At 69.4% G+C, this 41826-nt stretch carries 37 protein-coding genes and 1 other RNA gene; 26 read left to right on the top strand and 12 right to left on the bottom strand.

The features are described from left to right. Positions 1–279: 279 nt before the first annotated feature. From ACTHK2_RS05735 to ACTHK2_RS05710, 6 genes are read left to right on the top strand one after another with little or no spacing between them, the layout of a single operon-like run. The gene (locus ACTHK2_RS05735) at positions 280–1290 is read left to right on the top strand and encodes a peptidylprolyl isomerase (protein ID WP_440244737.1); all 1011 of its coding nucleotides are present in this window, start codon (positions 280–282) and stop codon (positions 1288–1290) included. A gap of 57 nt (positions 1291–1347) precedes the next feature. Continuing rightward, on the top strand, positions 1348–2124 hold the full coding sequence (locus ACTHK2_RS05730) for an ABC transporter permease (RefSeq protein ID WP_440244736.1): 777 nt from the start codon (positions 1348–1350) through the stop codon (positions 2122–2124). Continuing rightward, positions 2121–3329: an ABC transporter ATP-binding protein gene (locus ACTHK2_RS05725; protein WP_440244735.1), complete on the top strand. Its 1209-nt coding sequence runs from the start codon at positions 2121–2123 to the stop codon at positions 3327–3329. Before ACTHK2_RS05730 ends, ACTHK2_RS05725 begins: the two co-directional genes overlap by 4 nt. Next, positions 3322–4218 carry a class I SAM-dependent methyltransferase gene (locus tag ACTHK2_RS05720; RefSeq protein WP_440244734.1) on the top strand — a complete coding sequence of 299 codons (897 nt, stop codon included), beginning with the start codon at positions 3322–3324 and terminating at the stop codon, positions 4216–4218. Before ACTHK2_RS05725 ends, ACTHK2_RS05720 begins: the two co-directional genes overlap by 8 nt. Further along, on the top strand, positions 4215–6080 hold the full coding sequence (locus ACTHK2_RS05715) for a hypothetical protein (protein ID WP_440244733.1): 1866 nt from the start codon (positions 4215–4217) through the stop codon (positions 6078–6080). The genes ACTHK2_RS05720 and ACTHK2_RS05715 overlap by 4 nt, the downstream gene beginning before the upstream one ends. A gap of 7 nt (positions 6081–6087) precedes the next feature. Next, positions 6088–6987 carry a glycosyltransferase family 2 protein gene (locus tag ACTHK2_RS05710; protein ID WP_440244732.1) on the top strand — a complete coding sequence of 300 codons (900 nt, stop codon included), beginning with the start codon at positions 6088–6090 and terminating at the stop codon, positions 6985–6987. A gap of 4 nt (positions 6988–6991) precedes the next feature. Here ACTHK2_RS05710 and ACTHK2_RS05705 read toward each other — a convergent pair whose 3' ends face one another. Then, positions 6992–8938, bottom strand: a complete 1947-nt coding sequence (locus ACTHK2_RS05705) for an OPT family oligopeptide transporter (RefSeq protein WP_440244731.1) — start codon at positions 8936–8938, stop codon at positions 6992–6994. A gap of 329 nt (positions 8939–9267) precedes the next feature. On the opposite strand from ACTHK2_RS05705, the gene def reads away from it, so the two are divergent. Further along, complete coding sequence (gene def / locus ACTHK2_RS05700; protein ID WP_440244730.1) at positions 9268–9804, top strand: peptide deformylase; 537 nt, start codon at positions 9268–9270, stop codon at positions 9802–9804. A gap of 144 nt (positions 9805–9948) precedes the next feature. Here the strand turns inward: def and pyrF are convergent, their stop codons facing one another. Together pyrF and ettA are read right to left on the bottom strand one after the other, a co-directional pair. Further along, a complete protein-coding gene (gene pyrF, locus ACTHK2_RS05695; RefSeq protein WP_440244729.1) occupies positions 9949–10767 on the bottom strand; it encodes an orotidine-5'-phosphate decarboxylase in 819 nt (272 codons plus the stop codon). A 141-nt stretch (positions 10768–10908) separates the two neighbouring features. Beyond that, positions 10909–12570: an energy-dependent translational throttle protein EttA gene (gene ettA / locus ACTHK2_RS05690; protein ID WP_440244728.1), complete on the bottom strand. Its 1662-nt coding sequence runs from the start codon at positions 12568–12570 to the stop codon at positions 10909–10911. Between the two features lie 206 nt (positions 12571–12776). Here ettA and glyA point away from each other — a divergent pair, with 206 nt between their 5' ends. The 10 genes from glyA to ACTHK2_RS05640 all read left to right on the top strand — a co-directional run bounded on the left by glyA (position 12777) and on the right by ACTHK2_RS05640 (position 21041). Next, positions 12777–14033, top strand: a complete 1257-nt coding sequence (gene glyA, locus ACTHK2_RS05685; RefSeq protein ID WP_440244727.1) for a serine hydroxymethyltransferase — start codon at positions 12777–12779, stop codon at positions 14031–14033. A gap of 8 nt (positions 14034–14041) precedes the next feature. Then, a complete protein-coding gene (locus tag ACTHK2_RS05680; RefSeq protein WP_440244726.1) occupies positions 14042–14761 on the top strand; it encodes a CTP synthase C-terminal region-related (seleno)protein in 720 nt (239 codons plus the stop codon). Continuing rightward, the gene (gene nrdR, locus ACTHK2_RS05675) at positions 14761–15279 is read left to right on the top strand and encodes a transcriptional regulator NrdR (protein WP_131991855.1); all 519 of its coding nucleotides are present in this window, start codon (positions 14761–14763) and stop codon (positions 15277–15279) included. Before ACTHK2_RS05680 ends, nrdR begins: the two co-directional genes overlap by 1 nt. Positions 15280–15307: 28 nt before the next feature. Next, the gene (gene ribD, locus ACTHK2_RS05670) at positions 15308–16375 is read left to right on the top strand and encodes a bifunctional diaminohydroxyphosphoribosylaminopyrimidine deaminase/5-amino-6-(5-phosphoribosylamino)uracil reductase RibD (protein ID WP_440244740.1); all 1068 of its coding nucleotides are present in this window, start codon (positions 15308–15310) and stop codon (positions 16373–16375) included. 52 nt (positions 16376–16427) lie between these two features. After that, positions 16428–17027, top strand: a complete 600-nt coding sequence (locus ACTHK2_RS05665) for a riboflavin synthase (protein WP_440244725.1) — start codon at positions 16428–16430, stop codon at positions 17025–17027. Positions 17028–17087: 60 nt separating this feature from the next. Then, positions 17088–18185 carry a 3,4-dihydroxy-2-butanone-4-phosphate synthase gene (ribB, locus tag ACTHK2_RS05660; RefSeq protein ID WP_440244724.1) on the top strand — a complete coding sequence of 366 codons (1098 nt, stop codon included), beginning with the start codon at positions 17088–17090 and terminating at the stop codon, positions 18183–18185. A 449-nt stretch (positions 18186–18634) separates the two neighbouring features. After that, complete coding sequence (gene ribH / locus ACTHK2_RS05655) at positions 18635–19099, top strand: 6,7-dimethyl-8-ribityllumazine synthase (protein WP_440244723.1); 465 nt, start codon at positions 18635–18637, stop codon at positions 19097–19099. After that, complete coding sequence (gene nusB, locus ACTHK2_RS05650; RefSeq protein ID WP_440244722.1) at positions 19096–19554, top strand: transcription antitermination factor NusB; 459 nt, start codon at positions 19096–19098, stop codon at positions 19552–19554. The genes ribH and nusB overlap by 4 nt, the downstream gene beginning before the upstream one ends. A 15-nt stretch (positions 19555–19569) precedes the next feature. Beyond that, positions 19570–20550 (top strand): thiamine-phosphate kinase, encoded by a 981-nt coding sequence (thiL, locus tag ACTHK2_RS05645; protein ID WP_440244721.1) that lies wholly within the window; start codon positions 19570–19572, stop codon positions 20548–20550. Beyond that, the gene (locus ACTHK2_RS05640; protein ID WP_440244720.1) at positions 20547–21041 is read left to right on the top strand and encodes a phosphatidylglycerophosphatase A family protein; all 495 of its coding nucleotides are present in this window, start codon (positions 20547–20549) and stop codon (positions 21039–21041) included. Before thiL ends, ACTHK2_RS05640 begins: the two co-directional genes overlap by 4 nt. A gap of 63 nt (positions 21042–21104) precedes the next feature. Here the strand turns inward: ACTHK2_RS05640 and ACTHK2_RS05635 are convergent, their stop codons facing one another. From ACTHK2_RS05635 to ACTHK2_RS05605, 7 genes are all read right to left on the bottom strand, one after another. Further along, positions 21105–22586, bottom strand: a complete 1482-nt coding sequence (locus ACTHK2_RS05635; protein ID WP_440244719.1) for a hypothetical protein — start codon at positions 22584–22586, stop codon at positions 21105–21107. Between the two features lie 25 nt (positions 22587–22611). Next, entirely contained in the window at positions 22612–24006 is a 1395-nt protein-coding gene (locus ACTHK2_RS05630; protein ID WP_440244718.1) for a hypothetical protein, read from the bottom strand. Positions 24007–24032: 26 nt separating this feature from the next. Continuing rightward, a complete protein-coding gene (locus ACTHK2_RS05625) occupies positions 24033–25430 on the bottom strand; it encodes a hypothetical protein (RefSeq protein ID WP_440244717.1) in 1398 nt (465 codons plus the stop codon). Positions 25431–25493: 63 nt separating this feature from the next. Then, positions 25494–26861, bottom strand: coding sequence for an FAD-binding oxidoreductase (locus ACTHK2_RS05620; protein ID WP_440244716.1), 1368 nt, complete (start codon positions 26859–26861; stop codon positions 25494–25496). Between the two features lie 4 nt (positions 26862–26865). After that, positions 26866–27456, bottom strand: coding sequence for a BON domain-containing protein (locus ACTHK2_RS05615; protein WP_440244715.1), 591 nt, complete (start codon positions 27454–27456; stop codon positions 26866–26868). Between the two features lie 12 nt (positions 27457–27468). Beyond that, entirely contained in the window at positions 27469–27855 is a 387-nt protein-coding gene (locus tag ACTHK2_RS05610) for a YraN family protein (protein WP_440244714.1), read from the bottom strand. Next, positions 27852–29675 (bottom strand): penicillin-binding protein activator, encoded by a 1824-nt coding sequence (locus ACTHK2_RS05605; RefSeq protein ID WP_440244713.1) that lies wholly within the window; start codon positions 29673–29675, stop codon positions 27852–27854. The genes ACTHK2_RS05610 and ACTHK2_RS05605 overlap by 4 nt, the downstream gene beginning before the upstream one ends. Before the next feature lie 92 nt (positions 29676–29767). On the opposite strand from ACTHK2_RS05605, the gene rsmI reads away from it, so the two are divergent. Both rsmI and rnpB read left to right on the top strand, forming a co-directional pair. Beyond that, on the top strand, positions 29768–30604 hold the full coding sequence (gene rsmI, locus ACTHK2_RS05600) for a 16S rRNA (cytidine(1402)-2'-O)-methyltransferase (RefSeq protein ID WP_440244712.1): 837 nt from the start codon (positions 29768–29770) through the stop codon (positions 30602–30604). Positions 30605–30658: 54 nt separating this feature from the next. After that, positions 30659–31008, top strand: an RNA gene (gene rnpB, locus ACTHK2_RS05595) — RNase P RNA component class A. Positions 31009–31070: 62 nt separating this feature from the next. Here the strand turns inward: rnpB and ACTHK2_RS05590 are convergent. Both ACTHK2_RS05590 and galE read right to left on the bottom strand, forming a co-directional pair. Further along, entirely contained in the window at positions 31071–32792 is a 1722-nt protein-coding gene (locus ACTHK2_RS05590) for a class I SAM-dependent methyltransferase (protein ID WP_440244711.1), read from the bottom strand. A 34-nt stretch (positions 32793–32826) separates the two neighbouring features. Then, positions 32827–33801, bottom strand: coding sequence for a UDP-glucose 4-epimerase GalE (gene galE, locus ACTHK2_RS05585; protein WP_440244710.1), 975 nt, complete (start codon positions 33799–33801; stop codon positions 32827–32829). Between the two features lie 472 nt (positions 33802–34273). Here galE and mraZ point away from each other — a divergent pair, with 472 nt between their 5' ends. From mraZ to mraY, 7 genes are read left to right on the top strand one after another with little or no spacing between them, the layout of a single operon-like run. Further along, a complete protein-coding gene (gene mraZ, locus ACTHK2_RS05580; RefSeq protein ID WP_182517209.1) occupies positions 34274–34717 on the top strand; it encodes a division/cell wall cluster transcriptional repressor MraZ in 444 nt (147 codons plus the stop codon). Between the two features lie 13 nt (positions 34718–34730). Continuing rightward, on the top strand, positions 34731–35672 hold the full coding sequence (gene rsmH, locus ACTHK2_RS05575; RefSeq protein WP_440244709.1) for a 16S rRNA (cytosine(1402)-N(4))-methyltransferase RsmH: 942 nt from the start codon (positions 34731–34733) through the stop codon (positions 35670–35672). 2 nt (positions 35673–35674) lie between these two features. Then, positions 35675–35938 (top strand): cell division protein FtsL, encoded by a 264-nt coding sequence (gene ftsL, locus ACTHK2_RS05570; protein WP_440244738.1) that lies wholly within the window; start codon positions 35675–35677, stop codon positions 35936–35938. Beyond that, the gene (locus ACTHK2_RS05565) at positions 35935–37704 is read left to right on the top strand and encodes a peptidoglycan D,D-transpeptidase FtsI family protein (protein WP_440244708.1); all 1770 of its coding nucleotides are present in this window, start codon (positions 35935–35937) and stop codon (positions 37702–37704) included. Before ftsL ends, ACTHK2_RS05565 begins: the two co-directional genes overlap by 4 nt. Continuing rightward, on the top strand, positions 37701–39206 hold the full coding sequence (locus ACTHK2_RS05560; RefSeq protein WP_440244707.1) for a UDP-N-acetylmuramoyl-L-alanyl-D-glutamate--2,6-diaminopimelate ligase: 1506 nt from the start codon (positions 37701–37703) through the stop codon (positions 39204–39206). The genes ACTHK2_RS05565 and ACTHK2_RS05560 overlap by 4 nt, the downstream gene beginning before the upstream one ends. Beyond that, positions 39200–40576 carry a UDP-N-acetylmuramoyl-tripeptide--D-alanyl-D-alanine ligase gene (locus ACTHK2_RS05555; RefSeq protein ID WP_440244706.1) on the top strand — a complete coding sequence of 459 codons (1377 nt, stop codon included), beginning with the start codon at positions 39200–39202 and terminating at the stop codon, positions 40574–40576. The genes ACTHK2_RS05560 and ACTHK2_RS05555 overlap by 7 nt, the downstream gene beginning before the upstream one ends. Continuing rightward, positions 40566–41699: a phospho-N-acetylmuramoyl-pentapeptide-transferase gene (gene mraY, locus ACTHK2_RS05550; RefSeq protein WP_440244705.1), complete on the top strand. Its 1134-nt coding sequence runs from the start codon at positions 40566–40568 to the stop codon at positions 41697–41699. Before ACTHK2_RS05555 ends, mraY begins: the two co-directional genes overlap by 11 nt. Positions 41700–41826 lie beyond the last annotated feature (127 nt).

Genomic DNA, 41826 nt, shown 5'->3' with positions numbered 1-41826 from the left:
CCGGGCCCAGACCAGCCGCGACTGCAGCGGAAAATCCTCCAAAGACCCCGTGCTGAGAAACCACCCCCCCTGACGCACGTCGCCGGGGGGGGCGCTGGAGCGCACCCCCGCGGCTCGAATCGGTAAGGCAACGGAAGCGTCGATCGCTTCCGTTGTCGTGTCCGGCCCTCGGAACGACGTGAACCCTGTGGGCGATCAGTGGTCCGAGGGGATCGCGGCGCGGGCGGCGACCCTGTGGCCCGGATACCTACCGTTTCCGATCAATTCTCTGGAGTTTCGATGAGCAATTTCGTGCGATTCGCGGTGGCCGTGGCCTTCCAGGCAGGCGCGCTGCTGTTCGTGCCGGCTTCGGCTCGCGCCGATTCCGCACGGGCCGATGCCAATGAAGTGATCGCGAGCCAGGGCGGCGCCAAGGTCACGTTCGGCGACATCGACGCATTCGCCGAGCCGATGCCTGCGCTCGACCGATCGCATTTCTTCGACAGCCCGCAGCGCATCCAGTCGCTGATCACGAACATGCTGCTCCAGCGCCAGCTCGCGGCGGACGCCCGCAAGCGCGGGCTGGACAAGGACCCGGACGTGCTCGCGTCGAAAGCCGGCGTCACCGACGCGGTGCTCGCCGCGGCCGAGGTCCGCCGTTTCCGCGACGAACTGGTCATCCCCGATTTCAGCGAACTCGCGCACGAGCGATACATCGCGTATCCGGAAAAGTACGCTGTCGGCGGCGTCTTCGACGTCAAGCAGATCCTCGTCTCCACCGGCATACGCAGCGACGACGACGCCAAGGCTCTCGCCGAGAAGGCGGCCGCCGAAGCGCATGCCGACCCGGCGCAGTTCGACGCACTGGTCGAAAAGTACTCCGACGACCCGGGCAAGTCGCGCGACCACGGCCTCGTGAAGCACGCGGACAGCATGGCTTACGACGAAACATTCCGCGCCGCCGCACGCGCGCTGCAGACGCCGGGCGCGGTGTCGCCGCTGGTCAAGACGGAATTCGGCTACCACGTCCTGCAGTTGGTCCAGCGCGAGCAGGCGCAGCGGCAGCCGTTCGAAAGCGTGCGCGAAGACGTGATCGCGGCGCTCAAGAGCGAGTACATCGAGAAGACCGTGCGCAACCATCTGGACACGCTGCGCAACAACCCGCTCGATGCGAACCCCGCTTACGTGGCCGCGCTGCGCACGCGCTACAAGATGGATGCGCCACCGGAAAGCCCTGCTCCTGCGGCGGCGACGAACGACAAGGCGAAGGCTGCCAAGACGAAGGGCGCCGCGCCGGCATCCAAGCCGTGAGCGCGCGCCCTTGGCCGGCGCGCACGTGCGACAACGCTGCGTGGGCGTGACCTGCGCTTGTCCGCGCTCCCGCTCCCGCTGATCCTGCGCTTCGCACGGCGCGAACTGGCCAACCGCTTCGCCGGAAGCCTGTCGGGCGCGCTGTGGACCCTGTTCCAGCCGCTACTGCAGCTCGCGGTGTACGCGTTCGTGTTCGTGCATGTGTTCAAGGCGCGCATCCCCGGCGCCGACGCGCCCGGCTACGTCCCGTTCCTCGTCACTGCGCTGTGGCCGTGGACCGCGTTTTCGGAAGCGATCCTGCGTTCGACCACGGCAATCCAGGACAATGCCGCGCTGATCGGCAAGGTCGCGCTGCCGCGCGAAGTCCTCGTCGTCGCGGTCGCCGGCACGAGTTTCGTCGTGCACGCGATGGGCTTCTGCGCGATCCTGCTCGTGATGCGCCTCGCCGGACAGCCGGTGAACCTGTGGCTGCTCGCGCCGGCGCTTGCGCTGTACCTGCCGCTGTTCGCGCTCGCGCTGGGCATCGCCTTCGCGTGCGCCGCCATCCAGGTCTTCGTGCGCGACCTCGTGCAACTGCTCGGCCAGATCCTTCCGCTGCTCATGTTCGGCGCACCGATCTTCTACGATCGCGCTTCGCTGCCGGCGGGCGTGCAGGGCCTGCTCGATCTCAATCCCTTCACGTACTACGCCGATGCGTTCCGCGCATTGCTGCTCGGCCACGGCTCGCTCGACTGGGCGCACCTCGGGATCATGCTCGTGGTCGCCGTGGCGGCGCTGGCGTTCGGACGCTGGCTGTTCCACCGCCTCGATCCGCACTTCGAGGACTTCCTGTGAGCGACCTGCTCGTCGAAGCGCGCGGTCTCGGCAAGGCCTATCCGAAGGTGCATCGCAGCGGCGACCGGCTGCGCGCCCTCAGCCGTTTGCTCTTCACCGGCTCCGACGCCGACCGCATCAGCGTGCTGCGCGACGTCGACCTCGAGGTGCGGCGCGGCGAATCGCTCGGCCTGATCGGCGCCAACGGGGCCGGCAAGTCGACCCTGCTCAAGCTCATCACGGGCGTGCTGACGCCGAGCACGGGAACGGTGCGCGTGCGCGGACAGGTCGGCGCGCTGCTCGAACTCGGCGCCGGCTTCCATCCCGAGTACAGCGGGCGCGACAACATCGTGATGGCCGCTGCGCTGCATGGCCTCGACGGCGCCGAGCTGCGTCGCCGCTTGCCGGAGATCATCGCCTTCGCCGACATCGGCGACTACATCGACGAACCGGTCAAGCACTACTCGTCGGGCATGGTCGTGCGCCTCGGTTTCGCGGTAATTGCCTCGCTCAAGCCCGACCTGCTCGTGACGGATGAAGTGCTCGCGGTCGGCGACGAGTCGTTCCAGAAGAAGTGCGTGCGTTGGATGCAGGATTACCTCGAGGGCGGCGGCACGCTGATCCTCGTGTCGCACAGCATGTACCACGTGCAGAAGCTGTGCCGGCATGCCTGCTGGCTGCGCGGCGGCGAAGTCGCCATGGCGGGCGACGTCTTCGACGTGACGCAGGCCTACCTCGCCTGGCACGAGCGCAAATCGGCACCACAGGCGGCGCCTTCGGCGAGCGACCGGCTCAATATCGAATTCAGCGTGCTCGGCATGAGCCTCAACGGCGAGGAGGGCGAGCAGCCGCTGCTGCAGGACGGCGGGGCCGCGCTCGAGGTCCGTTGCCGCATCCGCTCGCGCGAAGGCCGCGTTCCGTGCGTCGCCATAGGTGTCGCGCGCGCGGACGGCACGCCAGTCTACGGCGTCAGCACCGACATGGACGGCCTCGCGCCGCATCGCACCGGCCTGGACGAATATGCCTGCGTCCTGCGCTTCGACGCATTGCCCCTGCTGCCGGGCAGCTATACCGTACGCGTCCATCCGCTGGACCCCGAAGGTGTACGCGTGTTCGACACGATGGAACGCTCGTTGACGATCCGCGGCGCGACGCGCGAATTCGGCCTGGTGCGCCTCGCGCATCGCTGGATCGATCCGGGCCACGAGGGTTCGCCGCGTGAGTGACGATTCCGCGCTGCCGTTCACCGGAGAGCGATTCACGCCCGAGTGCGTGCGCGAGATCTGGTACGAGCACTGGCACCGTTATGCATTCGCGCGCCGATTCGCCGCTGGCCGGCGCGTGCTCGACGCCGCCTGCGGCGAGGGCTACGGATCGGCGCTGCTCGCCTCGACGGCGGCCGAGGTCGTGGGGGTGGACATCGACGCGGCGTCCGTCGCCCATGCGCGCGCCCGCTACGGCGATCGGCCCCGCCTGCGTTACGAGCAGGGCGACGCCACCGCGCTGCCATTCGCCGACGCTTCGTTCGACCTCGTCGTCTCCTTCGAGACGCTCGAGCATCTCGCCGCCCAGGAAGCGCTGCTCGAAGGCTTCGCGCGCGTCCTCGCCGAAGACGGCCTGCTGCTCATTTCCTCGCCGGACAAGCGCACCTACAGCGAGCAGGCGGGCTTCCGCAACGAATTCCACGTACGGGAACTGTATCGCGAGGAATTGATCGCATTGCTGCGACCGCATTTCCCGCATGTGCGCCTGTACGGCCAGAAACTGCTGTTCCAGTCCGCGCTGTGGTCGCTCGACGGCGCGCCGACGGCCAACTGCGAGACGCTGACGGCCGACGGGCGCGCGGAACAGGTCGAGAGCGGCCTTGCCTATGCGCCGCTCTATTTCGTCGCGTTGTGCAGCCGGAGGGCGCTGCCGGCCGATGCCCCCGCACTGTCGCTGTTCGGCGACGGCGGCGAGTCCGTCTACGCGCACTACAATCACGAAATCCGCAAGAACATCAGCGCCGGCGGGCGCATCGCCGAACTCGAAGCCGAGCTCGAGCGACTGCGCGCGCAGGCTCGGCCTGCACCGAGAAACAGCTGGCGCTGGTGGCGACGAAACGACGAATCATGAGCAGCCATTTCAACTACCAGATCAACTATGGCGCGGCGACCACCGCGGCTCCCGCGCCGGCGCGTGTCGACCCGGCAGCGCCGCTGTACGCGTCCGAGGACGGCGTCGTCGCCTCGCTGTCCAACAACGAATGCATCTTCCAGGTCAAGCGCAGCGGCGAAACGCACGTGATGACCTTCCAGGTACTGCAGGCGCTCGACCAGGTGCGCGAGTTCCGCTCGCTCGACGAGCACGTCTCGCGCATCCTCGCGACCGTTCCCGGCCTCAACGTGCAGCGCGACGACGTTGCCCGCGTGCTGGACAGCCTGATCAAGCGCCGCCTGCTCGTGTCGGACCGCAGCTTCCTCGAACGCGCGGGCGCCGCCGTGGATCGGGAGCCGGCGCCGCTGCGCGCGGTGTTCATCCGCGCATGCGATCGCCCGGACCAGGCGGCCCACCTGCTCGCGTCCCTGGCCGACAACGAGCGCCGACACCGCGCGAACCGCCACTACGTGCTGATCGACGATTCCACCTCGCGCGACGCGGCGAATCGTCATCGCGATCTGCTGCGTGAATTCGCGCGCGCGACCGGCTGCAAGCTCACTTACATCGGGTCGGCCGAACGCGAGCGCCTGATCGAGAAGCTCGCACGCGCCGTGCCCCAGGCGGCAGCGCACCTGCCGGCGCTGGTCGGCGCCGGCGAGCGTGGCCGCTTCGGAGGCGGCCGCGGCTGGAATCTCGCATTGCTGCTGTCGGCCGGCGCACGCGCCGTGCTGCTCGACGACGACCATCGCCTGCCGCTGCGCCGGCTCGAGGATGCACGCGACGGGCTCGATCCGAATCCCGCCGGTACGGCCACGACGCGCTTCTATCGCAACATCGAGAACGCACTCGGCGCGGGCGAGGAAGTCGACGAAGACCCGTTCGAACTGCATCTCGCGGTGGCGGGCCATCCGCTCGGCGCCGCGGTCGGGCGCCAGCGCTACGCGATCGACCCGCAGGCGTTGCGTGGGCTCACCCTGAGCCGCCTCGATCACCTGCACGGTGATGCGCCCGTGCTCGCGACCCATCACGGCGCATACGGCAGTTCGCGATCGGAGTCGGGCCAATGGCTCTATCACCTTTCGGCGGAAGACCGCGCCGAGTTCACGCGTGACCGCGACAGCTACCTGCGCAACGTCGAGGTCGGCAGCATCTGGTACGGCTACCGGCAGGCGCGCGCGACCGGCGTGGCGACGTTCACGCCGTTCGCGCTCGACAACAGCGTGATGCTTCCGTGCACGAACCCGCTCGGTCGCGGCGAGGACGCGCTGTTCTCACGCGTGACCGAGCTGTGCCACACGGGCGCTTTGATGTTCGAGCTGCCGGTCGCGGTCGGCCACGTGCAGGAAACCCAGCGCCGCCGCTCGTCCGTCACCCTCGCGGCGCACACGCCGCGCTTCAACTATTTCGTCGCGGATTTCATCCGCACGCGCCTGCCCGAGTTCAGCGCCGACGACCCGGCACAGCGCCTCGGCCTGCTCGCCGCCCACCTGCGCGACGTCGCCGGCGCGAGCGAGCAGGGACGTGTGCGCCAGCTGCAGGAATACCTCGCCTATGCGCGCGCCGACCTCATCGAGCGTTTGCAGGGGCAGTACGACAACGCGCCGGATGCGCCGATCTACTGGCAGGCCGACGTGCGCTCGATCATCGAGGCGAACGGCCGCAGCCTGATCACGCCCGGCGTACCGCGCCTCGCCGACTGGCCCGAGAACATCGACGGCGCCGGCTGCGCGGAGCGCCTGCGTGCCGAAACCAGCGAGCTCGCCGGCTTCTTCGAGGCATGGCCAGCGCTGTGGAACTACGCGCGCGAACAGGGCGAGCGTCTGCTCGGCGCGGTCTGATTGCGTCGTGACCGCGACCGGCAGCGACCTCACGAGCATCGTCGTCGTCGCCGCCGACAGCGGCCCGCTGCTCGGCGATTGCATCGAGTCGGTGCTCGCCGCCCGGGATGCCCTCGAGCTCGTGCTCGTCGACAATGCCTCCGGTGACGGCAGCGTCGAGCGCGTGCTCGCCGTGCACGCGCACGATCCCAGGCTGCGCGTGCTGCGCAATCAGTCCAATCTCGGCTTCGGCCCCGCATGCAACCGCGGCGCGGCCGTCGCACGCGGCGACGTGTTCGTGTTCCTCAACCCCGACTGCATCGTGCGGCGCGATCTCTGCGCGGCGTTGCGCGCGACGCTCGCGTCGGATCCGGAGATCGGCCTGCTCGGTGTCCAGGTCACCGATCCGGACGGTGCGCCGGCGCGCGGGAATCGCCGCCGCGAACCGACCTTGCGCCGGGCGCTGTGCTCGCTCGCCGGCCTCGCGCGCCTCGAATCGCGCTGGCCCGCGCTGCAGGGCGTGGAAATGCCACCGGCCGCAGGCGAAGGGATGGAAACGGTCGAAGCCGTGTCCGGCGCCTGCCTGGTGCTGCCGCGCGCCGCGTTCGAGCGCATCGGCGGTTTCGACGAAGGCTATTTCCTGCACGCTGAAGACCTCGACCTGTGCCGGCGCGTACGCGACGGGGGGTGGCGCGTCGCGATCGATCCGCGCATCCGCGTCGCGCATGCGCAGGGCGCATCGAGCCGCTCACGCCCGTTGTTCGTTGCGCGACACAAGCACCGCAGCCTGTGGCGCTACTTCACGAAGTTCGACCCGGCCGCCCGGAATCCGCTGCTGCGCGCGGTCGTCTTCGCGGGCATTTGGGCGCATTTCGCGCTGCAGGCGCCGCTGCTCGCGCTGCGCGGCCGGCGCCGCGCAGCACGATGAGCGATCAGGCGGACTTCTTCGCCGCGCTGCGGTAGAGCAGCCAGCCGACGAACGCGAGCACGACGAGGCCGACGTACTTGTTGAAGTGCAGGGCCTCGGGCGCGGCGAGCACGTCCGCACGGCTCGACACGACGATCGGGATCGCGATGAGGATGCCCATGAGCGCCTCGCCGGTGATGAGACCGGCCGAGAACAGGGTGCCCGGGCGATGCACGCGATCGCGCTCGGCTTCGTCGTGCGGGTGCACGCCATGCGCACGTTCGACGAACCACGAGATCAGGCCGCCGAGGAAGATCGGCACCATGAGTTCGATCGGCAGGTAGATGCCGATCGCGGCGCCGAGCACGGGCACGCGGAAATGCGAGCCGCGACGCTTGAGCCACTCGTCGAGCGCGATGATCGCCGCGCCGATGAGCGCGCCGATGCCGATCATGTCCCACGGCAGGTGGCCGCCGAACAGCCCCTCGGCGACCGACTTCATGAGCATCGCCTGCGGCGCTTCGAGCGAGTTCGGATGATCGGGCGTCTTCGGGCCGATGCCGTACGCGGCCGACAGCAGGTTGAGCACCGGTGCCATCACGAGCGCGCAGGAGAACGCGCCGATCATCAGCATGAGCTGCTGCTTCCATGGCGTCGCGCCGACGAGGTAGCCGGCCTTGAGGTCCTGCAGGTTGTCGCCGCCGACCGCGGCCGCGCAGCACACCACCGCGCCGATCATGATCGCGGCGACCGGGCCGATCTTCGATTCGTGGCCGAGCAGCAGCATGAGCACGACCGAGGCGAACAGGATCGTCGCGATCGTGATGCCCGAAACCGGATTGTTCGACGAACCGACGAGTCCGGCGAGGTAGCCCGACACCGACACGAACAGGAACCCGGCGACGATCATGATGATCGTCATCGGCACGCTCACCGTCCACATGCCGACGATCGCCTGGTACAGCGCGAGCAGCGGCAGGGTGAACGCGACGAGGGCGATCAGCATCCACTTCATCGGCAGGTCGCGTTCGGTTTCGGCGACCACGACCGCGCCGCCGCTCTTGCGTGCCGCGGCGATGCCGCTCCGGATGCCGGAGACGAGCGATTTGCGCAGCGAGAACAGCGTCCAGACGCCGCCGATGAGCATCGCGCCGACGCCGAGGTAGCGCACCTGCGCCGAGCGGATCAGGGCGGCTGCGTCGGCGGCGCTCGCGCCCGCGAGCTGCGCGGCGAGCGCGGGATCGTGGTTCATGAAAAACGCGTGGTAGAGAGGGATCGCTATGTTGTAGGACAGGATGCTGCCCGACACGACGACGATGCTGACGTTGAGGCCGATGATGTAACCGACGCCGAGCAACGCAGGCGACAGGTTCGTGCCCATGTAGCCGAGGAACTTGCCGAAGAATCCGGACCAGGTCGCGTTGTCGGGGATGAGGCGCATGCCGCTTTCGGCCGCAAGCTTGACCACGGCACCGATCGCGCCCGCGACGGCGAGGATCTTCACGCCGGGACCCGGGTTCTCGCCCGCGCGCAGCACTTCGGCGGCCGCCTTGCCTTCGGGGAACGCGAGCGGCTCCTCGATGATCATCGAACGGCGCAGCGGGACCGAGAACAGCACGCCGAGAAGGCCGCCGAGGCCGGCGATCGCGAGCACCCAGGAATACTTGAAGTCCTGCCAGGCGCCGAGCATGACCAAGGCGGGGATCGTGAAGATCACGCCCGCCGCGATCGACGAGCCGGCCGAGGCGCCGGTCTGCACGATGTTGTTCTCGAGGATCGTGCCGCCGCCGAGCAGGCGCAGCACCGCCATCGACACGACCGCGGCCGGGATCGCGGTCGCGATGGTCAGGCCGGCGAACAGGCCGAGGTAGGCGTTCGCCGCGGCGAGGATCACCGCGAGGATGACGGATAGGATCACCGCACGGACGGTGAGCTGCGCGACGGGCTGGGCCGCGGCGGGTTGGGAACTCATTCGATACCCCTTCAAATCGGCGACGGCCAGCGGTCGCGACCCGTAATCAAAGCACACCGCGCGGCGGCCGTCACGCCGCGGGCGGGGTGGCGCGGGGGGCGACGCCCGGCCAGCAGCGGAGCAAAGCCTGAAACAGGAAGGACACGAAGGCCACGAAGGAAAAGCCTTGTAAAGATTGAAACACGGAGCACACGGAGCACCGGAGGAACAGGGGGAGTGCGCATTGGCGTTCTCCTATGCCCCGCGCTTCAAGCCCGTTTTCCGTTCGCTTCGTGTCCTTCGTGTTTCAATCCCGGGCTCTGGCTCCCGCTGATGGATGGAGGTGGCAGGTGATTCGGGAAATCCTCAGGATGGGCGATCCGCGCCTGTTGCGCGTGGCCCCGCCGGTGCCGCCGGAGATGGTCGGCGCTGCCGAACTCGAAGCGCTGATCGCGGACATGTTCGACACGATGCGCGCGGCCGGCGGCGTGGGTCTCGCCGCGCCGCAGATCGGCGTCGACCTCCAGCTCGTGATCTTCGGCTTCGAGCGCAGCGAGCGCTATCCGGACGCGCCCGCGGTACCCCGCACGATCCTGCTCAATCCGACGATTACACCCTTGTCGGACGAGCAGGAAGAGGGCTGGGAAGGGTGCCTTTCGGTCCCGGGCCTGCGCGGCGCCGTGCCGCGCTGGAAACGCATCCGCTACACCGGCATCGACGCCGCCGGCGGACCGATCGACCGCGTCGCCGAGTACTTCCATGCGCGTGTCGTGCAGCACGAGTGCGACCACCTGATCGGCCGTCTCTACCCGTCACGCATCGTCGATTTCACGAAGTTCGGCTACACCGACGTGTTGTTCCCCGGCCTCGACCCCGCCGACGATTGACGCAGTCGAGCACGTAAGGCGGGCCGGTCGCGGAGGGCGGGTCGAGCGCGTAGGGCGGGTCGAGCGCGCAGCGCGAGTCCCGCCATGGATTGCGGCAAGGCTTCGTGGTGTGCGAACGGCGGCACGCGCTCCGCGCGTACCGCCCTACGCCTTGCGGGAGGTGTTGATCGCGTCGCGCAAGGCGCTGGCGGCATCGCGCGCGGCGTCGGCGAAATCGTCGCCCCGGCTTGCGTACAGGATCGCGCGCGATGAACTCACGAGCAGGCCGGTGCCGTCCGCGGTGCGGCCGTTCGCGACCACGGCCTCGACGTCGCCACCCTGCGCGCCGACGCCGGGCACGAGGAAGGGCACGTCGCCGGAGATCGCACGGACCTCGCCGAGCTGCTGCGGCCAGGTCGCACCCACGACGAGCAGGCAGTTGCGGTTCGCGTTCCACTCCTGCGCGACCTTGGCCGCGACGTGCTGGTACAGCGGCCGGCCGTCGACGACGAGGTCCTGCAGGTCTCCCGCGCCCGGATTCGACGTGCGGCACAGGACCACCACGCCCTTGTCGGCACGCTCGAGGAACGGCTGCAGCGAATCGTGGCCGAGATACGGGTTGACCGTGATCGCGTCGGCGCCGTAGCGGTCGAACGCCTCGATCGCGTAGTTCTGCGCGGTCGAACCGATGTCGCCGCGCTTGGCATCGAGGATCACGGGAACGCCCGGGTGCGCGTCGTGGACGTGCGCGATGAGCCGACGCAACGCATCCTCGGCGCCGAGCGCGGCGAAATGTGCGATCTGCGGCTTGAACGCGCAGACGAAGTCCGCGGTCGCATCGACGATCGCCCGGCAGAACCCGAACACCGCATCGGCATCGCCGGCGAAGCGCGCCGGGAACTTGGCCGGCTCGGGATCCAGACCGACGCAGACGAGCGAGTCGTTGCGCCGCCACGCCGCCCGCAGCGATTGCATGAACGTCACGGCAATCCTACTCGACAGACAGGAGCAGGAGCCTTCGACACGAAGCGCACCGAGCACACGGAGAAACGAACGAGAAGGAAAATGATCATGCCTCCTTCGTGTGCTCGGTGTGCTTCGTGGTCCAGGCTTTTCGTTATGGCGTCAGGCGAGTTTCTTGTAGCGCAGGCGGTGCGGCTGGGCGGCCTCGTCGCCGAGGCGGCGCTTCTTGTCTTCCTCGTACTCGCGGTAGTTGCCCTGGAAGAACTCGACGTGCGAGTCGCCTTCGAAGGCGAGGATGTGCGTGGCGATGCGGTCGAGGAACCAGCGGTCGTGCGAGATCACGAACGCGTTGCCCGGGAACTCGAGCAGGGCGTCCTCGAGCGCGCGCAGGGTTTCGATGTCGAGGTCGTTCGACGGTTCGTCGAGCAGCAGCACGTTGCCACCCTGCAGCAGGGTCTTGGCGAGATGCAGGCGGCCGCGTTCACCGCCGGACAGCGAGCCGACGAGTTTCTGCTGGTCGGGACCCTTGAAATTGAAGCGACCGATGTACGCGCGCGACTGGATCTCGATGCCGTTGATGTTGAGGATGTCGGCGCCGCCGGACACTTCCTGGAACACGTTGTGGTTGCCTTCGAGCTTCTCGCGGCTCTGGTCGACGTAGGCGATGTTGACGGTCGGTCCGACGAGGATCTCGCCCTTGTCCGGCTTTTCCTGGCCCGTGATCATCTTGAACAGGGTCGACTTGCCGGCGCCGTTCGGGCCGATGATGCCGACGATCGAGCCCGGGGGCACGATGAAGCTGAGGTCGTCGATGAGGAGGCGGTCGCCGAACGACTTCGAGACGTTCCTGAACTCCATCACCGAGCTGCCGAGGCGCTCGCCCGGCGGGATGAAGATTTCATTGGTCTCGTTGCGCTTCTGGTACTCGACCGACTGCAGCTCCTCGATGCGCGCGAGGCGCGCCTTGCCCTTGGAGCGGCCACCCTTGGCGTTCTGGCGCGCCCACTCGAGTTCGCGCTGGATCGCCTTCTGGCGCGCCTTTTCCTGGTTCTCTTCCTGCTTGAGGCGCTCGTCCTTCTGCTCGAGCCACGAGGAATAGTTGCCCTTCCACGGGATGCCGCGGCCGCGGTCGAGCTCGAGGATCCACTCGGCAGCGTTGTCGAGGAAATAGCGGTCGTGGGTGACCGCGACGACGGTGCCGGGGAAATCGGCGAGGAAGTGCTCGAGCCACTCGACCGATTCGGCGTCGAGGTGGTTGGTCGGCTCGTCGAGCAGCAGCATGTCGGGCTTGGACAGCATCAGGCGGCACAGCGCGACGCGGCGCTTCTCGCCGCCCGACAGCTTGCCGACGACCGCGTCCCACGGCGGCAGGCGCAGCGCGTCGGCGGCGACCTCGAGCTGGCGCTCGAGCGCATGCGCGTCGGACGCGGCGAGGATGTTCTCGAGGCGCTGCTGCTCGGCGGCGAGCTTGTCGAAATCGGCGCCTTCCTCGCCGTACGCGGCGTAGACCTCTTCGAGGCGCTTCTGCGCGTCGAGCACTTCCGACACGCCTTCCTCGACGGCTTCGCGCACGGTCTTGCCCGGGTCGATCTGCGGTTCCTGCGCGAGATAGCCGACCTTGATGCCCGGCTGCGGGCGTGCTTCGCCCTGGAAGTCGGTGTCGACGCCGGCCATGATCTTCAGCACCGTCGACTTGCCGGCGCCGTTCAGGCCGAGCAGGCCGATCTTCGCGCCCGGGAAGAACGACAGGGAAATGTCCTTGATGATCTGGCGCTTGGGCGGGACGACCTTGCTGACGCCGATCATCGTGTAGATGTATTGCATGCCTGGACTCCGGGCGTGGACGCTCCGGGGCCGCGAGGGCGCTCCGGGCGTGAAATCTGCGGGATAGCCGTGCATTATCGCCGATCGGCGGGGCGCCCGTCATGCCTTCCGTTCGGACGGCCAAATCCGTGCGCCGGCAAAGCCGCCGCGACGCGCATAAACCGGTAAAATGAACGGTTCCCTCGTCCTGCCCAGGTGACGCGCCGATGTTTTCCAAGGATGCCCGTATCGAAGGCTTCGATCCCGAACTCGCCCAGGCGATCGCCGCCGAGCGCCGCCGCCAGGAGGACCACGTCGAGCTGATCGCCTCGGAGAACTACGCGAGCCCGCGCGTGCTCGAGGCGCAGGGCTCGGTGCTGACCAACAAGTACGCCGAGGGCTATCCGGGCAAGCGCTACTACGGCGGCTGCGAATACGTCGACATCGCCGAGTCGCTCGCGATCGAGCGCGTCAAGCAGCTGTTCGACGCCGACTACGCGAACGTGCAGCCGCATTCGGGTTCGCAGGCGAACCAGGCGGTCTACTTCGCGCTGCTGAGCCCGGGCGACACGATCCTCGGCATGAGCCTCGCCCACGGCGGCCACCTCACGCACGGCGCGAAGGTCAACCTCAGCGGCAAGATCTTCAACGCCGTTCAGTACGGCATCGACCCGGCCACCGGCCGCGTCGACTACGACGAGATCGAGAAGCTCGCACTCGAGCACAAGCCGAAGATGGTCGTCGCCGGTTTCTCGGCCTATTCGCAGGTGCTCGACTGGGCCCGCTTCCGCGCCATCGCCGACAAGGTGGGAGCCTACCTGTTCGTCGACATGGCGCACGTCGCCGGCCTCGTCGCCGCGGGGGTCTACCCGAGCCCGCTGCCGCACGCGCACGTGGTGACCTCGACCACGCACAAGACCCTGCGCGGTCCGCGCGGCGGCATCATCGTCGCGAAGAACGCGTCGGAAGACCTCGTCAAGAAGCTGCAGAGCGTGGTGTTCCCGGGCATCCAGGGCGGTCCTCTCATGCACGTGATCGCGGCCAAGGCGGTCGCGTTCAAGGAAGCGCTCGAACCTGCGTTCAAGGACTACCAGCACCAGGTCGTGAAGAACGCGCAGGCGATGGCCGGTGCGTTCATCGCGCGCGGCTACCGGATCGTCTCCGGCGGCACCGAGAACCATCTCATGCTGATCGACCTGATCGGCCGCGACGTGACCGGCAAGGACGCCGAAGCCGCGCTCGGCGAGGCGCACATCACGGTCAACAAGAACGCGGTGCCGAACGATCCGCGCTCGCCGTTCGTGACCTCGGGCCTGCGCGTGGGCACGCCCGCGGTGACCACGCGCGGCTACGTGGAGCAGGATTGCGTCGACCTCGCCAACTGGATCTGCGACGTGCTCGACGCACCGGGTGACGCCGGCGTGATCGCGCGCGTGCGCGAGCAGGTCACCGCGCAGTGCCGCAAGTACCCGGTGTACGGCTGAGGAGCCCGATGATGCGACCGCTGCGCATCGGCCTGGTCGGCGACCGCGACGACGCGGTCGTCGCGCATCGGGCGATCCCGCGCGCACTCGCACTCGCGGGTGCGGCCGGTGGGCACGTGCTCGAGGTCGAATGGGTCGGCACGCACACCATCGACGGCAGGCAAAGGCTGGCCGGCTTCGATGGCCTCTGGTGCGTCCCGGCGAGCCCGTATCGCGACATGGATGGCGCGTTGCGCGCGATCACCCATGCGCGCGAATCGGGCGTGCCGTTCCTCGGTACCTGCGGCGGTTTCCAGCACGCGGTCGTCGAATACGCGCGCGACGTGCTCGGCTGGGCCGACGCCGACCATGCGGAAACGGCGCCGGATGCCGCGCGCGCGGTGATCGTGCCGCTCAGCTGCGCGCTGGTCGAGGTGCGCGACGCCGTGCATCCCGTTTCCGGGTCGCGCTGCGAGCGTGCGTATGGCGTCGCGCGCATCGAGGAGGCCTACCACTGCCGCTACGGCCTCGGCGCGGCCTTCCGCGCGGCGATCGAGGGCGGGCCGCTGCGCATCGCCGCGTTCGACGACGCGGGCGACGTGCGCGCACTCGAACTCGACGGCCATCCGTTCTTCGTCGCGACCCTGTTCCAGCACGAGCGCGCTGCGCTCGACGGGCGTTGCCCGCCGCTCGTGCGCGCGTTCGTCGACGCGGCCGCCGGGCGCGCACGCATCGGGTGGGCCGCCTGATGCATTGCCCGTTCTGCCAGCACGAAGACACCCGCGTGATCGACTCGCGCGTTTCCGACGACGGCAGCACGATCCGCCGCCGGCGCGAATGCGAGGCCTGCGGCGAGCGGTTCAACACGTTCGAAACCGCCGAAATCAAGCTGCCGAACGTCGTCAAGGGTGACGGCCGGCGCGAAGCGTTCGACGAAGGCAAGCTGCGCACCGGCTTCATGCGCGCGCTGCAGAAGCGCCCGGTCGGCAGCGAGCAGGTCGATGCCGCCGTGCGCGCGGTGGTCGAGAGCCTGCGCCGCAGCGGCGAACGCGAAGTGCCGTCGATGCGCATCGGCGAACTCGTCATGCGCGAGCTGAAGACGCTCGACCACGTCGCCTACGTGCGGTTCGCTTCCGTCTACCGCAGCTTCGAGGACGTGCAGGCGTTCCGCGAGGAAATCGAACGGCTCGAGCGCGACCTGCCTTCGCTCGAGGGCCTGCAACTGTCGCTGCTCGGCGACCCCAAGCCGGGCAAGGCCAAGAGCTGACGTGTCCGCACCGCACGACCACGCGCTGATGGCGCATGCGCTGCGCCTCGCCGCGCATGGCCTCGCGACGACCCAGCCGAACCCGCGTGTCGGCTGCGTGATTGCGCGTGGCGACACCATCGTCGGCGAAGGCTGGCACCGTCGTGAGCGCGAGCCACACGCGGAAGTGCTCGCGCTGGAGGCCGCTGGTGCGGAGGCACGCGGCGCGACCGCCTACGTGACGCTCGAACCGTGCGGCCTGTACGGCCGCACGCCGCCGTGCGCCGATGCGCTCATCGATGCGGGCGTCGCGCGCGTGGTGGTCGCGTCCGAGGATGCGTCGCAGCGCGGCGGCGGCGCGCTCGAGCGCCTGCGCGCCGCCGGGGTCGCGGTCGAAACCGGTCTCATGCGCGACGCCGCGCGTGAACTCAACCGCGGCTTTTTCGCGCGCGTCGAACGCCGGCGGCCGTGGCTGCGCCTCAAGCTCGCAATGAGCCTCGACGGCCGCACCGCACTCGCGAGCGGCGAGTCGAAATGGATCACCGGCGACGCGGCGCGCGCCGACGTGCAGCGCTGGCGCGCGCGCAGTTCCGCCCTACTCACGGGCAGCGGCACCGTGCTCGCCGACGACCCGCGCCTTACCGTGCGGCTCGACGACGCACCGGTCGGCGCCGTCGCGCCGCTGCGCGTCGTGCTCGACTCCACCTTGCGCACGCCGCGCGGCGCGCACGTTCTCGACGGCAGCGCACCGACCCTGGTGCTGCATGCGGCCGGCGCGCACGCGAGGGACGATCGCTTCGCCGCGGTCGAACGCGTCGCGCTCGATCGCGATGGCGACGGACTCGACCGCGGCGCGGTGCTCGCGCTGCTCGCCGCGCGCGGCATGAACGAAGTCCAGGTCGAAGCGGGACCGACCTTGTGTGGCGCCTTGTTCGCGGCCGGCTTCGTCGACGAAATGCTGCTGTACGTCGCGCCCGTGTTGCTCGGCGACGACGCGCGCGCGCTGCTCGCATTGCCGGCGCTCGCGCGCATGTGCGATCGCGCGCGCCTGCGCGTGCACGAGCAACGCATGGTCGGCGACGACATGCGCCTGTTGCTGCGGCCTGCCGACGCCTGACGTCGCCTCAACTTGCCGCCCGCGCGGGTGGCCCCACGAGGGAGATGCACGCGTGTTCACCGGAATCATCCAGGCCGTCGGACGCATCGCCTCGCGCGAGGAGCGCGGCGGCGATGCGCGCCTCGTCGTCGACGCGGGGCGCCTCGACCTTTCGGACGTCGCGATCGGCGACAGCATCGCGGTCGCCGGCGTCTGCCTCACGGTCGTCGCGATCGACGGCACGCATTGGGCCGCCGACGTCTCGATCGAAACGCTCGCACGCACGACGCTCGGCGGGCTCGCGGTGGGCGCCGGCGTCAACCTCGAGAAGGCGCTGCGCCTCGCCGACCGCCTCGGCGGACATCTCGTCTCGGGCCATGTCGACGGCGTCGGTCAGGTGCTCGGCATCGACGACGACGGCGCGTCGCAGCGCTGGCGCTTCGGCCTGCCGCGCCCGCTCGCGCGCTATGTCGCGGTCAAGGGTTCGATATCGGTCGACGGCACGAGCCTAACCGTCAATGCAGCCGGCGAGGCCGATTTCGGCGTGACGCTGATCCCGCATACGCTCGCGGCGACGACGTTCGGCGAACGCGTGGTCGGCGACGCGGTGAACATCGAAGTCGACCTCATCGCACGCTACGCCGAACGCCTCGCGGGCTCCGGCTCCGCGTGACGACGCATCCCTGCACGGGCGCCGAGCGCGCGCGACCGCACCACGAACCAGGCTGCCACCATGTCCTTCGCCACCATCCCTGAACTCCTCGCCGACATCCGCGCGGGCCGCATGGTCGTCATCGTCGACGACGAAGACCGCGAGAACGAGGGCGACCTCATCATGGCCGCGGAAAAAGTGCGTCCCGAGGACGTCAATTTCATGGCGCGTGAAGGCCGCGGACTGATCTGCCTGTCGATGACCCGCGCGCGCTGCCGCCAGCTCGGCCTCAAACCCATGGTCGAGACGAACACGTCGCCGCACCACACCAACTTCACCGTGTCGATCGAAGCGGCCGAGGGCGTCACGACCGGCATTTCGGCCTACGACCGCGCACACACGATCCGCACCGCGGTGCGCGCCGATGCGGGGCCGCTCGATATCGTCCAGCCCGGGCACATCTTCCCACTGGCGGCCGCGCCGGGCGGCGTACTCGCGCGCGCAGGACACACCGAGGCGGCGAGTGATCTCGCCGCGCTCGCCGGCCTCGAGCCGGCGGGCGTGCTGGTCGAGGTGCTCAGTGACGACGGCACGATGGCGCGCCGCCCCGAACTCGAGGCATTTGCGGCGAAGCACGGCCTGCGCATCGGCACGATCGCCGACCTGATCCGCTACCGCCTCGAAACCGAAAAGACGATCGAGCGCGTGCACGAAGCGACGGTCGACACCGAGTTCGGCCGCTTCCGGCTCGTCGCCTGGCGCGACATGCTCGCGCGTGAGCTCCATTTCGCGCTCGTGCGTGGCGTCGTCGACGACGGCGCCGCCGTGCTCACGCGCGTCCACGTGCGCAACACGCTCTCGGACGTGCTGCATCTCGAGCGCGACGACCTCGGCCTGACCGTGACCGCGGCATTGCGGCGGATTGCCGCCGAGGAGCGCGGCGTCGTCGTCGTGCTGGCCGGCGAGGACGGCGCCGACGCGCTGCTCGGGCGCCTGCGCGGCGAAGGGCCTGCCGACGCCGGCACGCCCGCACAATGGCGCCGGCTCGGCCTCGGCGCGCAGATCCTCGTCGACCTCGGCGTGCGCCGCCTGCGCGTGCTCGGCACGCCGCGCAAGCTCGTCGCGCTGGCCGGATTCGGGCTCGAGGTCGAGGGTTATGTGGGGGAGAACGAGGGCTGAGGGCCGAAGCGCATCGCGGCTTCCGCCGCTCGGCAGTTGCGCAACGGTCCTGGTAGGGCGGCTCGAGGCCGAAGGCCGGAGCCGCCGTTCGACCGTGCGGAGCGCTGAAGGCGGATCCGCCTTTGCGCGGCTCGATCCGCCCTGCGGGCCGGCATTTTTGTGGGAGCGGCGCAAGCCGCGGTGCTTTCATGCGGTTCGCTGCCCCGGCGCCCGCGCAACCACCTCGTTGCCCCGCTAAACTCCAGCCCTTGGGGTGGGATGCAGCGGCGCCAAATCGCGCCCGGAGGCAACACGCTCCACCGCGAGCCCCACCATCCGCGCGGCACGCGTAGCGCTCGCTGCTGCGCGGCCGCATCCCACCGTACGTGTCTTGAGGGTGGCGGCGTCGCGCAACCACCACGACGCCCCGCTAAACTCCAGCCCTCGACCCCTCAACCCTCGCTCCCGCCATGCCCATCCTCACCGGCGAACTGCGCCCCGTCGCGCAAGCGCGCTACGCGATCATCGCGAGCCGCTGGAACCCGCGCATCGTCGATGCGTTGGTCGACGGCGCGCGCCGCGCGCTGCAGGAGCACGGTGTCGCCGACGACAGGGTCGACTTGGTGCGCGTGCCCGGCGCCTGGGAGATCCCGCAGGCGGCGGCGAGGCTAGCGGAAGGCGGCCGCGTTGCGGCGATCCTTGCGCTCGGCTGCGTGGTGCGCGGGGATACGCGCCACTACGAACACGTCGCGGACGGTTGCGCCCAAGGGCTCATGCGCGTCGCGCTCGAACACCGCCTGCCGGTGCTGAACGGCGTGCTGGCGGTCGAGCGGCATGCCGATGCCGAGGCGCGCGCCGGTGGCGCGCACGGCAACAAGGGCGAGGAAGTCGCGCTCGCCGCGCTGGAAATGGTCGATCTGTGGAGACAGCTGTGACGAACACCCCGCCCCCCGCCGGCATCGATCCGGCCGCGCGTTCGCGTGCGCGCCGCCGCGCGCTGCAGGCGATCTACGCCTGGCAGCTCAGCGGCAACCGCATCGACGGCGTGATCGACCAGTTCCGCCACGAGCAGGACATGCAGATCGCCGACCTCGAGTACTTCGAGGAACTCGTGCGCGGCGTCGTGCGCTCGCACAGGGAATTGGACGCCGTGATCGCGCCGTTCCTCGATCGCGAGATCGCGCGTGTCGACCCGATCGAACGCGCCGTGCTGCGCATCGCCGCGTACGAGCTGCGCGACCGCGTGGACGTGCCGTATCGCGTCGTCATCAACGAGGCGGTCGAGACGACCAAGCGGTTCGGCGCGGAGCATGGCCACACCTACGTCAACGGCGTGCTCGACAAGCTCGCCGCGACGTGCCGCGCCGCCGAGTACGGCGCACGCAAGTAGAAGGACCGGCCGCGCGTGGAGTTCGATCTCATCGAGCTGATCCGCACGCGTTGCACGGTCGCCCGCGCGGACGTGCGCCTCGGCGTCGGCGACGATGCCGCCGTGCTCGCGGTGCCGCCGGGCCACGAACTCGCGGTGAGCACCGACACGCTCGTCGCGGGCGTGCATTTCCCGTCCGGAACGGCGGCGCGCGACCTCGGCTGGAAGGCGCTCGCGGTGAACCTGTCCGACCTTGCCGCGATGGGCGCGATACCGGCGTGGTCGCTGCTCTCCCTGACCTTGCCCGATGCGGACCGTGAGTTCGTCGCCGGCTTCATCGAGGGCTACGCCGAACTCGCCGCGCAGCATGGCGTCGCGCTGGTCGGCGGCGACACCACGCGCGGGCCGCTCGCGGTCGGCGTGACCGTGCACGGTTTCGTCGCGCCGGGGCGCGCACTGCGCCGCGAGGGTGCGCAGGTGGGCGATCTCGTGTTCGTGACCGGCACGCTCGGCGACGCCGCCGCCGGCCTGCGGTGCCTCGATCGCCGCGACGCACATGCGCATGCGTTGTTCAATGCGCCACCGGACACGCGCGAGGCGCTGGTCGAGCGCCTGAACCGGCCGATCCCGCGGATTGCCGCGGGCACCGCGTTGCGCGACGTCGCGAGCGCATGCATCGACGTGTCCGACGGCCTGCTGGCCGACCTCGGCCACATCGCCGAACGCAGCGGCGTGGGTCTGGAAATCGACGCCGGCGCACTGCCGGCGTCGTCGGCGCTGCTCGCCCTGTTCGAGCGCGACGAGCGCCTCGTGCTGCAGGCGACCGGTGGCGACGACTACGAACTCGCGTTCTGCGTGCCGCCCGCGCGTGCGGGGGAGGTGCACCGCGATCTCGCGCGCCTCGGCTGCGGCGCGACGCGCATCGGCCGGGTCGTCGCGGGCGAACGCGTGCGAATGTTCGACGGCGATGGCAGCGAGCTCGTGCCGGAACACTCCGGCTGGGACCACTTCGCGTGAGCCTCGACGTTGCGCAGCGGCGCGCGTTGCTCGGTCATCCGGGCGGGTGGATCGCGACCGGCTTCGGCTCGGGCCTCAGCCCGTTAGCCCCGGGCACGGTCGGCTCGGGCGCGGCGCTGCTGCCATGGCTCGCATTGCGCGAACTTCCATGGCCCGCTTACGTCGGTCTCGTCGTGATCGCCTTCGCGGTCGGCGTCTGGGCGTCCAACGTCGCCGTCTCGCGCCTGCGCATCGACGACCCCGGTGCCGTCGTCTGGGACGAGTTCGTCGGCCAGTGGATCGCGCTGCTGCCGCTCGTCGTCGCGCCGCGCGGGTGGCTGTGGATACTCGCCGGCTTCGCGCTGTTCCGCCTGTTCGACGTGTGCAAACCATGGCCCGTGTCCTGGGCCGATCGACGCATCGCCGGTGGGTTCGGGGTCATGGTCGATGACGTGATCGCCGGCGCCTATGCGGCGATCGTGTTGTGGCTGGCCGGATGCGCCATCGCCTGAAGGTGGATGCGGCGCAGGCGCGGCGGATCGGGAGCATCGCGCGTCCGCGCGCGGCGCAACGCGTTAGGGACAGGCGTGGATGCCCGCCGTGCTGCACCCGACCGTGGAGCGGTGTGCGAATACGCCGCTGTAGTTGGCGAGCTTGCCGGGCTGCGCATTCGCGTTGATCACGTTGTAGGCCATGAAGCCGGTAACCGGAAGGCCGGACAGTTCGACGACGCTACCGTCTTCGCGACGGCCACCCGCCAAGGCGTGGCTGCCGCCACCGTTGGCGAGATCGAGATCCACCCAGCCCGCGTCGATCGGCGGCAGATCCTCACCCGCCGGGAAGCCGTACGGCAGCAGCACCGTCGACAGCGTGGAACCGAACACCTCACTCGGCTGCACGATCGTGTGTTGCGGCAGGATGCGCATGACGTTGACGGCATACGACAGCGACAGCGGCATTCCACCGACACAAATGAACCCGCAGCCGTCCGGCGGTGGGGAGGTCGAGAAGGCGCCTTCTTCCTGGTCGAAGAAGTCCGCTCGCACTTGGACGTCGGAGCGCCCGGGCGCCGCGAAAGCTTCTTCGAACAGGCCTTGCGCTGCCGGGCCGAGTGCGCCGTCGACGTAGTACTGCTTGGTCGGGAATGTCACGACCCAGTCCGTCGCTGCGCCCAGGCCGGCTGCGTCGAGGAACTCGTTGCGCAGCGTCTGCGCCATGTAGACGGCGCTGACGGCATCTTCGCCGCGCGCATAGTCGAGCATGAGCACGCCCTTGCCCGTGGACACGTAGGCACGCGCAACGCCATGCGTGGCCTCGTCCGAATTCGCGGAGCGCAGGTCCGGTTCCAGCGTGGCGAGTGGCGTATACAGCACGTGCGCGGTGAAGCCGGCGAGTGCGTCCGCATTGTAGGGGTAGTACGTACCGATGCCCACGTTGATGACCCCGGCCGCGCCGAACAGGTCGTCGCCGGGCACCTCGAGGTCGGTCGCGATGTTCGTCGCCGTGAGTTCGGCGCATCCCGGAGGAACCCCGTCATGCGGTTGGCCGTGCCCGACGTGCGTGATGCGCAGCTCCGTCTCGCTGCCGCGGACGACGTCACCCAGCGCGATCATCTCGATCGATCCCTCGCGCGTGCGTGCGATGGTCGTCGGCCCGCCGTCGGTGCTGGCGCCCGCGTAGCCGCTACTCGAAAACGCGATACCCGCCGAAGGAAGCGCAGGCAGCGTACAGGAATGGTCGACACTGACCAGCCGCGCGCCGCCTGCCGCATCGGCGCTGATGGCGCCGGTCCACGCGTCGCGGGGAGACAGGAACAGGTTGAAGTCGAGCACGACCCGGTGGTTGTATCCCTCGCGGAAACGAACCTTCACGACCTTCGCCGCATCGCCCGCGTTGGCCACGGAAACGAGCGTGTCCTGCCCGATGTTGACCGTGTAGTACGGGTAGATCAGCGCCTGGCCGAGGCCGCGCGGGTTGAGCGCAACGGCTCCGGCGCTGCCGGCGGAGATGGCCGCGAATGCGAGCATGGACACGTGGAGGGACGATCGGATGCGCATGGCGCGGCCTCGCTGCAGGTTTCCTTCATTCGCACGGCGTCGCATCGACCGCCGACGTCGTGCAGGACACGATCGAGCGATACGGGAACGTGCCGCCGTAGTTGGCGAGCTTCCCGGGCGCCGCGTTCGCGTTGATGATGTTGTAGACCATGAATCCGGTGGCGGGCAGGCCGTGCAGCACGCGACCGTCGGCCGCCGTGATCACATGCGTCTCGTCGCCACCGTGCGCAAGGTCGAGTGTCATCGTACCGGACTCGGCGAACGGCGCGACCGGAATCGCGAGTGCGCTGCCGAGCACACCGGACGCCTCGTGGCTCGCCTCCCGGAAGCTGATCACGTTGACGACCCAAGGCAGGGTCAGCGCCGTCGTCGCGCCGTGCCCTTCTTCCTGATCGTACTGGACGGCGTCGGCGAGCACGTTCGAGGCGCCCGGTGCGCCGAACGTTTCGACGAAGGGCGCTCGTACGGAATCGAGGTAGAACGGGTCGGTGTAGAGGGCTTTGGTCGGGAACGTAATCACCCAGTCGGTGTTCGCACCGAGGCCTGCGGCGACGAGGTAATCGTTGGAGATCGACTCCTGCATGAAGACGGCGCTGACGGCGTCGATGCCCTGCTCGTAGTCGATGGCGAAATGTTCGTCGCCGCTTGCGACATGGGCAACCGCGCCGGTGGGGAAGGCCGAAGCCGCGCTGTTGGCGAATCGCAGCGGGTTTGCTTCGATGTTCGCGCTCCCGCTGAACAGCACCTGCTCGGTAAAGTCGAGTGCGTTTGCCGCATAGGCGAAGAAGGTGCCTTCGCCTACATTGACGATCGCGGCGGAGCCGCCGAGCGTGTCAGCCACCGGGGGCGCCAGATGGCTGCCCGCCGAACTGTCGGCATTCGCGCAGGTGGGCGCCGCTCCGGGTGAGGGATGGCGTATTCCGAGATCGAGGGGGCTCTCCGGAATCACCGCGCCGAGCGCGACGACCTGGATGAACCCTTCGCGCGTGCGCGTGATCGAGCTGGGGCCGCCATCGGGCGGGAAGATGCTTCCACCGGCATAGGCCGAACTCACCAGCGGAAAACCGCCTGGCGGAATCGGCGGCCAAGTGCAGCTCGTGTCCGCGCTGTACAGTGCGGCGCCGCCAGTCTCGCCGAGCGCGCTCACGCGGGCGGTCCATACGTCGTGTGGCGCCAGGAACAAATTGAAGAACTTCACCGCGCGCCCGTTGTAACCCTCGTCGACGATGACGAGCGCGAGCGCGCCGAGCGCGCCGTCATTGACGACGGTGATCAGCGTATCCTGCCCCCTGTTGACCGTGTAGTACGGATAAACCAGCGCCTGGCCGAGGCCGCGCGCATTGAAAGCGACGGCGTGCGCGGGGTTCGGGAGAGACATGACCGCGGAGAGTGCAAGCAGGGCGAGCGGGCGCTCGAACATGGCAGGTCCTTGTCCATCGGATATTGCTATTGGCAGAAGGCCGGATCGATCGCCGGGACCGTGCAGAACGCGGAGGAGCGGTACGGGAACACACCGCCATAGTTGGCGAGCTTCCCGGGCGCCGCGTTCGCGTTGATGATGTTGTAGACCATGAATCCGGTGGCGGGCAGGCCGTGCAGCATGCGGCCGTCAGGCGCCGTGAGTGTGTGCGATTCGTCGCCGCCATGGGCAAGGTCGAGCGTCATCGTGCCCGCCTCGGAGAATGGCGCGACCGGAACGGTGAGCGCGCTGCCAAGCACGCCGGAAACGTCATGGCTTGCATCCTGGAAGCCGATCACATTGACGACCCAAGGCAGGGTCAGCGCGGACGTCTCGCCGTGTCCTTCTTCCTGGTCGTACTGCGTCGCGTTCGCCAGCACGTTCGAAACGCCCGGCGAGTGGAATGGTTCGACGAACGGAGCGCGTGGGTCGTCGCCGACATAGAACGGATCGGTATGGAACGCCTTGGTCGGGAACGTCAGGACCCAGTCCGTATGTGCGCCCAGGCCCGCGGCGACGAGGTAATCATTCGAGACGGAATCGGCCATGAACACCGCGCTGAATGCGTCGAGGCCGAAACTGAAATCGAGCGCGACGTCGCGATCGCCCATCGGGAGGTGCGCGACGGCCCCTTGCGGATACGTCGAATCGGACGAATTGGTCATTCTCGGGCCCGTGTAAAAGACCCACTCGTTGTAGCAGCACAGTGCCTGGTCGGTGAACCCCGCGAGGGCCTGGGGCGAGTAGGAGAAGAATGTGCCCTCTCCGACGTTCACGATGGCCACCGAACCCGACAACCGACCATCCGGAGGCGTCAGGTACTCGCTCGCGAGGACAATGAGCTGCGCGGCGGAGCAGGTCGGTGCGACCTGGCCGTCTTGGCGGCGAATTTCAAGGTCGAGCGGGCTGCCGGACATCACCGTCCCGACTTCGTAGATTTCGAAGAATCCCTCGCGGGTGCGGAACGCGCCGGTCGGGCCACCGTCGCCCGGGTATATCGAGCCACCCGCGTACGCGGACGCGTCGAACGCGCGCCCGGCGCCGATGGCAGGATAAGTACAGCTGTGATCGCTCGTGTACACCGAAGCGACGCCGTCCGCCTCGCTCGCGCTGACCCGTGCAGTCCAGACGTCATGCGGCGCGAGGAAAAGCGCGAAATCCATGACGGGGCGACCGTTCGTCCCCTCGTTGAAGCGGACCAAGGCCATGCGACTGGCATCGGACGCGTTCGCGACCGAGATGAGGGTGTCCTGCCCTTTGTTCGTCGTGTAGTACGGAAAGATCAGCGCCTGGCCGATGCCATGGGGATCGAGGCTGATCGCGCGCGCCGTCGCGGCGAGCGAAACTAGGGCGCCGGCAAAAGCGAGTTTCGAAAGCATACGCATCGAACGACTCCTTCCGGGAAGCGCAGCGTACACAATGCGACCGCGTGACGAAAGTCGCGGAATTCAGGGCAGCAGCTTGCCCGGATTCAGGATGCCGTCGGGATCGAACTGTGCCTTGACCGAGCGCATCAGCGCGAGCGCGTGCGCATCGAGCGCGCGCGGCATGAAGTCACGCTTGGCGAGGCCGATGCCGTGCTCGCCCGAAAGCGTGCCGTCGAGGCCGATCACGACGTCGAACAGTTCGTCGAGCGCGCGTGCCGCACGGGCCTGTTCGGCGTCGTCGCGCGGCAGCAGGTTCACGTGCAGGTTGCCGTTGCCGGCGTGGCCGAAGCAGACGATCGGCAGGGCGTGGCTCGCGGCGATCGCGCGCGTCGCCGCGACGAGTTCGGGCACGCGGCTCACCGGCACGACGACGTCCTCGTTGATCTTGTTCGGCGACAGCGTGCGCAGCGCGGGCGACAACGCCTTGCGCGCGGCCCACAGGGCGGCGACCTCGGCATCGCCGTCGGCGATCGCGAGATCCTCGAGCCCGGCGCCGCGCGCGGCACGTACGATCGCGTCGGCCGCAACGGGCAGCGTGTCCGCTTCGCCGTCGACTTCGATCACGAGCATCGCGCCCGCGAGCGGGATCGCCTCGCCGCCGTGGTCGCGTGCGAGGCGCAGGCATGCGTCGTCGAGGAACTCGAGCGCGCACGGCGTGACCGGCTGCGCCATGATGCGTGCGACCGCTTTCGCGGCCGCGCCCACGTCGGCGTAGGTCGCGCGCAGGGTGCGTTTCGACGAGGCGAGTGGAGCGAGCTTCAGCGTCGCCTCGGTGACGAGCGCGAGCGTGCCTTCCGAGCCGACCAGCAGGCGCACGAGGTCGTAACCGGTCGAGCCCTTCGTCGTCGGCGTGCCGCAACGGAAGTCCATGCCGTTGCCGGCGACCGCACGCAGCGCGAGCACGTTGTCGCGCGTCGCTCCGTACTTCACCGCACGAGGACCGCCCGCGTTGCAGGCGATGTTGCCGCCGATGGTACAGAACGGCGCCGAGGTCGGATCCGGTGCCCAGAACAAGCCGTGGGGCGCGATCGCGGCCTGCAGGTCGCCATTGAGCAGGCCCGGTTCGACCACGGCGATGCGATCGTCGACGTCGATGCGCAGGATGCGGTTCATGCGTTCGAAGCTCGCGACGATGCCACCGCCGCTCGGCACGCTCGCGCCGGTCGTGTTGGTGCCGCGCCCGCGCGCGACCAGCGGCTGGCGAGGCTCGTGCGCGATGCGCACGAGCGAGACGACCTCATCGTGCGAGGTCGGGAACACGACCGCATCCGGCATCGCCTGGCGCCGCGAGTTGTCGTAGCCGTAGACGAGGCACTCGGCCGGGTCGGTGCTCAACGCATCGCCCGCGAAGACGCGCTGAAGTCCGGCGAGGGCGGCGGCAGGCAGCATGGCGTCAGTCGACGTACTCGAACACCTTGACCACCTTGTCGACGCCACTGACGTCGCGCGCGATGCCGGTCACGGCCTCGTCTTCCTCGCGCGTGACCTTGCCCATGAGATAGACGACGCGATGCGCGGTGGTGACGTTCACGCGCGTGGGGTCGAAACCTTCGAGGCTGGTCAGGTCGAGCAACGCGGTCTTCACGTGCAGCGAGATCGTGTTGTCGCGGCGGCGCGACCAGAAGCCTTCGGGTTCCTGCACGGCGAGTTCGTTGACGATGCGCCGCGTGCCTTCGAAACCGCTCACGAGCCGCTCCGCGCGCGCCTTGAGCTCGTCCGTGTGCACTTCGCCGGCGAGCAGGATCACGCCGTTGTAAACGACGATGCGCACGTCGTTGCGCAGGGCCAGTTCCTTGTCCCTGTTGAACGCGTCGTGCACGCCGAGCGAAAGGCGCTTGTCGTCGACGTAGGTGCCGACGTCGCGGCGATCGTGCGCGGCGCTCGCGCCGACCGCAGCGCCGCCGACGACGGCAGCGACGCAGCCGCCGAACAGCGGCAGGGCGGCGAGCAACAGGAAACGCGACCAGGGGAGGCGATGGTGCATGCGGTGGAATCCTCAGGAGGCTTCGAAGGCGTTGCGCAGCCAGTGCAGTTCGGCAGCGGGAGCGTCGCCGGCGATCGAGACGACGTCGAAGCGGCAGGCCGAAGTGGCGAATGCGGGATGCTGCGCGAGGAACATCGCAGCGGCGCGCTGCAACCGCGTGCGTTTCATCGAACCGATCGAATCGGCGCCGTCGCCGTAGCGGCTGGTGCCGCCACCGCGCCGGTAGCGCACCTCGACGAACACGAGCGTCGCGGCATCGCGCATCACGAGGTCGATCTCGCCGTAGCGGCACGTGTAGTTGCGCGCGAGCAGCGCGAGTCCGGCGCGCTCGAGATGCACGCGGGCGAAGTCTTCGTAGCGGGCGCCCGCCTCGCGTCGCGTGGCGGTGCGCACGGTCATTGCTGCAACGGCGCGCTGTCGAGGGCGCCGTCGACGGGCAGAGCGATGCCGTTCTGGAAGCGTGCCCAGCCGACCAGCCGATGGATGCGCCCGAAGTTGTCCGCGGTGAGCTCGCCGGTCGCGCCGTTGAGGTAGGAGTCGGGATGCGCGAGCAGCCAGTCCATGTACGGCAGCAGCGCGTACGCGTCCATGCCGAACGCGAACAGGCGCCCGCCGAGCCCATTGGCGGTGTCGACGCGCGTGGCGACGCGGTTGCGGTCGGGACGCCCCGGGATGCTGCCGAACAACCAAGGCGCGTCGCAGAACTCGACGCCGTCGAGGTCGCGATCGAGCGCGGCATTGGCGTCGCCCGAGTACACGTGGGACGTCGCGTAAACCGGCACGTTCACGCCTGCGACCTTGAGCTGCGGCAGCAGCAGCCGCGCCTGTTGTGGCCGCATGCTGACGAAGACGCCAGCGTCGGCGCCGCTGCCGAGGGTGCCGGTCGCCTGCAGGATCGGCGTCGAGAAATTGACGTCCTTGTCCGGGATGCGCGTTTCGCCGACGACCATGCCGCCGGCGGCCTCGAACTGGGCACGGAATGCGCGCGCGGCGCGTTCGGCCCAGTCCGCGTTGGCGGCGAGGATCGCCGCGCGCGTGTCGCCGCGCGCGATCATGCGTTCGGCCACCTGCGCGCCTTCGGCGTCGGGCAGGAGGCCGAACTCGGCGCTGCCCGGCGGCGGCACCTCGCCGGTGTCGGGGTGGTTGAGCGCGAGCACGCGCGCGCGCAGCGACTGGTGGAACAGCTCGCCGACCGATTCGCGCTGCAGCGGCCCGACCACATGGTCGGCACCGTCGGCGACCGCGCGGTCGTAGGCGGCGATCGCGTCGGCCGGCGTCCTGCCCGAATCGTAGATGCGCAGCTCCGGGCGGCGTTCGCGCGCATCGGAGTAGTACGCCGTGAGGAAGCCGTCGCGGATGGATTGCGACACGGTGGCGAACTGCGCGCTGAGCGGCAGCAGCAGCGCGACCTGGTGCAGCGTGCGGTAACCCTCGTTCTCGAGCGAACCGTTGCCGCCGGGCTGCATCGTCCCGACCGGCCGGCTCGGCTTCGGCAGTGCGCGCGGCAGCGGCTGGCCCTTGCCGCGCAACGCCTGTTCCACCCACGGACGCAGCGCATCGTCGGCGGCAAGCCGTTCCGCGCCGCCGCGCAGCGCGTCGACGTCGAGACCGGCGAGCGCCTCGACGAGCTGGCGCCGGTTCTGCTCGCGGTCGGCACCGGCGAGGTCGCGGTCGAGCACCGCACGCGAACGCGCCGACGCGAAGCGGTCGCCGCGCGCGAGGTCGGCGCGTGCACGCAGTTCCAGCGCGCGGATGCGCACCGCCTCGGACGGATCGTCGCCGAGGCCGGCGAGCAGCGCGTCGGCCTGGCCGATGTCGCCGTGCCTGATCGCGATCTCCGCATCGAGCAGGTCCAGTCGCTGTGGCTCGTCACCGCGCAGGCGGCGACGCTTGATGTCGCCGAGCGCACGCGCGGCGCCGTCGAGATCGCCGCGATCGCGCAGCACTTCGGCGGCGCGCAGGCGGTAGTGCGCGGCGGCGTCGCCGCGCGCGCCCGCGGCGAGCGCGAGGAACTCGTTCGCCGCCTGGTCGAGCTGGCCGTCCGCATAGAGCTGTTCGGCGTGGTCGGCTCGCGCGGTCGCCGCGGCGGAGCCGCCGGCGCCGACCTGTTCCGACAGCTCGCTCATCGTCGCGCAGGCGCCGAGCGCCGCGCACAGCAGGGCCATGGTCACGCAGCGGGCGCGGCGCGCGATCGCGGTTCCATCGAATCGGCGAAGCATGGGTGGCGTCCCTCCGGCGGCGTGATGCGCTACGCTGGAATGATAGCCGATCGCGCGGACGCCCCTGTCGCGACGGCGCGGGATCGAACACGATGGAACGAAAACGCGGCCGGCTGTGGGTGGTGGCGACGCCGATCGGCAACCTCGACGACCTCTCGCCGCGTGCGCGCGAGGTATTGCGCACCGTGGCCCTCGTCGCCGCCGAGGACACCCGCCACTCCGCGCCGTTGCTCGCGCAGGCAGGCAGTCGCGCACGCACGTTCGCGCTGCATGAACACAACGAACGTGAACAGGCCGAACGCATCGTCGAACGCCTGCTCGGCGGCGACGACGTGGCGCTCGTTTCCGACGCCGGTACGCCGCTCGTCAGCGACCCCGGCTTCCGGCTCGTGCGCGCCGCGCGCGAGGCGGGTTGCGACGTCTCGCCGGTGCCCGGTCCCTGCGCGGCGATCGCGGCGCTGTCGGTCGCCGGTCTCGCCAGCGACCGTTTCGTGTTCGAAGGCTTCCTGCCGACGAAGGCGGCCGCGCGGCGCGAGCGCCTCGCCGAGCTCGCCGCCGAATCGCGCACGCGGATCTTCTACGTCTCGTGCCATCGCATCGCCGAGGCGCGAGCCGATTTCGTCGCTGTCTTCGGCGGTGCGCGTGCGGCCGTGCTCGCGCGCGAACTGACCAAGCTGTTCGAAACCGTGATCGCGGCGCCGCTCGCCGACGTCGCTGCACGCGTGCTCGCCGACCCGAACCAGCAGCGCGGCGAATTCGTGCTGGTCGTCGCCGGCGCCGAAGGCGACGACGCGGACGCGACGCTCGCCGAAGGGAGGCGCGTCTTCGCGCTGTTGCGCGAGGAACTCCCGCCGGCGCGCGCGGCGAAACTCGCGGCGGCGATCACCGGCGCACCGCGCAAGATGCTGTACGAACAACAGGGGACGTGAACGCCGGGACGGCAGGTGCCGCGAGCCCACGCGCGGTGCTGTTAGACTATGCGTGGAGTCGGCCAGGCAGCCGCGAGGCCGCAAGGCTTCGAGGAAAGTCCGGGCTCCACAGGGCAGGGTGCCAGGTAACGCCTGGGCGGCGCGAGCCGACGGAAAGTGCAACAGAGAGCAGACCGCCGATGGCCTCGCGAGAGGATCAGGCAAGGGTGAAACGGTGCGGTAAGAGCGCACCGCGAGTCCGGCAACGGACCGGCACGGCAAACCCCACCCGGAGCAAGACCGAATAGGGGGACCATGGCGCGGCCCGCGTCGTCCCCGGGTTGGTTGCTCGAGCCGTGCGGCGACGCACGGCCTAGAGGAATGGCTGCCCACGACAGAACCCGGCTTATCGGCCGACTTCACTCCTTCGCGCACGTCCGCGCACGGTTTCGCCGTGCGCGGACGGACGCGCGGGCGTGAGCGGGTGTCAGGCCGGTGACGCGTCCGGACGCAGGCGATAGAAACGCTGGCGCGTGCCGAACAGGAGTTTGATGCGCCCGGCATGCACGCGTTCGAACGCATCGATCGCGGCCTTCGGGCTTGCGCCCGGTTCTCCCGGATCGGTCGGCGAAGTCCACAAGTAATCGTCGAAGCCGATGATGCCGCCCGGCTTCAGCAGGCGCAGCGCGAGCACCGCGTCCTCGAGCACGTGGCGGGCGAGGTGGCTGCCGTCGATGTAGACGACGTCGAACGACGCCTGCGCCATCTGCGGCAGCAGGTCGAAGCTGCTGCCCTGCAGCAGCTTGATGCGGCCTTCATGGCCGCCGAGGCGCGCGTTGCGCAGGAAGGTGTCGCACGTCGAGGCGTCGACCTCGGGCGTGGTCGGGTCGGGCCGGTATGGATCGATCGCGACCACCTGCGACTGCGGGTGCGTGAAGATCGCATCGAGCATCATGTTCGCCGAAACGCCGTCGAAGGCGCCGATCTCGAGCACGCGCACGGGTGCATCGGTCGACAGATGCTCGCGCCAGGCGTCGAACTGGTCGACGTACCACCCCCAGTGCTTGAGGCCATCGTACTTGTCCCATGGCCGCGCGGCCGCAGCGGTCGCCGATGTCGCTGCGGGCGCGGTGGCGGGTTGGCTCTCGCAATAGGCGAGGTTGCGCGCGATGCGCTCGCGCTCGCTCGCCGGTACGAGCGTGAGCAGTTCGTGGTTCAGCGAGGCGGCCGCGGAACGCCGGCCGAGCCAATAGAGCGCGACCGCATCGAGATCCTTCAGGCGCCAGGCGTAGACGTCCGTTTCGACGAACAGAGCGTCGCGCGGCGCGGCGATCGCGCGTCCCGCTTCGGCGACGAGGTGCACGAGCCGATGCTGGCCCTTGCGCTGGTATTGCAGTGCGAGTGCGTGCAGCGGCTCGGCGCGCCCGGGGAAGCGCTGCCAGGTGTCCAGCAGGCGCGCGGCTGCCTCGTCCTCGCGCGCGAGGCGTTGCAGGCACAGGCCGATGCGATAAGACGAATAGAAGATTTCCTCTTCCCATCCGCCCATCGCTTCGCGCCGTTCGTACCAGGCGATCGCGCTCGCGCAATCGCCGAGGTCGTAGTACGAATTGGCGAGGTAGAAGCAGTAGCGGGCGTTATCGGGCTCGCCGCGCAGTGCTTCGGAAAGCAGCGCGATGTCGCGCTCGTACTTGCCGGCGCGATTGGCGCCCGAGGCGTGGTCGAGGAACGCGACGCCGTCGAGCAGCGGGCGCGGCCGGTCGCCGACGTCGAGGTACTCGTGCGTGACGCCGCGGTAGCGCGCAGGGACGTCGCGTCGCAGCAGGCGCACGTTCGGGTACGCGAAGCCTTCGGCGCTGCGCTGCACGATCGAGTAGACCTCGCCGCCGAGCCGGTCGCGGAAGTCACCGCGCGCGACGTCGAGGTCCATGTCGGCGTCGCAGAACAGCAGGTAGTCGAAATCGAGTCCGCTCGCGAGTGCGAGGTCGAGCGCGTCGTTGCGCGCCTGCTCGAAATTGCGGAACGTGCCTTCACCGACCACGCCGGGGACGCCCTGGCGCTCGAAGAGCGAGCGGATGCGCTCGACCGTGTCGTCGCCGGAGCCGGTGTCGAGGATCGCGTAGCAGTCGATGTGGGGCGCCGCGGCCGCGAGGCAGCGCTCGATGATCGCCGCCTCGTTCTTCACGATCATGTTGAGGCAAAGCCGTGCCATGCGCACTCCGTCGCCGATGCTGCGCCGGAACGTATCAGTACGCGGGCGCGCGGTGCCAGCGCCAGGCGGACTCGACGATCGCTTCGAGCGCCGGTGTCGCCGGCTTCCATCCGAGCCCGGCGCGCACGCGATCGGTGCAGGCGACGAGCCGAGCGGGGTCACCTGCACGCCGGCCTGCGACGCGCACGTCGACGGCTCTGCCGGTCACCGCGCGCACGGCGGCGATCACTTCGCGCACCGAGCACCCGTTGCCGTTGCCGAGATTGAAGGCGTGGAAGCCGGCGCGCGCGTCGAGGTGGTCGAGCGCGGCGAGGTGCGCGCTGCAAAGGTCGTCGACGTGCACGTAGTCGCGGATGCAGGTGCCGTCGGGCGTGGGGTGGTCGTCGCCGTAGATCTCCACCTGCAAGCCGTCGCGCGCGGCGCGCAGCAGTCGCGGGATCAGGTGCGTTTCCGGTTCGTGCGATTCGCCGATCGTGGCCGAGGGTTCCGCGCCGGCCGCGTTGAAATAGCGCAGCGCGACGGCGCCGATCCCGTACGCGCTCGCGGCGTCCTGCAGCATTCTCTCGACCATCGCCTTGCTGCGGCCATAGGGGCTGATCGGGTCGATCGGGTGTGCTTCGTCGATGAATGCCTGGCGTGGTTCGCCGAAGATCGCCGCGCTCGACGAGAACACGATGCGTCGCACGTCGGCGTCGCGCATCGCGCGCAGCAGGTTGAGGCTGCCGCCGACGTTGATCGCATAGTGCCTGAGCGGATCGTCGACCGACTCGCCGACCGCGATCGCGCCGGCGAAGTGGATCACCGCGTCGCAGCGCGCATCGCGCAGCGCGAGCGACAAGGCCGGTGCGTCGAGCAGCGAGCATTGCACGAGGCGTCCCCAGCGCACGGCCTCGCGGTGGCCGCTTGAGAGATCGTCGATGACGATCACGTCGTGGCCGTGGTCCGCCAACTGCTTGCACATGTGCGAACCGATGTAGCCGGCGCCGCCGGTGACCGCCACTCTCCTCATGTCGCTCCGCTGACTGGTTGCCGATGGTCAGGTTGTACGCTGTCGTCAAACGCCTTGGGAAGGCGGGCCGACGGGTGCAGCGAACGGTGGCACGAGGCCAACCCGGAGGCGCGCGAAGGAGTGCGAGGCGGTGCCTGCGGCGGGGTGCCAGCGGCGGTACCGTTTCAACCTCAGCCCTCCGACAGGGCCGGCATCGCGGAATGTCAGTCGCCGCAGCATGTCGTGGCGTGGTGACCGCGGTCGGCCGGCTGGGTGGGCGGTCACGTAGGGCGCGTCTGTCCCGAGGGACAGGCGTTGCATCAAAGGGTTGCCGTAGACACTTCAGAATTGGCATCAACTACGCGTCGGCCACGCTTCGCCGATTCGATACAAATGCTTGCCTGAACAGGATTTTTTTCCCGAAATTCCTTGACAGTCCGCGCCTCGCCACCTAATGTGGGTTCAAGTGGTTTTTTGTGGTGAGACGTGGGTCATGTTTCAAGGCGAAACCGCGGTCACGCTGGACGACAAGGGTCGGGTGGCCATCCCCGCAGCCCATCGCGACCTCGTCGCGAAGTCCGGCAACCGCCTCGTCGTGACCTACAACCCGTTCGAGCACGGCTGCCTGTGGATTTTCCCGCAGGAGGAATGGGAGCGCGTGCGCGACGAGGTGAACGCATTGCCGTCGGTGAAGGCCGTGCACCGCAACTTGCAGATGAAGCTCGTCGGCGCCGCGGCGCACGTCGAGCCCGATGCGAACGGGCGGATCTCCCTGCCGGCCAGCCAGCGTGGCGCGAGCGGCATCGAGAAGCGCGCGGTGCTGCTCGGCATGGGCAACAAGTTCGAGCTGTGGAGCGAACAGGCGCATCTCGCGAAGATCCGCGAAACGATCGGCGAGGAGCAGATCACGGAGGACATGCTCGAGCTGAAGCTGTGAGCGGGGCTCTCCGATGAGCGCGCCGCAACTCCGGCACGTGCCGGTGATGCTGGCGGAGGTGCTGGAAGGCCTCCGGGTGAGGGAGAAGGGAAGCTGGCTGGACGGAACGTTCGGGCGCGGCGGGCATGCGCGCGAAGTGCTGAAGCGGTTGGGGCCGGAAGGGCGGTTGCTGCTGATGGATCGCGATCCGGAGGCGATCGCGGCCGCGCAGGCGGAGTTCGCGCAGGATCCGCGCGTTTCGATCCGCCACGCGAATTTCGCCGGGATGGCGGCGTGGCCGGAGGCGGCGGCGGGTCTGGACGGCGTGCTGCTCGATCTCGGCGTGTCGTCGCCGCAACTCGACGACCCGGCGCGCGGTTTCAGTTTCCAGAGTGAAGGACCACTCGACATGCGCATGGACCCGACGCAGGGAACGAGCGCGGCGCAGTGGCTGGCGACGGCGGACGAGAAGGAGATCGCCGATGTGCTGTGGCGGCATGGTGAGGAAAGGATGAGTCGACGCATCGCGCGAGCCATCGTGGAACGCGAACGCGAGCAGCCGCTGGCGACGACGCGCGACCTCGCCGAACTCGTCGCGAAGACGATCGGCCACCGCGAGCGCAACAAGCATCCGGCCACGCGCACGTTCCAGGCGCTGCGCATCCACGTCAACGACGAATTCGGCGCGCTCGAGCGGGGCCTCGATGCCGCGCTGCGCTGCCTCAAGCCGGGCGGGCGCCTGGCCGTGATCAGCTTCCATTCGCTCGAGGACCGCGTCGTCAAGCAGTTCATCCGCGGCGAAGTCGCGCGGCCGGTGCGGCGCGGGCTGCCGCTGCCGGACGTCGCGCCGCCACCGCTCGTCGCGATCGGCAAGGCGCAGTTCGCCGGCGAGGCGGAACTCGCGACCAATCCCCGCGCGCGCAGCGCCGTGCTGCGCGTCGCCGAGAAGCGAGCCGATCGCGCGGAGGCGCCGTGAGCCTGCGCATCGCCGCTCTCGCGCTGCTCCTGCTCGCGACGATCGCGACCGCGATCGGCGTCGTTTACGCGCGCCAGCAGAGCCGCCTCGCATTCATCGAACTCAGCCGGCTCGGCAACGAGCGCGACAACCTCAATTTCGAGTTCGGCCGCCTGCAACTGGAACAGGCGACGTGGGCGGAGAACAACCGCATCGACCAGATCGCGCGCGCGCGCCTGGGCATGCTGCCCCCCGCCGTGGCGCAGACCCTGGTGATCCAGCGATGAACGCGCGCACGAAGCCGGCCAACACGCGCACGCGGCTGTACGCCGTGTTCGCGGTGCTCGGCCTCGCGTCCAGCGCGCTCGTCGTGCGCGCGGTCGACCTGCAGGTCGTGCGCAAGGACTTCTACCAGGAGCAGGGCGACGCGCGTTACCTGCGCGACATCGAGATCCCGGTCTCGCGCGGTACGATCTTCGACCGCAATGGCGAGCCGCTCGCGGTGTCGACGCCGGTCGAATCGATCTGGGCGAACCCGCAGGAACTGCTCGAACACGCCGATCGCATCGGCGAACTCGCGCGTGCGGCCGGCCTCGACGAGGACTCGCTCAAGCAACGCCTGGTCGAGCGCTCCGACAAGGAGTTCTATTACGTCAAGCGCCACCTGAACCCGGATGCCGCCCAGGCGATCCTCGATCTCGGCATCCCGGGCGTGGCGAGCCAGCGCGAATTCCGCCGCTACTACCCGAGCGGCGAGGTCATCGCGCACGTGCTCGGCTTCACCAACATCGACGATGCGGGCCAGGAAGGACTCGAACTCGCGTTCGACCAGTGGCTCGCGGGCGACAAGGGTGTCAAGCGCGTGATCCGCGACCGCCTCGGCCACGAGGTCGAGAACGTCGAACTCGTGCGCGAGGCGCGCCCGGGCAAGGACCTCACGATCTCGATCGACCGGCGCATCCAGTACCTCGCCTATCGCGAGCTCAAGGCGGCGCTCGTCGAGCACCATGCGAGCTCGGGCTCGATGGTGATCCTCGACGTGCCGACCGGCGAAATCCTCGCGATGGTCAACCAGCCCTCGTTCAACCCGAACGCGCGTGGCAACGTCGACCCGGCCTACCGGCGCAACCGCGCGGCGACCGACGTGGTCGAGCCCGGTTCGACGATGAAGGCGTTCACGATCGCGACCGCGCTCGAAAGCGGCAAATGGAAGCCGCACACGCCGATCGACACCTCGCCCGGCACCTACACGCTGTACGGCCACACGATCAGCGACGTGCACAACAAGGGCCTGATCGACGTCACCGGCGTGATCACGTACTCGAGCAATGTCGGAGCGGCGAAGATCGCCGCGACGCTCGGCCGCGACCAGATGTACGACGTGTTCCACCGCTTCGGCTTCGGCGAGGTCACCGGCTGCGGCTTCCCGGGCGAATCGCCCGGCAACCTGCCGATCGCGAAGAACTGGGGCCCGGTCGAACAGGCGACGATCGCCTATGGCTACGGCCTCAGCGTGACGCCGTTGCAGCTCGCCCAGGGCTACGCCGCGCTCGCCAATGACGGCCGCTTGCGTCCGCCGACATTCGTCAAGGGCGGCCAGTCGAAGGACCGCGCGGTCATCGATCCGCAGATCGCGGCGACCCTGCGCGGGATGCTGGAAACCGTGGTGCATCCGCCCGGTGGCGGCATCAAGGCCGCGATCACCAACTACCGCGTCGCCGGCAAGACCGGTACCTCGCGCACCGCGATCGGCGGCGGGTACCAGAAGAAGTACATCTCGCTGTTCGCCGGCATGGTGCCGGCGAGCGCGCCACGCCTCGTCGGCGTCGTCGTGATCCACGACCCGCAAGGCGCGTACTACGGCGCGCTCGTTTCGGCGCCGGTGTTCAGCAAGGTCATGGACGGCGCGCTGCGCCTGCTCGACGTCCCGCCCGACGACGTGCAGAACTGGTACACCGCATCGCCCGATCCCGGGCACACCGTACGCACGGCACGGCAGGCGCCCGACGGCGCCCAGGCCGAGCCCGACTATACGGAGGGTGTACCCGAATGAGCAGGCAATACCGGATGAGCGTGCGCGACCTGCTGCACGGCCACGCCGATGCAGGCGGTGCCGGCGACATCGTCGTGCGCGGCCTCGCGCTCGACTCGCGGCGCGTGGACCAGGACGACGCCTTCTTCGCACTCGCCGGCGCGCATGCGCACGGCATCACGTTTGCCCCGGCCGCGTCGGCGCGCGGCGCAGCGGTGATCCTGGCCGACACGGCAGGCACCGAGGCGCCCGCGTCCGGCGCGCCCTCACCCGAAACGGTCGCGCCCGTGGTGTGGATCGATGGCCTGCGCCATCGCGTCGGCGCCATCGCCGCACGCTTCTTCGGCGAGCCGTCGCGCGCGCTGCACGTGGTCGGCGTGACCGGCACCAACGGCAAGACGTCCACCGTGCAACTGCTCGCCCAGGCGCTGCATCATGCGGGCCGCGCCGTCGCGACGATCGGTACGCTCGGCGCCGGCATGCACGGCGGCGTGCGCGAAGGCGAGCGCACGACGCCCGATGCGATCGCCGTGCACGCACTGCTCGCGCAGTTCCGCGATGCGGGCGCGAGCCACGTCGCGATGGAAGTCTCCTCGCATGCGCTCGACCAGGGCCGCGTCAACGCGGTCGCCTTCGAGCTCGCGGTGTTCACCAACCTCACGCGCGACCACCTCGACTACCACGGCACGATGCAGGCGTACGGCGCCGCGAAACAGCGCCTGTTCTCGTGGCCCGGACTTCGCGCCGCGATCCTCAACGTCGACGACGCTTTCGGGCGAGTACTCGCCAAGGTCGTCGGCGACGGCGTCGAGCTCGTGCGTTACGGCATCGAGCGCGACGATGCGGACGTCGTCGCGCGCGAGATCCGCTCGGATGCGACCGGCCTCGGCTTCCGCCTCGTCACGCCCTGGGGCGAAGGGCGGGTGGCTTCGCGTCTGCTCGGTCGTTTCAACGTGTCCAACCTGCTCGCCGTCGCCGCCTGCCTCGGGCGGCTCGGCTTCGCGTTCGACCAGATCCGCGACGCGCTCGCCGTGCTCGAACCGGTGGCGGGCCGCATGAACCGCCTCGGCGGCGACGGCCGGCAGCCGCTCGTGGTGATCGACTATGCGCACACGCCCGACGCCCTCGAACAGGCGCTGGCGAGTTTGCGCGCGCATTGCGAAGGACGGCTTATCTGCGTGTTCGGCTGCGGCGGCGAGCGCGATGCGGGCAAGCGCCCGCAGATGGCGGCGATCGCCGAGACGCTGGCGGACCGCGTCGTGGTCACCGACGACAATCCGCGTGGCGAGGACGGCGACGCGATCGTTGCGCAGATCCTCGCCGGGTTCACGCGACCCGCGCTCGCGACGGTCGAGCGCGACCGCGCCTCCGCAATCGCGCTCGCGATCGACATGGCGCGGGCGGGCGATGTCGTGCTCGTCGCCGGCAAGGGGCACGAGCCGTACCAGGAAAGCGCCGGCGTGAAGCGGCCGTTCGACGACGTCGCCGTCGCCCGCAACGTGTTGGAGGACCGCGCATGCTGAACCTCCGGCTCGAAGACATCGCGCGCTGGACCGGTGGTCGCCTGCACGGCGATGGCGTCGTCGTCGACACGGTGTCGACCGATACACGCACGCTCGGCGCGGGTGCATTGTTCGTCGCGCTCCGGGGCGAACGCCACGATGCGCACGAATTCACCGACGCAGCGCGCGAACGCGGCGCACGGGCGCTGCTGGTCGAACGCGAACTCGCCACGCCCCTGCCGCAGGTCGTCGTCGCCGACACGCTCGCCGCGCTCGGCGAACTCGCTCGCGCCGTGCGTGCGCGCAGCGAGGCGCGGGTAGTCGGCATCACCGGTTCGAACGGCAAGACGACGGTGAAGACGCTGGTCGCTTCGATCCTGCAGCGCCACGGTCGCACGCACGTCAGCGCCGGCAACTTCAACAACGAGATCGGCCTGCCGCTGACGTTGCTCGCGATGCCCGCGGACACCCAGTTCGCGGTGCTCGAAATGGGCGCGGGCAAGCCGGGCGACATCGCCTACCTCGCGCGCATCGCGCGCCCCGACGTCGCCCTCGTCAACAACGTCGCCGCCGCGCATCTCGAGCGCATGGGCACGCTGCAGGGTGTCGCCGAAACGAAGGGGGCGATCTACCGCGCGCTGCCCGACGACGGCGTCGCGATCATCAACGCCGACGACGCGTTCGCCGAATACTTCGGCGTACTCGCGGGAACGCGTCGCACGCTGCGCTTCGGCCTGCTGCGTCGCGCCGACGTCGGTGCCAATCTCGAGATCGAAGGAGCGGCCGAAGGCCGCTTGCGCCTGCTCGCGCCGGCCGGCGCGATCGAGATCGCATCGCCGCTGCAGGGGCGCCACAACGTCATGAACGTGCTCGCCGCGGCGACGATCGCGCTGGCCCTCGGCGTGCCGCCCGCGACGATCAAGGCAGGCATCGAGGCGGCGCCGACGGTCGCGGGACGCCTCGCGCGGCGCACGCACGCATCGGGCGCGGTCGTCATCGACGACAGTTACAACGCCAACCCGGGTTCGTTCGCGGCAGCCATCGCGACGCTCGCCGCGGAGCGCGGCGAGCGCGTGCTCGTGATGGGCGACATGGCCGAACTTGGCAGCGACGCCGAGCGCCTGCACGCCGACATCGGCGCGCTGGCACGGCGAAGCGGCATCCAGCGCCTGCGCGCTGTCGGCCGGCTGAGCCGCGTGGCGGTCGATGCCTTCGGTGCCGGCGCGGCGCACTTCGCAAGCCAAGCCGAGCTCGTCGACGCGCTGCGCGCGGAACTGCGCGCCGGCGTGGTGTTGCTCGTCAAGGGCTCGCGATCGTCGGCGATGGACCGCGTCGTGCTCGCGCTCGGCGGCGATGAAGACGGCAACGGAGGCGAACGCCATGCTGCTTGAACTCGCCGAGCTTCTGAAAGGTTGGATCAGCGCGTTCCACCTGTTCCAGTACCTGACCTTCCGCACGATCATGGGCACGCTGACCGCACTCGCGGTGTCGCTGCTCGCCGGGCCGTGGATCATCCGCAAGCTCGCCGAGGTCAAGGCCGGGCAGGTGATCCGCAGCGACGGCCCGCAGACGCACCTGTCGAAGGCGGGCACGCCGACGATGGGCGGCGCGCTGATCATCGCCTCGATCACCGTGTCGACCCTGCTCTGGGCGGATCTGCGCAACCGCTATGTCTGGCTCGTGCTCGGCGTGACGATCGCGTTCGGCGCGATCGGCTTCTACGACGACTACAAGAAGCTCGTCCTCAAGGACAGCCGCGGGCTCGCCGCGCGCTGGAAGTACTTCTGGCAATCGGTGTTCGGCCTCGCGGTCGCGCTGTACCTCTACTTCAGCGCCGACACACCCGCGGCGACGACGTTCTACCTGCCGCTGATCAAGCAGGCGCAGGTGCCGCTTGGGCACCTCGCCGACGTGGCGACGCAGGCACCGTGGTGGAGCCTGTTCGGCGCGGTGGTGTTCGTCGGCCTCGCCTACTTCATCGTCGTCGGCTTCTCCAACGCGGTGAACCTCACCGACGGCCTCGATGGCCTCGCGATCATGCCGAGCGTGCTGGTCGCGACCGCGCTGGGCGTGTTCGCCTACCTCGCCGGCAACAAGGTGTTCTCCGAGTACCTCGGCATCCCGGCGATTCCTGGCGCGGGCGAACTCGCGATCTTCTGCAGCGCACTCGCCGGCGCCGGCCTTGGCTTCCTGTGGTTCAACACGTATCCGGCGCAGGTGTTCATGGGCGACGTCGGCGCGCTCGCGATCGGTGCCGCGCTCGGCTGCGTCGCGGTGATCGTGCGCCAGGAGATCGTCCTCCTGATCATGGGCGGCGTCTTCGTGATGGAAACCGCCTCGGTGATGTTGCAGGTGGCGAGCTTCAAGCTCACCGGCAAGCGCATCTTCCGGATGGCGCCCATCCACCATCACTTCGAGCTCAAGGGCTGGCCCGAGCCGCGCGTGATCGTGCGCTTCTGGATCATCAGCGTGGTGTTGGTGCTGATTGGCCTTGCTACTTTGAAGGTGCGCTGATGGCGGCGCTCCGGATTCCCCTCACCCCACCCTTTGCTCCGCAAAGGGTCCCCCCCACTCCCCCGAGGCGGGCGAGGGGCGGTGGGGGGGGGGGCGCGGGCCGCCCCAGCCGGCCGGGGGGGGGGGG

Source organism: Dokdonella sp. (assembly GCF_051958935.1).
GTDB lineage: Bacteria > Pseudomonadota > Gammaproteobacteria > Xanthomonadales > Rhodanobacteraceae > Dokdonella_A.
This window is presented reverse-complemented; position numbering and strand designations above follow the sequence as displayed.

Bases quoted from the DNA above. Each gene is read 5' to 3' on its own strand.
- ettA (WP_440244728.1), bottom strand. From the start codon at position 12,570: ATGCAATACATCTACACGATGATCGGCGTCAGCAAGGTCGTCCCGCCC.
- mraZ (WP_182517209.1), top strand. From the start codon at position 34,274: ATGTTTCAAGGCGAAACCGCGGTCACGCTGGACGACAAGGGTCGGGTG.
- ACTHK2_RS05635 (WP_440244719.1), bottom strand. From the start codon at position 22,586: ATGCGCATCCGATCGTCCCTCCACGTGTCCATGCTCGCATTCGCGGCC.
- mraY (WP_440244705.1), top strand. From the start codon at position 40,566: ATGCTGCTTGAACTCGCCGAGCTTCTGAAAGGTTGGATCAGCGCGTTC.
- ACTHK2_RS05715 (WP_440244733.1), top strand. From the start codon at position 4,215: ATGAGCAGCCATTTCAACTACCAGATCAACTATGGCGCGGCGACCACC.
- ACTHK2_RS05555 (WP_440244706.1), top strand. From the start codon at position 39,200: ATGCTGAACCTCCGGCTCGAAGACATCGCGCGCTGGACCGGTGGTCGC.
- ribH (WP_440244723.1), top strand. From the start codon at position 18,635: ATGCCCATCCTCACCGGCGAACTGCGCCCCGTCGCGCAAGCGCGCTAC.
- ACTHK2_RS05590 (WP_440244711.1), bottom strand. From the start codon at position 32,792: ATGGCACGGCTTTGCCTCAACATGATCGTGAAGAACGAGGCGGCGATC.
- ACTHK2_RS05560 (WP_440244707.1), top strand. From the start codon at position 37,701: ATGAGCAGGCAATACCGGATGAGCGTGCGCGACCTGCTGCACGGCCAC.
- galE (WP_440244710.1), bottom strand. From the start codon at position 33,801: ATGAGGAGAGTGGCGGTCACCGGCGGCGCCGGCTACATCGGTTCGCAC.
- ACTHK2_RS05605 (WP_440244713.1), bottom strand. From the start codon at position 29,675: ATGCTTCGCCGATTCGATGGAACCGCGATCGCGCGCCGCGCCCGCTGC.
- ACTHK2_RS05565 (WP_440244708.1), top strand. From the start codon at position 35,935: ATGAACGCGCGCACGAAGCCGGCCAACACGCGCACGCGGCTGTACGCC.
- rsmI (WP_440244712.1), top strand. From the start codon at position 29,768: ATGGAACGAAAACGCGGCCGGCTGTGGGTGGTGGCGACGCCGATCGGC.
- ACTHK2_RS05625 (WP_440244717.1), bottom strand. From the start codon at position 25,430: ATGCGTATGCTTTCGAAACTCGCTTTTGCCGGCGCCCTAGTTTCGCTC.
- ACTHK2_RS05620 (WP_440244716.1), bottom strand. From the start codon at position 26,861: ATGCTGCCTGCCGCCGCCCTCGCCGGACTTCAGCGCGTCTTCGCGGGC.
- ACTHK2_RS05610 (WP_440244714.1), bottom strand. From the start codon at position 27,855: ATGACCGTGCGCACCGCCACGCGACGCGAGGCGGGCGCCCGCTACGAA.
- ACTHK2_RS05705 (WP_440244731.1), bottom strand. From the start codon at position 8,938: ATGAGTTCCCAACCCGCCGCGGCCCAGCCCGTCGCGCAGCTCACCGTC.
- ACTHK2_RS05735 (WP_440244737.1), top strand. From the start codon at position 280: ATGAGCAATTTCGTGCGATTCGCGGTGGCCGTGGCCTTCCAGGCAGGC.
- ribB (WP_440244724.1), top strand. From the start codon at position 17,088: ATGTCCTTCGCCACCATCCCTGAACTCCTCGCCGACATCCGCGCGGGC.
- ACTHK2_RS05615 (WP_440244715.1), bottom strand. From the start codon at position 27,456: ATGCACCATCGCCTCCCCTGGTCGCGTTTCCTGTTGCTCGCCGCCCTG.
- glyA (WP_440244727.1), top strand. From the start codon at position 12,777: ATGTTTTCCAAGGATGCCCGTATCGAAGGCTTCGATCCCGAACTCGCC.
- ACTHK2_RS05680 (WP_440244726.1), top strand. From the start codon at position 14,042: ATGATGCGACCGCTGCGCATCGGCCTGGTCGGCGACCGCGACGACGCG.
- ribD (WP_440244740.1), top strand. From the start codon at position 15,308: ATGGCGCATGCGCTGCGCCTCGCCGCGCATGGCCTCGCGACGACCCAG.
- nrdR (WP_131991855.1), top strand. From the start codon at position 14,761: ATGCATTGCCCGTTCTGCCAGCACGAAGACACCCGCGTGATCGACTCG.
- ACTHK2_RS05630 (WP_440244718.1), bottom strand. From the start codon at position 24,006: ATGTTCGAGCGCCCGCTCGCCCTGCTTGCACTCTCCGCGGTCATGTCT.
- rsmH (WP_440244709.1), top strand. From the start codon at position 34,731: ATGAGCGCGCCGCAACTCCGGCACGTGCCGGTGATGCTGGCGGAGGTG.